This window comes from Kitasatospora sp. NPDC057936 (assembly GCF_042887525.1).
Lineage (GTDB): Bacteria > Actinomycetota > Actinomycetes > Streptomycetales > Streptomycetaceae > Kitasatospora.
Window position 1 is genome coordinate 40,109 of sequence record NZ_JBHVPD010000021.1, and the last position, 55,259, is coordinate 95,367.

General features: G+C 72.2%; 48 protein-coding genes and 1 tRNA gene. 14 read left to right on the forward strand and 35 right to left on the reverse strand.

The features are described from left to right. Window positions 1–1,209: YbhN family protein (locus ACFVU9_RS14175; RefSeq protein ID WP_387593304.1), on the forward strand; the 1,209-nt coding region annotated here is incomplete at its 5' end. Between the two features lie 28 nt (window positions 1,210–1,237). Here the strand turns inward: ACFVU9_RS14175 and ACFVU9_RS14180 are convergent. Next, window positions 1,238–1,435: a hypothetical protein gene (locus ACFVU9_RS14180; RefSeq protein WP_363650026.1), complete on the reverse strand. Its 198-nt coding sequence runs from the start codon at window positions 1,433–1,435 to the stop codon at window positions 1,238–1,240. Between the two features lie 222 nt (window positions 1,436–1,657). On the opposite strand from ACFVU9_RS14180, the gene ACFVU9_RS14185 reads away from it, so the two are divergent. The 10 genes from ACFVU9_RS14185 (at window position 1,658) to ACFVU9_RS14230 (ending at window position 10,975) form a co-directional block, all read left to right on the forward strand. Then, the gene (locus ACFVU9_RS14185; RefSeq protein ID WP_387593307.1) at window positions 1,658–2,125 is read left to right on the forward strand and encodes a carboxymuconolactone decarboxylase family protein; all 468 of its coding nucleotides are present in this window, start codon (window positions 1,658–1,660) and stop codon (window positions 2,123–2,125) included. Between the two features lie 163 nt (window positions 2,126–2,288). Beyond that, window positions 2,289–2,933, forward strand: coding sequence for a class I SAM-dependent methyltransferase (locus ACFVU9_RS14190; protein WP_380435662.1), 645 nt, complete (start codon window positions 2,289–2,291; stop codon window positions 2,931–2,933). Continuing rightward, window positions 2,930–3,502, forward strand: a complete 573-nt coding sequence (locus ACFVU9_RS14195) for a TrmH family RNA methyltransferase (protein ID WP_380435660.1) — start codon at window positions 2,930–2,932, stop codon at window positions 3,500–3,502. The genes ACFVU9_RS14190 and ACFVU9_RS14195 overlap by 4 nt, the downstream gene beginning before the upstream one ends. A 245-nt stretch (window positions 3,503–3,747) precedes the next feature. Further along, on the forward strand, window positions 3,748–4,647 hold the full coding sequence (locus tag ACFVU9_RS14200) for an ABC transporter ATP-binding protein (RefSeq protein WP_387593312.1): 900 nt from the start codon (window positions 3,748–3,750) through the stop codon (window positions 4,645–4,647). Next, window positions 4,641–6,269 carry an ABC transporter permease gene (locus ACFVU9_RS14205; protein ID WP_387593315.1) on the forward strand — a complete coding sequence of 543 codons (1,629 nt, stop codon included), beginning with the start codon at window positions 4,641–4,643 and terminating at the stop codon, window positions 6,267–6,269. The genes ACFVU9_RS14200 and ACFVU9_RS14205 overlap by 7 nt, the downstream gene beginning before the upstream one ends. 130 nt (window positions 6,270–6,399) lie before the next feature. Continuing rightward, complete coding sequence (locus ACFVU9_RS14210; RefSeq protein ID WP_380435654.1) at window positions 6,400–6,963, forward strand: hypothetical protein; 564 nt, start codon at window positions 6,400–6,402, stop codon at window positions 6,961–6,963. Between the two features lie 165 nt (window positions 6,964–7,128). Beyond that, window positions 7,129–7,956 carry a CPBP family intramembrane glutamic endopeptidase gene (locus tag ACFVU9_RS14215; protein ID WP_387593319.1) on the forward strand — a complete coding sequence of 276 codons (828 nt, stop codon included), beginning with the start codon at window positions 7,129–7,131 and terminating at the stop codon, window positions 7,954–7,956. A 1-nt stretch (window position 7,957) separates the two neighbouring features. Beyond that, complete coding sequence (locus tag ACFVU9_RS14220) at window positions 7,958–9,316, forward strand: histidine kinase (RefSeq protein ID WP_387593321.1); 1,359 nt, start codon at window positions 7,958–7,960, stop codon at window positions 9,314–9,316. Then, window positions 9,268–9,936: a response regulator gene (locus tag ACFVU9_RS14225; protein WP_380435648.1), complete on the forward strand. Its 669-nt coding sequence runs from the start codon at window positions 9,268–9,270 to the stop codon at window positions 9,934–9,936. Before ACFVU9_RS14220 ends, ACFVU9_RS14225 begins: the two co-directional genes overlap by 49 nt. Before the next feature lie 286 nt (window positions 9,937–10,222). Then, on the forward strand, window positions 10,223–10,975 hold the full coding sequence (locus tag ACFVU9_RS14230) for a hypothetical protein (RefSeq protein WP_387593325.1): 753 nt from the start codon (window positions 10,223–10,225) through the stop codon (window positions 10,973–10,975). A 98-nt stretch (window positions 10,976–11,073) separates the two neighbouring features. Here the strand turns inward: ACFVU9_RS14230 and ACFVU9_RS14235 are convergent, their stop codons facing one another. Continuing rightward, window positions 11,074–11,262 (reverse strand): hypothetical protein, encoded by a 189-nt coding sequence (locus tag ACFVU9_RS14235; protein WP_387593327.1) that lies wholly within the window; start codon window positions 11,260–11,262, stop codon window positions 11,074–11,076. 386 nt (window positions 11,263–11,648) lie between these two features. On the opposite strand from ACFVU9_RS14235, the gene ACFVU9_RS14240 reads away from it, so the two are divergent. Then, window positions 11,649–14,582: a BTAD domain-containing putative transcriptional regulator gene (locus tag ACFVU9_RS14240; RefSeq protein WP_387593330.1), complete on the forward strand. Its 2,934-nt coding sequence runs from the start codon at window positions 11,649–11,651 to the stop codon at window positions 14,580–14,582. Between the two features lie 17 nt (window positions 14,583–14,599). Here ACFVU9_RS14240 and ACFVU9_RS14245 read toward each other — a convergent pair whose 3' ends face one another. From ACFVU9_RS14245 to ACFVU9_RS14305, 13 genes are all read right to left on the reverse strand, one after another. Next, window positions 14,600–14,752: a hypothetical protein gene (locus ACFVU9_RS14245; RefSeq protein ID WP_380435638.1), complete on the reverse strand. Its 153-nt coding sequence runs from the start codon at window positions 14,750–14,752 to the stop codon at window positions 14,600–14,602. Between the two features lie 416 nt (window positions 14,753–15,168). Continuing rightward, on the reverse strand, window positions 15,169–16,221 hold the full coding sequence (locus ACFVU9_RS14250; protein ID WP_380435636.1) for an aspartate-semialdehyde dehydrogenase: 1,053 nt from the start codon (window positions 16,219–16,221) through the stop codon (window positions 15,169–15,171). Between the two features lie 165 nt (window positions 16,222–16,386). Further along, the gene (locus ACFVU9_RS14255; RefSeq protein WP_380435634.1) at window positions 16,387–17,604 is read right to left on the reverse strand and encodes an ATP-grasp domain-containing protein; all 1,218 of its coding nucleotides are present in this window, start codon (window positions 17,602–17,604) and stop codon (window positions 16,387–16,389) included. After that, window positions 17,601–18,158 (reverse strand): flavin reductase family protein, encoded by a 558-nt coding sequence (locus tag ACFVU9_RS14260; protein ID WP_380435632.1) that lies wholly within the window; start codon window positions 18,156–18,158, stop codon window positions 17,601–17,603. Before ACFVU9_RS14260 ends, ACFVU9_RS14255 begins: the two co-directional genes overlap by 4 nt. Further along, complete coding sequence (locus ACFVU9_RS14265) at window positions 18,109–19,371, reverse strand: methylaspartate mutase (protein ID WP_380435630.1); 1,263 nt, start codon at window positions 19,369–19,371, stop codon at window positions 18,109–18,111. The genes ACFVU9_RS14260 and ACFVU9_RS14265 overlap by 50 nt, the downstream gene beginning before the upstream one ends. 13 nt (window positions 19,372–19,384) lie before the next feature. After that, window positions 19,385–19,885 (reverse strand): cobalamin-dependent protein, encoded by a 501-nt coding sequence (locus ACFVU9_RS14270; RefSeq protein ID WP_387593335.1) that lies wholly within the window; start codon window positions 19,883–19,885, stop codon window positions 19,385–19,387. Window positions 19,886–20,020: 135 nt separating this feature from the next. Continuing rightward, window positions 20,021–21,271 carry an MFS transporter gene (locus tag ACFVU9_RS14275; protein ID WP_380435626.1) on the reverse strand — a complete coding sequence of 417 codons (1,251 nt, stop codon included), beginning with the start codon at window positions 21,269–21,271 and terminating at the stop codon, window positions 20,021–20,023. Window positions 21,272–21,284: 13 nt separating this feature from the next. Then, a complete protein-coding gene (locus tag ACFVU9_RS14280; protein WP_387593338.1) occupies window positions 21,285–22,526 on the reverse strand; it encodes an acetyl-CoA carboxylase biotin carboxylase subunit family protein in 1,242 nt (413 codons plus the stop codon). Between the two features lie 48 nt (window positions 22,527–22,574). Then, window positions 22,575–23,645 carry an LLM class flavin-dependent oxidoreductase gene (locus tag ACFVU9_RS14285; RefSeq protein ID WP_380435622.1) on the reverse strand — a complete coding sequence of 357 codons (1,071 nt, stop codon included), beginning with the start codon at window positions 23,643–23,645 and terminating at the stop codon, window positions 22,575–22,577. Window positions 23,646–23,656: 11 nt separating this feature from the next. After that, window positions 23,657–24,832 carry a hypothetical protein gene (locus ACFVU9_RS14290; RefSeq protein ID WP_387593341.1) on the reverse strand — a complete coding sequence of 392 codons (1,176 nt, stop codon included), beginning with the start codon at window positions 24,830–24,832 and terminating at the stop codon, window positions 23,657–23,659. Continuing rightward, on the reverse strand, window positions 24,822–26,042 hold the full coding sequence (locus ACFVU9_RS14295) for a hypothetical protein (protein ID WP_380435618.1): 1,221 nt from the start codon (window positions 26,040–26,042) through the stop codon (window positions 24,822–24,824). The genes ACFVU9_RS14290 and ACFVU9_RS14295 overlap by 11 nt, the downstream gene beginning before the upstream one ends. Then, the gene (locus tag ACFVU9_RS14300; RefSeq protein ID WP_380504113.1) at window positions 26,039–27,442 is read right to left on the reverse strand and encodes a diaminobutyrate--2-oxoglutarate transaminase family protein; all 1,404 of its coding nucleotides are present in this window, start codon (window positions 27,440–27,442) and stop codon (window positions 26,039–26,041) included. The genes ACFVU9_RS14295 and ACFVU9_RS14300 overlap by 4 nt, the downstream gene beginning before the upstream one ends. A gap of 130 nt (window positions 27,443–27,572) precedes the next feature. After that, the gene (locus tag ACFVU9_RS14305; RefSeq protein WP_380504110.1) at window positions 27,573–28,733 is read right to left on the reverse strand and encodes an acetyl-CoA carboxylase biotin carboxylase subunit family protein; all 1,161 of its coding nucleotides are present in this window, start codon (window positions 28,731–28,733) and stop codon (window positions 27,573–27,575) included. Between the two features lie 497 nt (window positions 28,734–29,230). Here ACFVU9_RS14305 and ACFVU9_RS14310 point away from each other — a divergent pair, with 497 nt between their 5' ends. Further along, window positions 29,231–29,383, forward strand: a complete 153-nt coding sequence (locus ACFVU9_RS14310) for a hypothetical protein (protein WP_387593345.1) — start codon at window positions 29,231–29,233, stop codon at window positions 29,381–29,383. Between the two features lie 46 nt (window positions 29,384–29,429). Here ACFVU9_RS14310 and ACFVU9_RS14315 read toward each other — a convergent pair. From ACFVU9_RS14315 to bldG, 13 genes are all read right to left on the reverse strand, one after another. Continuing rightward, window positions 29,430–29,506: transfer RNA gene (locus ACFVU9_RS14315), tRNA-Thr, on the reverse strand. A gap of 80 nt (window positions 29,507–29,586) precedes the next feature. Continuing rightward, on the reverse strand, window positions 29,587–30,246 hold the full coding sequence (gene leuE / locus ACFVU9_RS14320) for a leucine efflux protein LeuE (RefSeq protein ID WP_380435570.1): 660 nt from the start codon (window positions 30,244–30,246) through the stop codon (window positions 29,587–29,589). Window positions 30,247–30,348: 102 nt separating this feature from the next. Beyond that, a complete protein-coding gene (locus ACFVU9_RS14325) occupies window positions 30,349–31,941 on the reverse strand; it encodes an alpha/beta hydrolase (protein WP_387593348.1) in 1,593 nt (530 codons plus the stop codon). 82 nt (window positions 31,942–32,023) lie between these two features. After that, complete coding sequence (locus ACFVU9_RS14330) at window positions 32,024–33,169, reverse strand: hypothetical protein (RefSeq protein ID WP_380435566.1); 1,146 nt, start codon at window positions 33,167–33,169, stop codon at window positions 32,024–32,026. Between the two features lie 223 nt (window positions 33,170–33,392). Further along, a complete protein-coding gene (locus ACFVU9_RS14335; RefSeq protein ID WP_380496686.1) occupies window positions 33,393–34,604 on the reverse strand; it encodes a DNA polymerase III subunit delta' in 1,212 nt (403 codons plus the stop codon). 375 nt (window positions 34,605–34,979) lie between these two features. Beyond that, entirely contained in the window at window positions 34,980–38,390 is a 3,411-nt protein-coding gene (tmk, locus tag ACFVU9_RS14340; RefSeq protein WP_387593351.1) for a dTMP kinase, read from the reverse strand. 260 nt (window positions 38,391–38,650) lie between these two features. Beyond that, window positions 38,651–41,545, reverse strand: coding sequence for a type I DNA topoisomerase (topA, locus tag ACFVU9_RS14345; protein WP_387593354.1), 2,895 nt, complete (start codon window positions 41,543–41,545; stop codon window positions 38,651–38,653). 367 nt (window positions 41,546–41,912) lie between these two features. Then, the gene (locus ACFVU9_RS14350; RefSeq protein WP_387593357.1) at window positions 41,913–42,371 is read right to left on the reverse strand and encodes a DUF3592 domain-containing protein; all 459 of its coding nucleotides are present in this window, start codon (window positions 42,369–42,371) and stop codon (window positions 41,913–41,915) included. 214 nt (window positions 42,372–42,585) lie between these two features. Next, window positions 42,586–44,118 (reverse strand): methyltransferase, encoded by a 1,533-nt coding sequence (locus tag ACFVU9_RS14355; RefSeq protein WP_387593359.1) that lies wholly within the window; start codon window positions 44,116–44,118, stop codon window positions 42,586–42,588. A gap of 81 nt (window positions 44,119–44,199) precedes the next feature. Next, window positions 44,200–44,970, reverse strand: a complete 771-nt coding sequence (locus ACFVU9_RS14360) for a hypothetical protein (protein WP_387593362.1) — start codon at window positions 44,968–44,970, stop codon at window positions 44,200–44,202. Window positions 44,971–45,168: 198 nt separating this feature from the next. Next, a complete protein-coding gene (locus tag ACFVU9_RS14365) occupies window positions 45,169–45,537 on the reverse strand; it encodes a cyclophilin-like fold protein (protein WP_380499072.1) in 369 nt (122 codons plus the stop codon). Between the two features lie 256 nt (window positions 45,538–45,793). Then, window positions 45,794–46,213, reverse strand: a complete 420-nt coding sequence (locus tag ACFVU9_RS14370; protein ID WP_380445076.1) for an ATP-binding protein — start codon at window positions 46,211–46,213, stop codon at window positions 45,794–45,796. Between the two features lie 158 nt (window positions 46,214–46,371). Next, complete coding sequence (bldG, locus tag ACFVU9_RS14375) at window positions 46,372–46,713, reverse strand: anti-sigma factor antagonist BldG (RefSeq protein ID WP_049659132.1); 342 nt, start codon at window positions 46,711–46,713, stop codon at window positions 46,372–46,374. A 223-nt stretch (window positions 46,714–46,936) separates the two neighbouring features. Here bldG and ACFVU9_RS14380 point away from each other — a divergent pair, with 223 nt between their 5' ends. Then, on the forward strand, window positions 46,937–49,294 hold the full coding sequence (locus tag ACFVU9_RS14380; RefSeq protein ID WP_387593367.1) for a DEAD/DEAH box helicase: 2,358 nt from the start codon (window positions 46,937–46,939) through the stop codon (window positions 49,292–49,294). Here ACFVU9_RS14380 and ACFVU9_RS14385 read toward each other — a convergent pair. From ACFVU9_RS14385 to ssd, 7 genes are all read right to left on the reverse strand, one after another. After that, on the reverse strand, window positions 49,289–49,753 hold the full coding sequence (locus ACFVU9_RS14385) for an Rv3654c family TadE-like protein (RefSeq protein WP_387593370.1): 465 nt from the start codon (window positions 49,751–49,753) through the stop codon (window positions 49,289–49,291). The genes ACFVU9_RS14380 and ACFVU9_RS14385 overlap by 6 nt on opposite strands. After that, entirely contained in the window at window positions 49,741–50,142 is a 402-nt protein-coding gene (locus ACFVU9_RS14390; RefSeq protein WP_387593372.1) for a TadE family type IV pilus minor pilin, read from the reverse strand. The genes ACFVU9_RS14385 and ACFVU9_RS14390 overlap by 13 nt, the downstream gene beginning before the upstream one ends. Next, window positions 50,132–50,266, reverse strand: a complete 135-nt coding sequence (locus ACFVU9_RS14395) for a DUF4244 domain-containing protein (protein ID WP_387593375.1) — start codon at window positions 50,264–50,266, stop codon at window positions 50,132–50,134. The genes ACFVU9_RS14390 and ACFVU9_RS14395 overlap by 11 nt, the downstream gene beginning before the upstream one ends. Before the next feature lie 235 nt (window positions 50,267–50,501). Next, the gene (locus ACFVU9_RS14400; RefSeq protein ID WP_387593378.1) at window positions 50,502–51,062 is read right to left on the reverse strand and encodes a type II secretion system F family protein; all 561 of its coding nucleotides are present in this window, start codon (window positions 51,060–51,062) and stop codon (window positions 50,502–50,504) included. 203 nt (window positions 51,063–51,265) lie between these two features. Continuing rightward, entirely contained in the window at window positions 51,266–52,390 is a 1,125-nt protein-coding gene (locus ACFVU9_RS14405; protein ID WP_387593381.1) for a type II secretion system F family protein, read from the reverse strand. A 159-nt stretch (window positions 52,391–52,549) separates the two neighbouring features. Further along, entirely contained in the window at window positions 52,550–53,857 is a 1,308-nt protein-coding gene (locus tag ACFVU9_RS14410) for a TadA family conjugal transfer-associated ATPase (protein ID WP_387593384.1), read from the reverse strand. Between the two features lie 71 nt (window positions 53,858–53,928). Continuing rightward, window positions 53,929–55,053, reverse strand: coding sequence for a septum site-determining protein Ssd (gene ssd / locus ACFVU9_RS14415; RefSeq protein ID WP_380499064.1), 1,125 nt, complete (start codon window positions 55,051–55,053; stop codon window positions 53,929–53,931). Between the last annotated feature and the right edge of the window lie 206 nt (window positions 55,054–55,259).

Below are 55,259 nucleotides of genomic sequence, written 5' to 3' on the forward strand. Positions count from 1 at the left end.
GGCCCTGCCGCCCCACAAACGGCCGCGCCCCCTACCGCCACCGGCACGCCCCACACCACCACCCACCCCGACGCCGACGGGCCGACCACCTCACAGACGGCCGCCTCCCCCACCGAGGCTGCCGCCGGGAGCCGCCCCGGGACCGCCCAGCCGGCCTCCAGCGGGCCCGCCGACGGGCCGACCGCCGAGGCCAAGGCGCCGGACCTCCTGGACGGGATCCGGGCCGAGGTCCTGCGGTTGCGGCCGCAGGCGGCCGTGCGGCCGGTGAAGCTGGAGCGGTTGCGGCCGCGGACGCTGCTCGCGGTGGCGGGCGGGGTGGTGGCCGGGTGGCTGCTGATCCCGCAGCTGTTCTCGGCGGAGCGGAACCCGATCGCCGCCGTGGCCGACGCCGATCCGCTCTGGCTGCTGCTGGCCGTCCTCGCCGCCGCGACGAGCCACGTCACCGCGGCGATGGGGTTCGTCGGCTTCGTGCCGGAGCGGCTGGACTTCCGCAACGCCGTGCTCGCGCAGGTCGCCGGGTCCTTCGCGAAGCTGGTGTCGCCGGGCGGCGTCGGCGGCGTCGCACTGAACACCCGGCTGCTGCAGCAGGCCGGGATCCCGACCGCGCAGGCGCTGTCCAGCGTCGGCGTCGGTCAGTTGATCGGGCTGGTGCTGCACCTGCTCCAGCTGGGCGCGTTCGTCTACCTGCTCGGCCAGGAGCCCGGCGGCTCGGAGCTGGACGCGCTGCCCGCCGTCGCCGGCGGCCTCGCGGGGGCGGCGGTGCTGCTGGCCGCGGTGTCGGCGGTGCCGCCGGCTCGGCGGTGGCTGGCGGCGCGGCTGCGGCCGCTGACGGCGGAGGTGCTGCCGCGGCTGCTGGAGCTGCTGCGCAACCCGGGACGGCTGGCGGTCGGGGTGACCGGGCAGCTGATGGTATCGATGTGCCTGACCGCCTGCCTGTACTGCTCGGCCCGTGCGGTGGGCCAGGAGCCGTCGTTCGCGGCGGTCGCGGTGGTGTTCCTCATCGGCAGCCCGATCGGCAACGCGGCGCCGACCCCGGGCGGGGCGGGTGTGATGGACGGGGCCCTGGGGGCCCTGCTGCAGTCGGCCGCGTCGATGGAGCAGGGCGGCGCGGTGGCGGCCGTCGTGCTCTACCGGTGCCTGACGCTGATCCTGCCCGTCCTGCCGGGCTGGGCGGCGTTCGCCTGGCTGCAGCGGCGCCGCGCCCTGTGAGCCCGCGGCGGCCGGCGTGCCACGGCCGCTACTCCCGGTACTCGTCCTCGTCGAGCTGGACCACTCGGCTCTGCTCGGCGGCGTCCGCGAGGTCGGTGGCGGGGTCGGCGCCGAGGGCCCGGCGTTCGGCGACCTCGTCGTACTCGTCGCCCTCGGGCGCCTCGTCGTCGGGTTCGACGGTCTCGACGGCCTCGTCGATGAGGTAGTCCTCGTGGTTCTGCGGCATGGCGTCCGTCCTCGCTGTTCGGAGGCTCCCACGAGCGCCGGGTGGCGGTGCGCGGGCGGTGCTGGGCAGTACTGGCAGTATCCGCCGCCGGGCCCCCGGACGCGAAGTGCCGGCCCGGTTCCGGCGTGTTGCCCGGACCGGCCCGCAACCCGCGATTGACCCACGAATCCGGTGATCGAATGACCCATTCCCGTGGTGCATTCCGTCCCTAGAGTCGTAGTCATGACGACGAACGAGATCACCGCAGCCCCGGCCCGCCTCGACTACGCCCGCACCGTCCCCAAGGTGTTCCGCGCGATGATCGCCCTGGACGCCGCCGCCCGCGAGGGCCTGGACCCGGCCCTGGTCGAGCTGGTGCAGCTGCGCACCTCGCAGCTGAACGGCTGCGCCTACTGCCTGGACATGCACGTCAAGGACGCCCGCAAGGCCGGGGAGACCGACGAGCGGATCTACCTCCTCCCGGTGTGGCACGACGCCCCGGCCGGCGTCTACACCGAGCGCGAGCGCGCCGCCCTCGCGCTGGCCGAGGAGATCACCGCGATCGGCGGCGGCGTCTCGGACGCCGTGTACGCGCGGGCCGCCGCGCTCTTCGAGGAGGAGGAGCTGGCCCACCTGATGTCGGTCTGCTTCACGATCAACACCTGGAACCGGATCAACGTGACCACCCGCAAGACCCCCGGCACCCTCTAGGGCCACGGCACCGGCCCCGGCCCGCGCCTGCGCCCGCGCCCCGGTCCGCGCCCCGGCCGGACAGAACGCGGCCGGGGCCGCCGGGGGTACGATCGGTGCCGTACCAGGGCTTACCCGCACCCACCCGGTGGCCCCGAGGCCCACACGAACGACGGGGAAGCACATGTCCGGCTCGCACTACTTCACGGGTGCGCCCGAGGTCGCCAGCGAGCGCCGGCCGATCACGGTCTCCCTGCCGGACCTCACCCTCGAACTGACCACCGACGCCGGGGTGTTCTCGCGCGGCCGGCTCGACCCCGGCACCCGGATCCTGCTGGAGCACGCCCCGCAGCCGCGCGTGCGCGGCCCGATCCTGGACGTCGGCTGCGGCTACGGCCCGATCGCGCTCACCTGGGCGACCCGGCGCAAGCGCCTCCCGGTCTGGGCGGTGGACGTCAACGAGCGCGCGCTGGAGCTGGTCCGGCTGAACGCCGGGGCGCTGGGGCTGGGCAACGTCCAGGCCGCGCTGCCGGACGACGTCCCGGAGGACCTCCGGTTCGCCACCATCTACTCGAACCCGCCGATCCGGATCGGCAAGGCCGCGCTGCGCCGGCTGCTGACGCACTGGCTCGGCCGGCTGACCCCCGACGGTTCGGCGTTCCTGGTCGTGCAGAAGCACCTGGGCTCGGACTCGCTGCAGAAGTGGCTGACCGAGCAGGGCTACCCGACCTCCCGGATCGCGTCGGTCAACGGGTTCCGGATTCTGGAAGCGCGGCCCCGCCCGGAGACGGGCGAGGGCTCCGAGAGTGGACGAGGTACGACGTCGTGAAGCAGCTCCGCGGGACCGAACTGAAGCGCCTGCACCGCTCGTGGCGGCGCAGCAACGAGTTCCGGCTCGCGCTGATCCTGGAGAACCTGCAGTCCCCGTTCAACGTCGGCTCGGTCGTGCGGACCGGCGCGGCGATGGGCGCCGAGAAGCTGTACCTGACCGGGGACACCCCGTCGGTGCGCTCGTCCGGCGCGCAGAAGGCCGCGATGGGGACCGACAAGTACCTGAAGGTCGAGCACTTCCCGACCGTCGCCGAGGCGGTCGCGGCGGCGAAGGCGGACGGCTTCAAGGTGGTCGGCCTGGAGCTGGCGGACGACGCGGTGCCGATGTTCGCGGCCGAGCTGACGCCGGCGGTGGCCTTCGTCCTCGGCCACGAGGACCGCGGGATCACGCCGGAGGCGCTGGCGATCTGCGACCAGGTCGTGTTCGTGCCGCAGCTGGGCCGGGTCGGCTCGCTGAACGTCTCGGCCGCCGCGACGGTGGCCTGCTACGAGGCGCGCCGGCAGGGGTACGCGATCAGCGGCACCCCGGACGGCAGCGAGGACGTCGGCGGGCTCGACGACGAGTAGCTCTGCGGACCCCGCGCTCCACTCGGGGGTTCCGCTCGAACGCCTGGTGGGTGTGCCGATCGGCACACCCACCAGGCGTTTTCGGGGTGTTGCGGCGCACGAAAGCCCTCCGATATCTCCCGAACGGCAGATGCGCGGGTGCGCGGCGCGGCGGAAGCATGGCGGTCAGGAAGACGCCGACTGCCGGGCCGGCGTGCAACGACCAAGCGTGCGACGCCCGGCCGCACGCACCGGGGGGCCGAGCGTTGGAGCTCAGGATCCACGACCTGACCAAGGACTACGGCGGCGGCAGGCGCGCCGTCGACTCCTTCTCGCTGACCTTGCGGCCCGGCGTCCTCGGCCTGCTGGGCGCCAACGGCGCCGGGAAGTCCAGCCTGATGCGGATCCTCGCCACCGTCACCCGGCCCACCTCCGGGCAGGTGCTCTGGGAGGGCACCGACATCGCCCGGCGGCCCGGCCCGCTGCGCCGCACGGTCGGGTACCTGCCGCAGGACTTCGGCGTCTACCCGCAGCTGACGGCCCGGGAGTTCCTCGGCTACCTGGCCGCCGCCAAGGGCCTGCGGCGGCGCTCGGCCCGGGCCCGGATCGACGAACTGCTCGCCCTGGTCAACCTGTCCGGCGCCGCCGAGCAGCGGCTCGGCGCGATGTCCGGCGGGATGCGCCAGCGGGTCGGCATCGCCCAGGCGCTGCTCAACGACCCGAAGCTGCTGATCGTCGACGAGCCCACCGTCGGCCTCGACCCGGAGGAGCGGCTGCGCTTCGGCGGCCTGCTCACCGGGCTCGGCGCCGAGCGGATCGTCGTCCTGTCCACCCACATCGTCTCCGACGTGGCCGCCACCGCCGACCGGATCGCCGTCATGGGCGGCGGCCGGCTGCTGCACCACGACACCCCGGAGGGGCTGCTCCGGACGGCCGCGGGCCGGGTCTGGGAGCTGACCGTCGATCCGGCCCGACTCCCGCTGCTGCGCTCGCGGTTCCTCCTCGGCGGCACCACACGCACCCCTCGGGGTGTCCGGGTCAGGGTCCTCGCCCCCGAGCGGCCGGCCCCGCAGGCCGAGCCCGTCGAGCCCCGGCTCGACGACGCGTACCTGCTGCTCGCCGCCGGCCCCGCCACGCCGGTCGCCGAGGGGGTGGCGGCATGGTGACGGCCGGCGCCGTCCGCGCCCTCGCGCTCGCCGACTTCCGCGAACGGCGGCGCCGGCCGGGCTACCTGGCCGTCCTGCTCGGCACGCTCGGCCTCGGGCTGCTCGCCGCGCCGGTCGGCGACTCCCGCTGGCAGGTCTTCCAGGTCAGCGATCACCTCGGCCGCTACACCAGCGGCTACGTCGGCACCGTGACGGCGCTCGGCGGGGCCGTCTGGCTCTCGCTGGCGGGCTTCGGCATCACCCGCGGCACGGTCGCGCGGGACGAGCGCACCGGCGTCGGCCAGGTCCTCGCCGCCACCCCGCTCAGCCGACTCGCCTACCTGGCGGGCAAGTTCCTCAGCAACCTGCTGGTCCTCGGCTCGATGCTGCTCGCCCTCGCCGGGACGGCGCTCGCCGTGCAGCTGCTCAAGGGCGACTCCGACGACGTGGACGTCGTGCGGCTGCTGCTGCCGTACGTGCTGATCACCCTGCCGCTGCTGGCGGCGGTCGCCGGGTGCGCGGTGCTCTTCGACACCGTGCCAGGGCTGCGCGACGGCCCCGGCATGCTCCTCTGGTCCGTGCTCTGGCTGACCGGCGTCCTCGGCGCGCAGGCGAGCCGCGGGTACGACCTGCTGGGCATGCGCCTGATCACGGCCTCGATCCGCAGCGTCATCGCGGCGAGCGGCTACCCCGCGGAGACGGTCGAGTTCGGGGTCGGGCTCACGGCGGACAACCGGGTGCGCGGCAGCTTCGACTGGCCCGGACTCGGTCCGGGCGAGGCGGGCGGGCTGCTCGGCCACGCCGGGCTGACGGCGGCCGTCGCGGTGGCGCTCGCGCTGGCCGGGGCGGCCTGGTTCCACCGCTTCGACCGGGCCGCGTCGCCCGTCCGGCGGCCCGCCCGGCAGGCCGGGTCCCCGGGCTGCCCCGCCTCACCCGGCTCCCCTGCCTCCCCCGGCGCGCCCGCGTCCGGTCCTACTGCCTCCGGACCGGCCGCGTTCGACCTCGACCCGGCCCGGATGACCCCGGCGGAAACGGCGCCCTCCCGGGCCGGCGGCACCCTGCTCGCCGCCACCGCCGGCGAGTTGCGCGTGCTCGTCCAGGGCCGGCGCCTGTGGTGGGCCGGCACGCTCGGACTCGCCCTGCTCGCAGCCGTCACCCGGCCCGACGGCCCGACCCACGCGGTGCTGCCGTTCGCGATGCTCTGGCCGGTGCTGCTCTGGTCCCGGATGGGCCACCGGACGGACGGCGGCAGCGTCGGCGAGCTGCTCGCCGCCTGCCCGGCCCCCGCCCGTCGGCTGCTGGCCGGCCTGCTCGCCGGGGTCGTCCTGGCACTCGCCGTCGCCGCCGTCCCGATCGCCCGGCTGCTCGCCGCCGGGCAGTTCCGGGCCGTCGCGGCCGCGCTCGCCGGGGTGCTGCTGGTGCCCGCCCTGGCGCTGCTCTGCGGCAGCGTCACCCGCGGCCCGCGGCTGTTCCAGTCGCTCTACCCGATGCTCTGGTACGGCATGGTCAACCACCTCGCCGGGCTCGACTTCCTCGGTGTCGACCCGGATCGCGGCCCCGCCCCGGCCGCCGTCGCCGCCACCGCGGCCGCCCTCGCCCTGGGCGCGCTCGCCCTGGAGGCGATACGGGAGTCCACCCGGTGAGCGGGCGGTTCCCCCGCGCGGGGGAGGCGGTCCGTCCTCGGGGTGGAGGCCCAAGTCCATTCCATCCAGGGATCTTTGACGTGCCGAGGGGAGCGAGTCCCGTTCCCCTCACCGATCCGGAGGAACGACCATGCGCAAGCTCATCGCCGGCCTCGCGCTCACCACCGCCGCGGCCGCCGTCGCCGCGGTGACCACCGCCCCGGCCCAGGCCGCCGAGGCCGCCCACCCGCGCCACCAGCACCTGCACGCCTGGACGCTCCTCAACTACCGCGGCCCCGGGCCCCTCCCGAACGAACGGTTCACCGCACAGGTCGACGCCCGCACCACCACCGGCCACGACGCGCGCGGCCACGCCACCGTCCAGCACGTCTTCCCCGACAAGTCGGCCGTGCGGGCCGAGATCGCCGTCGACTGCCTCGTCACCGGCGCCGACGGCGCCGTCACCGTGACCGGCCCGATCGAGTCGCTCCACTTCACCGTCCCCGCGGGCCAGGAGGAGCCGAAGCCCGCCCCGAGCACCTGGCACCCCGAGACCGGCCTCACCTTCTACCCCGCCGACGCGAGCGGGGAGCAGCGGGTCGGCTGGGCGGGCGCCGACGCGCTCGACTACAGCGCCCCGGCCCGGGGCGCCAAGTGCCGGGCCACCGCACCCGACTCGTGGGTGTTCCGAGGCGGCTACACCCTCCGCGGCTGAGCGGGGGTGCAGCTGGCTGCACCCCGGCCGGACAGCTGCACGCAATGGCCTCCGGTCCACGCACCGGAATCGTCGTCTCCGAGAGGTACGGGCCGCTCGGAGGCCCGTACGGCACACAGGACGACGATCACCCAGGGGGCGTACGACATGCGGACGGAGAAGGCAGTGACAGCGGGCAAGGTGGCGTGGAAGGCGGAGGCGGGCGTGTTCCTCGCCGTCGCGTTCCTCGCGGCGGGGGCCCTCGGTGCGGCCCAACCCGCCACCGGCATACCGACGGTGGTCATCCAGCTGACGCAGTTCGGTCCCGCCCTCGGGGTGGCGGCGGTGGCCCTGCTGTGGCCGTCCCGGATCCGGCGCCGGCTCTCCGGTGCCCTGCCCGCCCGCCGGGCCGTCGACCCGGCGGGGTCGACGGCCCGGCGCCACGCCCGCGGCGCCGGGCTGCTGCTCAGCGCCGTGCTGATCATCGCGCTGGGCGCCGGCGCGTACACGTGGGTGGAGGGCGTCCTCCGGGTCACCGATCCGGGCACGCTGGGCAGCCCGTTCGCACTCATCGTGGCGGCGCAGCTGGTCGGCGCGTGCGGGGAGGAGATCGGGTGGCGCTGCCTGCTCCAGCCGCTCCTGCGGACGAGGTTCGGCCCGTTCACGTCCTCGGTCGCGGTCGGGCTGCTCTGGGGCGCGTGGCACGTGCAGGTCTTCGGCCAGGACCCGGCCTACGCGGCCGGGTTCCTGCTGGCCACCGTGGCGATGTCGGTCGTCCTCGGGCTCGGCCTGGAGCGCGCCGGAGCCAACCGCCTCCTGCTCGCGGGCGGCTTCCACACCCTGGTCAACCTGGGCATGCTGCTGTTCATGGACGACGGCTCCGGCAGCGCTCCGGCCGCCGACGCCGACCTGTCCATGGTGCTGTTCGGCCTGGCCGCCCTGGTCACGGCCGTCCCGTGGGTCATCCGTGAACTGACGGCCGATATCCTGCCGATCGCGGACGGGGCCCGCTGACATGCGCGCCGACACGCGGGCCGACATGCGGGCCGACATCGGCGCCGACCGACGATCCGGGGGAGAGCACGTGCTGACGGCTCGGGGGGCGGTGCGCCCGCTCGTCGACCGCGCGACCGCCCTCGGCCGCTGCCAACTGCTCTCGCTGAACGGCCTCCTCGTCTCCGCGACCGGCTCGCTCGTCGTGGGCGCGCTCCTGCTGCTCCCCGTCGGCGCGGGCCTCCCGCTGCTGCCGCGCGCCGCGGCGGCCCTGCGCACGCTCTCCGACCGGTACCGGTCCTGGACCACCCGGTGGAGCGGCACACCCATCAGCCCGCCCGGACCGCTCGGCGGCCACGGCACCGGCCGCCGGACCGGGGCGGCCCGTGTCCTCGGCGACGACGGCTTCTGGCACGACCTCCGGTGGGCCTGGCTGGAGCCGCTGGTCGGCGGGCTGCTCGTGGCCGGCCCGCTCGCGCTCGTCGACTTCGGGCTGTTCGGCGTACTCGTCCAGCCGTTCGTCTGGCGCCGTCTCGGCCCCGACAACTGGTACGCCTTCGTCCCCGTCGAGTCCACCGCCACGATGCTGGCCGCCGCCGGCCTCGGCCTCGGGTCGATCGCGGCCGGACTCCTCCTCGCCCCCGCCACCCTCGACCTCCACGCCACCTGGAGCCGGCGCATGCTCTCCGCACCGCGCACCGCAGAACTCGTCCGCCGCATCGAACACCTCACCGGTACCCGGGCCGACGCCCTCGACGCCCAGGCCGCCGAACTCCAGCGCATCGAGCGGGACCTGCACGACGGCGCCCAGGCCCGGCTGGTCGCCCTCGGCCTCACCCTCGACCGGGCCACCCGCCTCCTCGACACCGACCCGCGGGCCGGCCGCGAGCTCCTCCTCGACGTCCGGGCCGCCTCCGCCCGCGCCCTGCAGGACCTCCGCGACCTCGTCCACGGCATCCACCCGCCGATCCTCACCGACCGGGGCCTCGGCGACGCCGTCCGCTCCCTCGCCCTCGACAGCCACCTCGACGTCCTCGTCGAGAACGGCCTGCCCGGCCGCCTCCCGACCCCCGTCGAGTCCGCCGCCTACTTCGCCGTCGCCGAACTGCTCGCCAACGCCGGCAAACACGCGGACGCCCACGAGGTCCGCATCCGTCTCGTCCACACCGACGGCGTCCTACGCGTCACCGTCACCGACGACGGCCACGGCGGCGCCGACCCCGCCCGCGGCGGCGGCCTGCACGGCATCCGGCGCAGGATCGGCAGCTTCGACGGAACCCTCGCCCTGCAGAGCCCGCCCGGCGGGCCGACCACCGCCACCCTGGAGATACCGTGCGCGTCGTCATCGCCGAAGACCTCTTCCTCCTCCGGGACGGCCTGATCCGGACCCTCCAGGACCACGGGTTCGAGGTCGTCGCCGCCGTCGACAACAGCCCCGAACTCCTGCGCGCCCTCCGCGAACACGAACCCGACGTCGCGGTCGTCGACATCCGCCTGCCCCCGACGTTCACCGACGAGGGCCTCAAGGCCACCCTCGAAGCCCGCCGCGCCCGCCCCGGCCTGCCGGTGCTGATCCTGTCCCAGTACGTCGACCAGCTCTACGCCCACGAGCTGCTCGCCGGCGGCCGGGGCGCCATCGGCTACCTCCTCAAGGACCGCGTCACCCACACCGCCCAGTTCGTCGCCGCCGTCCGCACGGTCGCCGCCGGCGGCACCGTCATGGACCCCCAGGTCATCGCCAAGCTCCTCGCCCGCAGCGACGCCCGCGGCACCACCGCCGCCCTCACCCCGCGCGAACACGACGTCCTCGAACTCATGGCCGAGGGCCGCTCCAACGCCGCCATCATGCACACCCTGCACATCAGCGAGAGCGCGGTGGCCAAGCACACGGCCAACATCTTCGCCAAGCTCGGCATCGAGGCCTCCGCCGACGACAACCGCCGCGTCCTCGCGGTCCTCGCCTACCTCAAGAACGCCGAACGGATCACCCAACCGTCCTGACCGTCCGACCGCGCGGAAGCCGCCCCAGCCACCAACCGGCGCCGGGGCCTCCCCTCCCCGCTTTCACCCCGAAGCCCTCACGATCACTCAACCAACCGAAAGGGGCCCCGATTGGCGGAACGTCTTGTCCGATTCCCACAATGCGCCAATCGGCCGATGGAAGCCAACCGCCGGAAAGGCCACCCGAGAGAGGGCCCCACGAAACGCCGGGTGCCCTCTCCCTTACAGCCCAGAAGCGTTCAGGTGCCATCGCAATCGCGAATGAGCTTGGTAATCGGCACCACTCTTGGCCGGCCCCACCGCTGACCCCGAATTTGAGCCCGTGGCGATATATCTCGGGAATCCAATACCGATCGTTCTCGCGAAAGAGCACGCCACTGGCTTCGAGCAGTCGAGTATCCGCCGGCTCCAGCTGAACGGACTCCAGCGCGAAGGGGACTTTGCGAACTTCATCCGGCAGGTCTCGCCGATCGCGGAACAGCTTGCCGACCGGAGCGTTCTCCAGCTCCATGGCGGCGATCTTGTGCGCGCTGCAGGTCGGAAGGGCTCGGCACATCGCCGGCGGCGTCAGCAGTCGATCCGACCAGCGCTTCAGGTCGCCCACAGAGTCCTCGGCCCCGTCACCTGGGAAGACGACGATGTCGCGAGCCTGAATCTGCAGCTCGCACGCGCGATGACGGTCCAGGAACTGCTGGGCGTTCTGCTGAACGGAGTTGAGCACAAGGTCGCGCCGGATGAACGCCACCAGGCCCAGCGGGCGCCCTCGAATCGAGCAAAGCCATTCGGGGCAACCGGTCAAGAGCGCCCTCAGAGCACGCTGCTGAACAGCATCGTTACTGAACTGTTGAAACAGGTCCTCAAGACCATCGATGGCAAAAATCGCCCGTCGGCTCCGTGCGAGGCCAGTGAGTTCCGGTTCGGCAGTTTCAGGCGTAGTACCTCGGAGACCCGCGGCCCTGGCGAGACAGGCCGGCCAGACGCGACGCCAACCAACCTCACCCAGGTCCGCACTCAGCGCTTCCGTGACAAGATCACGTAGCTCAAGGAATGCAGCGGGCTCGGCTCCGGTCAGCTTTCGGGCTGATGGCCGCTGCACCCTCGACCTCGGCGCCCACAACGGGGCCCGACGTTGAGCGGTCAGCTCTGATTCTCGTCGCGGTGGCCCTCTTCGGCGCGGGGGCCCACCGCGCGGGCCGGCTCCTCCATCGTCAGCTCCACCCACCGGCCTTCGGCGACCCGGCGCTCCACCGTCTCCTCGTCCGGCCACTGGTCGGGCTGTGCGCCGACTCCCCACTGGCCGTCGGCCACCATCGCGATGTCGCCCACGGCAGACGTCCTTGCCGAAAATCGACTACGCACTTCGGCATGTCACATGCCAAAGTACGCATGTCGGGAAGACCGCAGCTCAACGAAGGGATCCGTCCAACCGTGAGCACCTCTGCCACCCTCCTGCCCGCCGTTGTCCGTCCCAAGGCGGACGCTCTCACCTGGGCCTAAGGTGCTGTTGACCAGCGCGGCAGATGGCTTATGATCCCCAAACCAAGCCTTTGACCTTGGGTATTCTGATGGGCGATAGAGGATCGATGACAGTCGCAGACTCGGGAAAGGATGGGTTTCCGTCCGTACAGGAACTCCGGTTCCATGTACTCGGCTCGCTTGAGGTATGGGCCGGCGGCATACGAGTGCGTCTCGGCGGAACCATCCAAGAGCGAGTGCTGGCCACCCTGCTCCTCGAACCCGGGCGGGTAGTACCGATTGCCAGACTGGTCGAGGCCGTCTGGGCGGAGGACCCTCCTGCGACTGCGTCGCACCAGGTGCGCAAGGCCGTCGCCGATCTCCGCCGACGCCTGCCGTCCGGTCGAGAGATGATCAGCACGGACGGCCCGGGCTACCGGGTGATCACGTCGGTCAGCCAACTCGATCTTCTCGACTTCAACGCACGGATCCAGACAGCGGCACAAGCCATGGGCGTCGGGAGGCTGACCGATGCCTGCGCAGAGCTGCAGGGTGCTCTCGATCTGTGGCGGGGACCCGTCCTCGCGGGTGAGGGCGGCCCGGTGATCTGCCGCGCGGCAACTGCGCTGGAGGAGCGCCGTCTCACCGCAGCCGAACAGCTCCACGAACTGCGCCTCGAGCTCGGCGCAAGCAGCGAGCTTGTCGCGAGTCTGCGGGCACTCGTCGATGCACACCCCTTGCGTGAGACGCTGCGCGGCCAACTCATGCTCGCCCTGTACCGCTCGGGACGACAGGCGGACGCCCTGGAGGAGTACGGGAAGGTACGCGAGTTGCTCGCCGACGAGCTCGGCATCGATCCGGGGTCTCGACTGGTCAAGCTGCACGAGGGGATCCTGCGGGAGGGTCCGGAGCTGACAGCCCCGCAGGGTGGGCCGCCCGCCGCCGTCTCCGGAATGCCGGCCGAGCAACGCGGTCCGGTCTCCACACTGCCGTATGCGCTGCCGGATTTCACGGGCCGGGCCAAGGAGCTGGCAATCCTGCTCAGCCGGGTCCGGGCCGAGAGATTGCCGGATGAGCACGGCGCGCGGGTCGTAGCCATCGACGGGATGGGCGGCGCCGGCAAGACCTCATTGGCCGTACGCGCCGCTCACCAGCTGACCGAGGAGTTCCCCGACGGGCAACTCTATGTGGACCTGCGCGGGTTCACCCCTGGTGAGCAGCTCCCCATACCGGCATCGACAGCACTGGACATCCTGCTGCGCGCGATCGGTACGCCGAGCGAGCAGATACCCGAGGACCTGCCTGGCCGCACCGCCACATGGGGGTCCGCACTGGCGGGGCGCCGGATGCTACTACTCCTCGACAACGCCTCCGACGCCGCTCAAATCCAGCCGCTGTTGGCGGCTCCCCCCGGCTGCCTTGTGCTCATCACCAGCCGGGTGCGGTTGCTCGACCTCGACGGCATCGAGTGGATCTCCCTGGGGCTGATGCCCCCCGAGGACAGTGCCACGCTGGTGGCACGGACGCTGGGCCCGGCCCGTGTGCAAGCCGAACCGGAGGCGGCCGCCGAGCTCGCCGAGCTGTGCGGCCATCTCCCCCTGGCGCTGCGTATCGCCACCGCACGGCTGCGCAACCGGCCCCGGTGGACCGTGCGGCATCTCGTCGAGCGACTGCAGGACGAGAGCCGCCGGATGGACGAGCTGAGCTCGGGCGAACGCAGCGTCGCAGTGACGCTTCAGTTGTCATATCTGGCCATGGACAACAGGCACCGCGCCGCGTTCCGCGTCCTCGGGTTGCACCCCGGTGATGGCATCGACGCACACTCGGCGGCCGCGCTGCTCGACACCGATGTCCGGGACGCCGAGGACATTCTGGAGCTTCTGCTCGACGTACATCTGCTCCAACAGCCCGGATTGGGCGAGTACACCTTCCACGACCTCGTCCGCAGCTTCGCCCAGGGCCAGCACGGACCGATGACGGAACAGACCGACGCGGACGCCGTCCAGCGGTTGCTCAGCTACTACCTGACAGCCACCAACGTGGCCTGCGACGTACTGTTCCCAGGCCGTACCGCCCGCTCAACCGGGATCCCTCCGTATCAGGGAGAGCTCCCGGAACTGACGGAAGAGAAGATCGTCAGCCTCTGGTTCCGTCGCGAACATCAGCGGCTGCTGGCGGTCGTGGACCTGGCCGATCGGCTCGGCTACGACCGGCACACCGGCTGGCTGGTCCGCGACCTGGTCTTCCATCTGAACGCGGGTGGTCATTTCGAAGAGTTCCGAGCACTCGGCCGCCTCGCGGTCCAAGCCGCGCGCCGGCTCGACGATCCGGTCCTGTTGAGTATCAGCCTGTCCAGTCTTGGCGCCGCTTGCTGGAAGCTCGGCTACTTCGAGGAGGGCATCAACGTCGCCCGCGAGGGACGCGAGATCGCGGTACGCCTCGGCGACCGTGACGCCGAGGCGAACAGTGAGTCCACTCTCGGGCTGCTCATGTCGATGCTGGGGCGGTACAACAAGGCCCTTCCCCTGTTGGAGCACGCGGTCGAACTGGCCAGGGAACTTGGCACCGCCCGCGCTGAAGCGGAGACTCAGACGAATCTCAGCTCGCTGTACGCACGATGGGGCCGCTATCCGGAGGCCGCGGCGTCCGCCCTCCGGGCCCTTGAGCTGGAGCGGGACACCGCGAACCCGGTCAACGAGACCATGGCTCTGGCCGATCTGGCTTTCGCCCAGCTGGGCATGGGTCAGTACGTGGATGCCGAGGCGAGTCTGCGACGGGCCCGCGAGTTGTGCGACGAGAGCGCGCCCCAGGGCGATGTCGCCCTGGTGCTGGCTCTGTCCGCCGAGGTAGCGCACCGTCTCGGCGACAGTGACGCGGTGTCCGAGCTCGCGGAACGTGCCCAGATCCTCGCACGGTCCGGTGGTACGCCGGTCCGCCAGGCGAAGGCCGAGAACATCCTCGGTCGGCTGCATACCGCACAAGGGCGGTACACATCGGCGACGGCGCTGCACGCCCACGCGCTTGAGGTCGCCTCGGCCATCCAATTCCGCTCTGAGCAGGCATCCGCGTACCTGGGTCTGGCCCAAGCGGCCGCGGGACTTGGCGACGGCGCGACGGCTGGGAAGAACCATCTGGCAGCAGCCGAGTTGTTCGACCTCATGGAGATTCCGGAGGCCGGCCGCAGTCATTGAGGAAGGTGGCGCGGACCTCATGGCGTGGAGGTTGCCGGCCCCTTGTTGTCCGCGAGGATCTGCTGCCCGGCTGACTGGCCGGTTGCGGCGACCTGCACGGTCGCGCCGAGCCCGAGCGCCAGGATGGCAGCCGCCAGGATTCCAGTCAGTCTGATCAGCTTGGTGTGCATGGTCCGTCCCCCTGTGAGCATACGGGCGGATAAGGCGCCGCGTGGCATTGTATCCGTGTCCGTGTTCGACATCCGTGATGGTGTCGCAGGCCGATCCCGGAACGTTCCCGCCTGCATACCTTGGAGGGAAGCACCTGGTTGAGGCTTCCCCGGGATGCGGAGGGGCCGCTCACGAGTGGGTCTCGGCCGGCGGGAGACGCCGGGGCAGCAGTGGATCAGGGAGGGATCGGAGACGATGCCTCGGCAGGCACGGCTTCCAGTCGGATCACGGGGCGTCGAGAACTCCATGATCTTGGAAGCCCGTGCCTGTTGCGCTCCCGGCCCCCTCAAGCCGGCAGACCGTCACGAACCGGACGGCACAGAACTACGCCGAAGCCCTGAGCCAGACCCTGCGCGGTGTGGCGCTCTACGCCCTACTACGCGTTGAGCAAGTTCGCCGCGACCAGCTCGGCGAGTTGGACCGCGTTGAGGGCCGCACCCTTTCGCAGGTTGTCGTTGCTGATGAAGAGTATGAGGCCACGCCCCTCCTCGACGCTCTGATCCTGGCGAATCCTGCCCACGAAACTAGCGTCCTGGCCGCAGGCTTGGAGCGGGGTCGGAATGTCGGACAGCTGGACACCAGGGGCGTGCTCAAGCAACACGGATGCGCGTTCAGCGGAGATAGGACGGGCGAACTCCGCATGCACCGCGAGGGAATGGCCGGTAAAGACCGGGACCCGGACACAGGTCCCGGCGACACGCAGAGACGGCAGGCCGAGAATCTTCCTGCTCTCATTGCGCAGCTTCTGCTCCTCGTCGGTCTCGGCGGATCCGTCGGTCACAATCGAACCGGCCATCGGCACGGCGTTGAAGGCGATGGTCCTGGCGAATTTCACCGGAGGCGGGAAGTCCACCGCCGCCCCGTCGATCGCCAAGCCGGCTGCTCGGTCGATCACTCCGCTCACCTGAGACCTGAGCTCTTCCACTCCGGCGACCCCGCCGCCGGACACCGCTTGGTAGGTGCTCACGGTGAGCCGCACCAGACCAGCCTCGTCATGCAACGGCTTGATCACTGGCATCGCGGCCATCGTCGTGCAGTTGGGATTGGCTATGATGCCGCGTCGCGCCTCGGACACGGCTTCCGGGTTGACCTCACTGACCACCAGCGGCACATCGGGATCCATCCGGAACGCCGAGGAGTTGTCGATGACGACGGCTCCGGCCGCCGCGAACCGGGGTGCCAGTTGCAGTGCTGTCGCTCCTCCGGCGGAGAAGATGACGACGTCCAGGCCGGATGGGTCTGCCGTTTCGGCGTTTTCCACCACGATGCTGTCGTCGCCCCATGGAAGCCGCACACCCGCCGATTTCGCGGAGGCAAAGAAGCGCAGCTGTCCGATCGGGAAAGCACGCTGTCGAAGGATGCTGCGGATCACTACTCCGACTTGCCCGGTCGCGCCCACTACGCCGACTCGGAGACCGTGGGTGGTCATGACTTCCCTACTTTCTTGTCTTGGGTTCGAACTGGTCACTCGTAAGAACAGCGGCGGTCAATGTCCTGTGGGTCATGATTCGCGACGGAGCATGCCATCAAGCCGCACCGTCTGTTACAACTACGGCTTGATGGCAGCACTGGAAAGCCTTTCGGCTATTCAGGGTTACACGTCGTTTACAGCGGTGTTGGTCTGCGCGGAATGCGGCGAAACGGTGGTAACGACCAGTGTCTGCTGGACGAACGCGATGGCACTCTCGAGCTCGGGGGAGGACGGAGCGGCCAGCACGACCTCGCCCGTCCGATGACCCGAACTCCGCACCGCCAGGACCGTGTCCCCGGGCTCGACCTCCACGCCCGCCTGGAGCACCGACGGGTGACTTCGCACTGCGTCCAGACCGCGGATGTCCTGCACCACACCCGGTTCCGAGATCGTGAAGATGCTGGCGGCATGCCGGAACGGGCCGACCGGCGGCTGGGGCAGCGGCATCCCCACCGCCATCCGGACCACCATCTCGTACCAGTCGATGCCGTACGTGGCACCGAGGAGATCCATCAGATAGTCGCCTGGAGTCCGGACCGCAACCTCGATGGGAACCGGCCCAGCGGCGGAGAGGCGGAACTCCATGTGCACCAAGCCGGTCCGTATCCCCATGGCGCGCAGCACCCGGGCACCGGTATCGGCTACCTGCCTGGCACTCGGTTCCGGCAGGTGTACGCCGGTGCGATGACCCACCTCGACGAACTGGGGCGGCCCGGTGGTCTCCTTGGCGGTGACGTTGGCAAACCACACCTCGCCGTCGCGGACCAGTGCCTCCCAGCTGTACTCCGGGCCGTCGATCGCCTCCTCCACGATGACCCGCTCACCGGCGCGGGCCTGCGCCACGGCACGGAAGCTCTCGGCATCGGTCACCAGTTCCACACCGGCGCTGCCGGCGGAGGACAGCGGCTTGACGATCACCGGCCAGCGCTCGGCGGCCCAGGCCATCTCCTCGGCGAGGGAGTCGGTCACGGTGTACGCCGGCTGAGTGATCCCGGCCGCGGTGAACAGCGCTCGTTGCAGCGCCTTGTTCCGAGAAGCCGTCGCGGCGTGCAAGGACGGCCCGGGGAGACCGAACCGATCCTGGATCATGGCCGCGGCGATGACCTGGGGCTCGTTGAAGGCGATGACGCCGTCGAACGGGCCGTCCTGAAGGGCGAGGCAGGCACCCTCCATCCAGTGCTCGTCGAGCTCGCCCCGGGCCTGCGCCACACTCGCCGTTCCCGTCACCCGATCGGCACGGGAGGCCGCCTCGACAGCATGGACGCTCACCCCGAGTCGACCTGCGGCGGCGACGTACGGCCGACCCATCTGGCCGACCCCGATGAGAAGGAGCTTCTTCACAGGGCTCCCTCCAACACGGGCAGCGACGCGTCGTGGTGAGACGACCAGGCGCTGTATTCGCCGCGGCGATACATCAGCGGGACGCGGGGGAAGACAGCGGTGCCTTCCACCCGGGCGATGAAGAGCCAGTGGTCGTCAGCACGGGTGGTGCTGACGATCCGGCACTCGGCGTAGCCCAGGGCGATGTCCGTCAGGAGCGGCGCCCCTGCCGCGAGGGCGGAGGGCTCCCAATCCACGTGCGCGAACTTGTCGGTTGCCTTGCTCGCGAACAGCTCCGATGCCGCCTGGCCTTCCACCGAGAGGAAGTTCACCGCGAACGCCTGCGAGGCGACGATCGCCGGCAGCGTCCGCGAGCCCGCACCCACCGAAATCAGTAGCGATGGCGTCGCGGCCGACACCGCGCACACCGCATTGCTGGTGAAACCGAACGGGGTGTTGCCCGCACCCATCGCAGTCACGATTGCGACCGGGGAGGGAAAGGAACCGAAGAGTTCCCTGAAGCGGTCAGAACTTTCCATCATCGCCCTTCTCTCTGTTTGGCTGACCGTGGTCATAGCGATGGGCGACATGATTCAACATGCGATAGAGCTCGCTCGACTGGAGCTGCCCCCTCGCATTCTGCCGCACCGATCCCCGGAATGGTAGATTCCCAATGTCGCCCCACTTGAGAGCACCCTGATCGTCCAGCACACACGTTGTCCTGTTCTGGTTATCGGCGTGCAGACAAAAGGGAATGTCGAGCAATCCCAACGCGAAGGCACGGGTCAGCGCCGCGCCAACGTCGGCGTCCAGATTGAGGACTCCTTCGATCAAGCATCGGGCTTCTTCCATTATTTCATCGAAGTATTCCTTTTCCTGCGGGACGGCAGCTGCCGGCGGCCCACCGGCGGCAGCGGATGCCACCCGCAGCGCGTCCAGGTTCTCCGCCACGCTCGGTATCTGCCACGCCTCGGACACCGTTTTCACGATGAGGCGTTCACAGCGCGTATCACGGGCCAGCCGCGCGCTGCTGCGAATCAGCTCCGTGGCACCGTCAGGAGTACTCGGGAACAGCCCCATGTAGGTGTAGAGGACGACATGCCACGTGACCGAAGGAAGATATTCCTGCGCCAATGCCCGCAGCACGCGCACAGCCGCTCTGTCCTGATCGTCGTGCGTCCCCTGGGCGTAGCTCAGCGACATGGACCGCACGCCGTGCTGTGCGAAGAACAGTCCTTCGAGCACCGTCATGGCGATCAGCAGCGACGGCGGGCACAACTGCCCCAGCAGGCACCCTCCGAAGCTCTCGATGTGCCCGTGCTCCACCTCGCCGACGAGGTAGCGGCAACTCTCGGCCCACGCCGACACCGCATGCTCGAGCGGGAGACGGCTGTACGGCATGCAGTAGGAGACCGGCCCGCCCTCCGTCGTGTCCAGGCCGGCGAGCACCAAGCTCTCGATCACCCGCAACGGCAGGGCAGTGCCGTGCCGGACTTGAATGGGGAACCCGGGCCCGTACAGTCCGGCGAGCATTTCTCGGGTTTCTTCCACCGGGTGGGAGACGATGGGGTACCCGTTGAGTTCCTCCCCCGCCCGCAGCCGCTCGATCGAGCTCACATGGTCGCCGACGCGGGTATAGCTGTCGACGGTGATGGTTCCGACGACCGGGATATCGAGGTCATGTACGTCGCGCAGGCCCGCGCGCATCGTGGCGATATTGCCGAACCCCATCCGGGGCTGCACCACCAGGGTTTCACGTCGGCGAGCGTCGGCGATGAACCGATCCATGTAGCCGGACATGCTACTGGGCCACGGACAGGCTGGCGGCGTACCCGTCCCACGGCGCGACCACCGGAATGCCGGGCTGCCAGGCAGCGAACCCGTAACGGGCGCCGAAAGCCAGGAATTCCCGGAAGCGATCGACGGCATTCTCGCCCAGGAAGACGTCGGTGCAGCCCTGGGAGAGCAATTCCCGGCGCACCCGGTCATTGTCCGACGGTGCCGTGGTGAGTTTGCCGCCCGCAACGCAAGGAACGTTGACGCCGGCGCGCTTGAGCTCCGTCAGCACGACGCTGGTGCCGTAGTAGCCATGACCGTTGACGCTGGAAACCACGAGCAGATCCGGCTGAAAGTCGTTGACCTCCTTGACGACCAGGTCCGCGGGCGTGCAGCCGCCCAGATTGCGAACCTCCCCGCCGTTCTCGGCAATGAACTTCTCCAGAAAGATGAGGTTCCAGAAATGCGAGTCGGATTCGACAGTGGTCAGCAGGCAGCGAAATACTCCGCCTTCCCCAATGCTCATGGTACGGGCTTTCTCCTATGTGGAAAGTGCGAAACTGAGCGAACATACCGTCAGCAACGAATGAAATGAGCCGACCCCATCAAGCGCGACCGCGGAGATCCCGATCGATGGCTGCAGCCGGCGGCTGGACGTCGCCTAGCTGTTCAATGCGCGATGGAAGGAACGCATCGTCAGCGGGAACAGGACAGCGGCGACTCCACTCAGCGCGATCGCGGAAACCGCGATCAGCGACTGCGGCCCGAGACTGGAGCCGAGGCCGGCCAGCAGCAGTCCACCGAGCGGTGCCGCCAGGAGATTGATCATGTAGAACGGCCCCATGACCTTGCCCAGGTGCTCCGGTGCGATCACCCTGATCCGCTGGGTGCGGTTGTAGACGTTGAAGTAGGTCACCCCGACCATCGCCATGACGAGAGCCGGACCGTAGATCAGCAGCGACGGCGCGAAGCCGAGCACCACCAGACAGGCACACAGGACGGCGAGTCCGACCACCCCGACCACCCTGACGCTGAACAAGCGCAGCAGGAACGGGATGGCCAACAGGTTGACCAGCCCGACCACGCCGATACAGACGTTCAGGAGGGCGAATGCCGATTCCGGACCGGCGAACACGTCGGTCACCAACGCCGCATTGGCGCTGAGCGCCGTGCCGAAGACCAGGTTGATCGAGAAGTTCAGACCGGCCAGCAGGACCAACGGCCTGCTCCTGGCCAGAAGCTTCCAGCCCAGGCCGAGCTCGGCCATGGTCTCCCTCGCGGTGCCGGGCTTCGCGGCCCGCGGTCCGCGGGGTATCGGCAGCCAGCAGCAGGCAGCGGCCATGAACACCGCTCCGGCGACGCCGAGGAGCATGGTCTTGTCGAAGAACATCACGCCCAGCAGCGCGAGCGCGGGGCCGACGGCCATCGCCGAAACCTCCATGCTCTGGACCAGCCCCTGCGTTTTCGGCAGGTCCTCGCCCGTGGCCACTTGTGGCACGACCTTCTCGATCGCCATCTGAACCGGCGCCATGAGCAGGGTGAGGAGCGCTCCGCAGGACATCAGGATCGGGGTCTGCCAGTCCGACAGCAGCAGGCAGCCGGCCAGGGCGAGGACGAGAACGACCGACCGGCCGGCGGTGACGACGGAGAACAGCCGGGGACCCCCGTCCCGGTCGGCTATCAACCCCGCGAACGGATAGGCCAGCAACGCCGGAAGCCATTCGATGGCATAGGCGAGGCCCAGGAAGCCGACATCGTTCGTCTTCTGGAAGACGAGCAGGGGAATGGCGAAGGCCACGACCTGTTCTGCCACGGCGACCAGCAGGACCCCGGTCAGGAAGAGGGGGCGTTGCCGGCCGGCGCGCTTCGCCACTGCCGGAATCGGCGTGACGGTCTTTACTGGCGACGACATCTCTCTCCCCCCTTCACGCCGGAAGCAGACTGGTCTCGATACGGAAGTTCTCAATGATGTACTGAATGTCCGCTTCGACCTGTGCTTCGTCCCCGACGAGGATGTACCGCCCGCTGTGGATGGCGTCATAACTGCCGTCCGGGTCCAGCACCTCCCCCGGGCTGGGCACGAGTTCGCGCCAGACCGTCGGGACCGAGGACCGCATCGAGGTCCGATGGAGCACCTTGGCAGGGAGCTGGTCACGCTTGGGAATGATCAGCCAGCCACCGGACGGGTCCGACGTCTTGGCCGGGAGGGAAACGGGCTCTCCGCAGATCGCCTTCAGCCAGACCCAGCTCAAGTTGACGCCGAAGAGCCGGTTGATGAGATGCGGCACCTCGGCACCGCCGACCCGCCCGGCGATCTCCAGGAAGACGATCTCCTCGTCCTTGGTCACGAAGAGTTCCAGGTGAATCGCCATCGACCTCATGTCGAGCGCGGCGACACAGGCCCGGACGAACTCTTCGACCCTTTCCCTCAGCGCGGATTCCTGCACGACCACGGAACCGAGTGGTGCTCCCGACGTCTCGAAAGCAAGGCAGTCGTTGATGTAGCGGGACACCACCTGGAAGGGCACCCGCGCCTCGTGGTCGGCGAATCCGTCCACGTGGTAGACGGTCCCGTCGATCAATTCCTCGATCTGGTAGTCGGCACTGTCGACGCTCGCCAGCCACGACCGGAGCGACGCTTCGTCCGCCACGCGGTTTACGCCCTTGCTGGCCGCCCCGGCGACCGGCTTGAGGATCAGGGGATAGCCGATGTCCCGGGCGATCCGGGTGGTCGTCTCCACATCCGAGCAAGGGGCGAACCGAGGCACCCGTACACCCGCGTCGGCGAGGAGCTGCTTCATGGTCAGCTTGTTCCGATAGGTACTGACCTCCGCCGGGCGCGGACCGGGGATCTCCAGTTCCTCGCGGACCTGGGCGGCCACGTCCAGCAGATACTCCGACAACGCCACCAGCTGATCGACGGGTCCGACGCGATCGGCTATTGCCCGTACGGCGGCACACACCGCGGCGAGATCCGTCAGATCTTCGAGCATGACGAAATCCGCGATGTGCGAACGATCGGCAAGGACTCCGGTAGCCCCTTCCGCGTCGACCACATAGCTGATCCGGTGCCGGTCATGGTCGAGATCCTCGAATCGCTCAAGTTCGTTGTCCCAGCGCCGTTCGTCGGAGAACCTGGGCCAGCGGTTGAGAACCACGATGTGCATGGGGATCCCTCTTTCAGTGAGTTGATTTCAGCGGGCTCGAGCGAGCAGTCATGACTGCGGCTGCGCGTCACGCTCCAGCTCACGGATGAGGGGCACCACGTGGGTGAAGAAGGTCCTCATCTCAGGCCGGGTCGGCCAGCCGGAGAAGATGAACTCGCTGATGCCGGCGAGCTTGTACTGGAAGAGGTAGTCGGCCACCTCCTGGTAGCTGCCGACCAAGCACAGCGCCGGGCCTCCGCGGTAGGGGACGGCGCCGGTGTAGATGTAGGGCGAGAGCCAGTTTCCGTTCGCCTGATCGGCGAGCCGGAAGGAGGACTTCACCGCCTCGGAGTCGACGTTCTTGACGAATTCGCGGATCCACGCCTCGTGTTCGAGGTCGGGATCGCCCATCAGCTCGGCGAGTTCGGCCAGCGCCTCCTCGCGGGTCTCCCGGGCGAGCACATGCATCCGGGTGCCGACCCGGCAGCCCCCCTCGATCAACGGCAGGCTCGCCTGCCGCATCCCTTCCGGGGTGTCGGCGTAGCGCATCCAGCAGTCGCCGTAGCTGAGGGCGGTCTGCTGCGCCACCTCCGAGGCACCGCTGATGTAGATCTGGGGACGCTTGCCACCCTTGTAGCCGAGGTGCAGTTCCGCGTCCTTGATCGAGTAGTGCTGCCCGTCGAAGGTCTGCGGGACCTCGCCCTCCCAGAATTCCCGGAGGATGTGGAGGAACTCACCCGCCCTGGCGTACCGCTGGTCGTGGTCCAGGAAATCACCGTAGCCGGCCTGCTCGGCCACCGAGATCCCGGCGACCACGTTGAGGGAGAGGCGGTCGTCGGACATCCAGGAAAGGGTGTTGACGATCTGCGTGAAGAGCGTCGGCGAAAGGAGCCCCGGGCGGTACGCGAGCATGAACTTCACCCGCTCCGTCTGCTGGGTGAGGGCCGCGATGATCGGCACGGGATCCGGCAGGTAGTGCCCGATCCCGAACAGGAGGCTGTCGACGCCGAGTTCCTCGGCCTCCTTGACGAAGTCGGTGATCTCGCCCATGTCCAGGGCGCCCAGCTTGTACTTCTCCGTGGGCTTGGCCTGGCCGCCCCCGTCCGTCGGTACGTCCCAATGAATGCGCAGCGGTTCCACTGTTGTTCTCCTCACTCCGGAAGGTTTACGGGTCGGTGTCCGGCGGAGCCGATGAGCAGCCCGCTGTTGGCCGAGCGGGCCTTCGGTGCGAGGCGCGCCGGATCCGTGGAACCGGGCTGCTGATACAGCCGGGCGTGTTCGCGCCGGACCTGGGCGTCCACCTCGTCCAGTGGGGCCAACCACCGCCGGGCGGTGCCGTCCGGTTCGACGACCGACATCAACCCGGTTCCGTGCACGGCCTCGGCCATGACCCCGGCGCCGGCCAGGGCTTCGGCCACGCCACGCTGGTCACCTGTGAACGCCAGGACGGGCTCGGCGGAGGGCACTGCCACGGCGACGAGTCCCGTCTCCCGCATCAGCGTGGCGACCTGGTCGGGATCGACACCGGTCGCGAGCCGGAAGACCTGGGCCTTCCGGTCACCGACCACCGCGGTCGTGCCCGCCCCCGGACCCACGACGGTTCCTCGGTCGTCGCTCAGGGACCGGCACGCGATGGCGACGCCGTACCGCCTGGCCGCCACCACCGACCCGCCGAACAGGACCTTGGCCCCGCTGTCCGACATCGCTTCGCACTGCGCGTAGGACAGCTCCGGCATCAGCCGAGCCGCGGGTTCGGTGTAGGGGTCGGTGGTGTACACACCGGGGACATCGGAGTAGATCTCACACTCGGTGACGCCGAGTGCCCCGGCGATGGCGACCGCGGTGAGGTCCGAGCTGTTGCGGCCGAGCATGGTGATGCGGCCATCGGGCCGCACCGCCTGGCCACCGGCCAGCACGACGACCTGATGCTCGGTCAGCGCCTTGAGCACGGGCGCGGGGTCGATCGTGACGATCCTCGATCGGGTGGCGGTGTCATCACCGACGATGCCCAGCTGGTGCGCCCAGAGATCGATCGCCGTACTCCCCTGTGCGTGCAGGGCGGCCCGGAGCAGAGTGGCGCTCAGCATTTCGGCGGTGGCCAGCGCCTGGTCCTGCACCTCCGGCTTCAGGTCCGGATCAACCGCCAACGCCGCCTCGAGCAGACGTCCGGTGGAGCCGGACATCCCGCTCACCACGGCGATCACCCCGGTGCGGCCATCGCCGGTCAGCTCGATCAGATGAGCAGCGACCCGGGCGTAGTCCGCCAGCTCCACGAAGGATGATCCACCGAACTTGACGACACGCAGGTGCTGGGGGTCACGCGGCATCGTTCACCATCCTCGACGACGAGTTCGCTGCCTGCGCGCCCTCGGACGTGCGCCTCTTCTCGCCGCCGAGCCCCCATTCGGTGGGCTTCTCCTGGCTCAGAATCGTGAACACCCGGCCGATGGCATCGCCCATCCCCCAGACGTCGGTGTACGCGGGCCACTTGGGGTGTCCGGCGTCGATGTCGTGCTGACGGGCGTACGCCGCACGGACCCACTCCTTGGTCGAGGGCCGCCGGTGGTGGAAGTCGTGCTGAGCGAGATCGCCGGGTACGACGAGGACTCGAGCCGGGATGTGGTAGCAGACGAGGCGGGCGCCCCATCGGAACCAGGCGCGGAACGCGGCGGCCCCGCCGAGGCCCACCGGCGGCAGCGGGTCACCGCAGAACCGTCCCCAGGAGTGCGACACATGGAAGGCCCGGCCGCTCAGGCTGCCGTCCTTGGCCTTGAACCAGGCGTGCTCGCTGAGGAACTCCAACAGCGCGACGACGTGGTAGATCGGGAGCATCGGGACCAGCACGGCGACGGTGAACTCCCACCACACCCCCTGCCAGGTCACCAGGCCGAGAATGACGGCCAGGTAGGCGAACCCCATGACCCGTCGGTACGGCGCACAGCGGACGAGGTTCTGGGCCAGCCGGGTGTACAGGAACTCGGCGTGGAACCGCGGGGACACGATCATCAGAGCCAGCCGGCGCCGCAACGCCCGGGTGGTCATCCCGGGCCGGAAACCGAGCATGAGCAGATGCTGGATGGTGGGATCGGCGAGGGTCGCGAAGGTTTCCTTGCGATGGTGGAGATTGACGTGGTCCTCGTAGTACTGATCCGCGTCGTCGGTGCAGACGAGCGTGGACAGCACTTGGTGGATCAGTCGGTCCTGCCGTATCCGCCCGGTGAAACGGGTGTGGATGGCGTGGTGCGCGATCACTGTCGAGCACACGCGCGCCGCGGACGCGGTGAGGCACCAGGCCAAGGGCAGCAGTGCGAGCGTCCAGAGCGGACCCCGTGCGACGATCCACCAGGCACTGCCGATACCGGCCGCGAGTGCGACGAGGTCGCAGATCAGGTACGTGACGGGGTTCAGGCGAACCAGTGGCTGCTGGCCGGGGAGCGCCTTACCGGTGATCCAGGTCCAGCCGTGTTGCGTCCACCGGGGGAAGCGCTGATAGGAAGCCCTGATCTCTTCCGAACGTGCTGCGGATGTCGCCGTCATACGTGGATCCCTTCCTTCTCGTGACTACCGTCTTGGCGGCCGACGGGGGCACCGAGCGCTTCGGCGCTCACTTCGGCGAAGGCCGCGCCCAGGATGTCCAGGGCCTCCTGGGCTTCCCCGCGGCTGAGGTTCAGGGGCGGCAGGAACCGGGCGACGCAGTCGTCCCGTCCTGCGAGCTCGAAGAGCAGCCCCCGGCGGAGCGCAGCCATCCGGACCCGGCCGGCGACCTCGCTCGCGGTCCAGCTGCCGAGCGGGTTCAGCTCGACACCGAGCATCAGCCCGCGCCCCCGGACCTCGCCGATCATGGGGCCGATGGCGTGGTTCAGCTGCAGCGCGTCCAGTCCCGCCCGGAGGAACTCCCCGATCTCGCGCACATGCGCCAGCACGTCATCGCGCTCGACGATCCGCATGAGGGCGGCACCCGCGGCGAAGGCGAGCTGGTTGCCGCGGAAGGTTCCGGTGTGCGCGCCGGGCGCCCAACCGTCCAGCCGCTCGTCGTAGATGATGACCGAAGCCGGGTGGCCGCCGCCCAGGGCCTTGGACGAGACGATGACGTCGGGTTCGATCCCGTACTGCTCGAAGGCGTACCACGTACCCGTCCGCCCGCAGCCGGTCTGCACTTCGTCGACCACCAGCGGGATGTTCCGCTCGCGCGTGATCCGGCGGAGCTCGGTGACGAACTCGGCCCGGGCCGGGACCACCCCGCCTTCGCCCTGGACCATCTCGAGCACCACAGCGGCCGGGAGGCGCACGCCGCCGTTCGGATCAGCCAGCAGATTCTCCAGGTAGCGCACGCAGTTGACCTGGCAGCTGTCCGGGTTCAGAGACAGCGGGCACTTGAAGCAGTACGAGTACGGGAAGAACGTCGTACCGGGCAGCAGGTTGTGCAGGTGCTCCTTCGAGCCACGCAGCCCGGTGATCGCAAGCGTGCTCTGCGTGCTGCCGTGAAAGCCGCCGTGGAACGAGATCACATCCGCCCGCCCGGTCGCGGTCTTGCAGAGCTTCAGCGCGGCATCGATTCCGTCCGCACCGGTCGGCCCGCAGAAGTGGATCTTCATTCGGTCCCGCATGGCCTCGGGCAGCATCCCGAGGAGCCGGGTGGAGAATTCCGACTTCGCTTCGGTGGGGAAGTCGAGCATGTGGGTGGCGACATTCAGCTGAGCCTGTGCTGCGGCGATCAGTTCGGGATTGCCGTGGCCGAGAGCCAGCACGCCGGCCCCGCTCAGAAAGTCGAGGAACCGGTTTCCGTCGACGTCGTGCAGATAGGAACCCTGTCCGCCGGCGACCGCGATCGGCGTGTGTCGCGGATAGGTACGGGCCGAGGACTCATCCCGCTCCTGCTGCTCCAGCAACCGCCGCGAAGCGGGCCCCGGGAGACTGGTGACAACGGACGCACTCACGACGAATTCCTTTCGCCCCACTCAGGAGCCGGGTTTGACTGCTTGATGCCCTGGTCGAGAGGGGCGACGAATGCGAAGTGGAGCGCGTCGCGCGCAATCTCGATGAGCCGTTCCGCTCTGCTTTCCGCTGTCACGGTTCGACGCTGAAGAGGTTCTCGCTGTGTGCCGCCGCCAGCTCCGCCACCCGCGCCTGGAATTCCTGGGAGTCACCAGGACCGCGCCCGTGCTCGAAGCACTCGATGAGGCCCTCGCGCCCCAGGTAGTCGGTCGGCGGGCGGGAGTGGTCGCCGGGCTTCGCCGTCACATAGAGCGCGCGCTCGACCGGATCGAACCCCTGCGGCCGGTGTACACCGGTGATCGTGCCGCCGGCGGCCTTGAGGAAGCTGATCGCCGCGATCCCTTGCGGCGTGTCGGGGATCTGCGGCAGCTCTTCGATCGTCCGGCGGTACGCCGCGATGTGCAGGTCGTACGGGCTGAACCCGTAGACCCGGTCGATGAGGTCCATGATGCCGTCGCCGCCGGGGCGGGCCCCGACCTCGACCACGCTCAACTCGTCCCCGTTGACCAGGATCTCGACGTGGGCGATGCCGCGGTCGATGTGGAGCGCCTCGCAGGCCTTGAGCGCGAGCTCGCGCAGTGCGGCGTTGCCGGTCTCCCGGCTCGGCACCAGCTGGCCGGTCTCGGCGAAGTACGGGGGTGCGCTCTTGCTCTTGTCGGTGACGGCCAGCACCGCGCGGCTGCCCTCGTAGTTGATGACCTCGACGGAGACCTCGTGCGTCGAGACGAAGTACTCCTCCACCTGGAAACGTCCGTCAGTGAGGTCGAAGGTCCCGGCGACCTCCATGAGCGAGGAACGGCAGTGCTCATAGGCGTCGTCGAGTTCGTCAGCCGCGTTGACCCTGATGATCCCGACGCTCCCGGCGAAGTCCCTCGGCTTCAGCACCAGGGGGAACTCCAGCTCCGCGGCTATTGCTCGCAGCTCCTCGGCGGTGGAGAACAACCGGTGCCGGGCGCAGGGAACACCGGCTTCCTCAAACGCCACCTTCATCGTGTGCTTGTCCCGCGAGAGCCGGAGCGCTTCGTCGGAGAGCGCCGGCAACCCGTAGTGGTGGGCGATCGTCACCGAGGCCTGCAGGGTCATCTCGTAGATGGGAACCACCGCGTCCGGCTTCAGGCCGGTCTGCCGCTCGAATTCCTCCACTGCCTTCAGCGCGGACTTGGCGTGGTAGGGACTGGCCGGGAGGACGTGGTCGAAATACCGGTTCGCACCGGAAACGGGATCCTCCGTCATACCAATCACCGGGCCGGGATAGGCACGCAGGGCGGAAACGATGGCTCGCTCACGCAACATCAGATCGGCACCGAGCAGCAGAAGGTACCGGTCCCCGTTAGCGTGGGCACGCTGCAAACTGAACATGGACTTCCTTAGCGCTTCGTCACCATGACGTGGCGAGGGTCTCAGCGCTGGTTCCCGAAACGTTCCCCCTCTGGTACTCAGGGCTTCGGCGCAGTCGCGTGACGTCCGTTTTGTGATCACGCGAGGCCGAGGAGGACGAGGGGCCGGGTCCGAGGAAGGCCAGGAAGTGTCCGCCCTGCTGTTCGTAGCGGACGGTCGGACGGCGGTAGCCGAACAGCCAGGCGGTGCCTGCCCAGGCGCTCCTTGGACTCCACGCCCGGCCGCGTGCACGTTCGCCCCGGAGGCGGCGACCACCAGGGGCAGGCCCTGGGCGTCGCAGGCCACGTGGATTTTTCTAGTGGTTGTCGCAACACTCCTGTTCGGGGAGTGCGATGGACTTCGGGATTCGGGTGGATCGACGGCCGAAGGGCCGGGTGAAGCCGGTGCGGGAGCGGGAGGCGTACTCGCGGCTCGTGCAGCAGGGCGTGAGCTACACCGAGGCGTACCGGATCGTGGGCGTGGACCGCAGGACCAGCCAGCCCTGAAAACCACGAAGGCCCAGGTCAGACGATGTCTGCCCTGGGCCTTCCATGGAGCCGCCTGCGGGATTCGAACCCGCGACCTACGCATTACGAGTGCGTTGCTCTGGCCAACTGAGCTAAGGCGGCGTCGCTGCCCTACGCGCTGGCAACGCGGGCCAGTCTACACAGGTTCGCGGGTGATCCGTAACGGGAAATCGCGGCGGGGGTCAGGCGGAGGAGACGGCGAGCTTGGCGGCGAAGCCGGCGAAGAGGACGGCGACCCCGCTGGTGAGGGTGGCGGAGAGCCGCTTGCGGCGGCGGAAGGCGGTGGCGAGGGTGGTGCCGGCGAAGATCAGCAGGGTGAGGTAGAGGAAGCTGAAGGTCTGCAGGATCCCGCCGAGCAGGGCGAAGGAGAACGCCGGCTGGCCGTAGGACGGGTCGACGAACTGCGTGAAAAATGACAAGAGGAACAGGATCGCCTTCGGGTTCAGCAGGCTGATCACGAGCGCGCGCCGGAACGGCCGCTCGACGGTCCCGGTCGTCTGCTCGTCCGCCGTCGTGCCGGCGTCGGCGGCGGCGCGGTGTTCGCGCCACAGCTGGCGGGCCGCGCGGAGCATGCCGAAGCCGATCCAGAGCAGGTAGGCCGCGCCACCGAACTTGACCACCGCGAAGACGGCCGGGTTGGCCTTCAGCAGCGAGGCGGCGCCCAGCGAGGTGAGGCTGATGAGGGTGAAGTCGCCGACGAAGACGCCGGCGGCGGCCCGGTAGCCGGTCCGGACGCCCTTGCGGGCGGCGACGGACAGCACGTACAGGGAGTTGGGGCCGGGCAGCAGGACGATGACGAGGGCGCCGATGACGTACGTCGCCAGGTTGTTGACACCGAGCACGGTGCGCTCCGGGGAGAGGAGGGGGCGGGGAGGCGCTCATCGTAACGTCGTACCGGTGATCGATTGAAGCTGAAACTACCTGGTGGGACGGCCCTTGATCGTCTACCGGCCGCAGCGCTTGCCCTGCTCCGGCGGTTCACCGGTCAGCAGGTAACGGTTGACCGCGCCGTCCACGCACGCGCTGTGCCGCCCGTACGCGGTGTGGCCGTCCCCGTCGTAGGTGAGCAGCCGCCCGGACTCCAGCTGGCCCGCCAGCGCCTGGGCCCACGCGTACGGCGTGGCGGGGTCGCGGGTGGTGCCCACGACGACGATCGGGGCAGCGCCCGCGGCCCGGACGGTGTGCGCCGAGCCGGTGGCCTTCACCGGCCAGTAGGCGCAGGTCAGCGCCATCCACGCCATGTCGCGACCGAAGTGCGGCGAGGCGTGCTCGAAGTCCGGCACCGCCCGCCGGACGTCCTCCGGGCCGGCGAAGGGCGCGGGCAGGTCGAGGCAGTTCACGGCCGTGTTGGCGAACATCAGGTTGGGGTAGGAGCCGTCCGGCTCGCGCCCGTAGTACGAGTCCGAGAGCTTCAGCAGGCCGGTGCCGTCCCCGGCCGCGGCGTCGGTGAGCGCGCCGCGCAGCTTGGGCCACAGGAAGTCGGCGTACATCGCTTCGAGGACGCCCGTGGTGGCCTGGGCGTGGCTGAGGCGGCGGCCGCCGTCGGTGGTGGCCAGCGGCTGGGCGCGGACGGCCGCCAGCAGGGCGGCGAGCCGGTCGCCGGCCTCCTGCTCGGTGCGGCCGAGCGGGCAGTCGTCGCGCCGGGCGCAGTCCTTGGCGAAGGCCGCCCAGGCGGTCTCGAAACCGCCGGCCTGGGTCCGGTTGCCGGCCACGGAGTCGAGGGACGGGTCCATCGCGCCGTCCAGGACGAGCCGCCCGACCCGCCCGGGGAAGAGCCCGGCGTACGTGGCACCCAGGAACGTGCCGTAGGACTTGCCGACGTAGCTGAGCCGCTCGTCGCCGAGGAGCGCGCGCAGCACGTCCATGTCGCGGGCGGCCTCGACGGTGCTCACGTGGCCGAGCGCCGCGCCGGCGCGCTCCCGGCAGCCCTCGGCGAACTCCTTGTCGGCGGCCACCAGGGCGTCGACCTCGCGCTGGTCGGCGGGGGTGAAGCCGACGGACGTGAAGGCGTCCATCCGGTCACCGCTCAGACAGGTGACGGGGCTGCTGCGGCCGACGCCGCGCGGGTCGAGCCCGACGAGGTCGTACCGGGCGCGGACCCCGCCGTCGTACGTCCGGGCGGCGGCCTCCACGTACTCGACCGCCGACCCGCCGGGCCCGCCCGGGTTGAGCAGCAACGAGCCGATCCGGCCCCCGGCCTGCGAGGCCGCCGCGCCGGGGATCGCGGGGGCGCGGACGGCCGTCAGGGCGAGGTCGCCGTCAGCGGGCCGACCGTAGTCGACCGGCACCTTGAAGGTGGTGCACTCGAACCCGTCGTCGCACGGCTGCCACGCGAGCCGCTGTGCGTAGTACGCACCGAGCTCGGCGGGCACCTCGGCGGGCAGCGGCTCCAGCGCCGTGACCTCGGCGGGCGGCGAACCCGGCGAAGACGCGGCCTCCGCCCCACCGCCCGAAGCGGGCACGCCCGCACTGCACCCGCCCGCCAGGAGCCCGGCCGCGGCGAGCGCTGCGGCCAGTACCCGCCCGGTGGCCTTCATCCGGATCCCTTCGATTCGATTCGATCCGCTCGACTTCACCCGGACCGTCCGACCACTGGCGGCTGCCCGCCGAAAGCGCGGCTCAGGAGGCCTTCCCCAGCGTGTCCGCCAGGTACTGCGCCGCCTGCCGCACGAGCCGCAGCCGCTCACGGTCGGGCGTGAAGTCCTGCACGTTGTCCGAGATCCGCACGTCCGCCTTGGCCGCGGGACCGGCCCCGCCGTGCAGCGCGGCCTGGAGCTTGCGCGCCGCGTCCAGCCCGGCGGCGTCCGCCTTCGCGGCGGCGAGCATCAGCTTCGCCGCCGTCCCCGTGGGCGCCTCCGCGCCGGCCTGGGTGAGCGCGGCGGCGTCGTACCGCCCGGAGACGGCCGCCGCGGCGCCGTAGAGGTCCGGGCGGGCCAGCCCCGCCGCCGCGGCGCACGGCGCGCCGCCCTCGACGCCGAGGGTGCCCCAGGAGGCCGGGCCGGGCGGCAGGGCGCGGAAGGTGACGGCGATGGTGGTGCGCAGCGCCGCGTCGTCGGCGACGGCCTGCGGGGCGGCGGCGACGAGGTCGCAAGGGTGCGCGGTGCCGTTCGGCGCCTCGGGGGCGACCAGGATGAACGGCCGCGCCTTGCCGGTCTGCAGGGCCGAGCCGATGCCCTCGAAGACGTCCGGGACCTCGGCGTCGGCGGTCTTGCGCGGGGTCGCGGCCTGCATCACGACGACCGGGAAGCGGGCGTTCGGCTCCTTGGCGTACTGCGGCGGCAGCCAGACCCGGACGTTGCGCGGCTTGCCGTCGGGACCGAGCACGGCGGACTGCAGCAGTTCCCCGCCGCCCGGGTGGCCGACGCTGTCGAACCGGCTCGGCACGGCGGCCGGCGACGTCGCCGCCGCGGCCTGGGCCACGGCGGCCTCGGCCGTGGGCGGCACCGCCTGCTGCCGGGGGCCAGCGCTCTGCGCATCGCCCGCGGCGGCCGCGTCCACGGCGGGCTCCGCGCGCTCCGCCGGCTCCTCAGCGGTCCGGGTCATGCCGCCGAACGCGCCGAAGGCGGTGAGCAGCGTCAGCGCCGTGACGCACACCCCGCAGACCATCGCCCCGGCCGCCCGCAGCAGCATCGGCCACCGGTCGCCGGCCAGCTCGTACGCCTGGGCGGCCCGCAGGTCGCGCCAGCGCAGGTGGGCCCCGCGGGCCAGCCAGAGGCCGCCGAGGGCGGCCGCCAGCAGGGGGATGACGAGGAGCGAGCGGACCACGGAACGCACCACCTAGGGCGGAGGACCGGACGACCGGGGCGGACCCGGCGCCGTACGGGACGCGACGGCCCCGGCACCGGGGCGCAGTCGGCCCCCAGCGTGCGGGACGACCCGGCGGTCACACGCGGGTGTGCCCGGCGCGTACCGACCGTTCACTCGAAGGTGGGACACCGGGGTAGGGCGGGAAGCGGAACGCGCCCGCCCCTAAACCGCCCCGCGCGCCTCAGCCCGCGCGCAGCGCCACCGTCATCGCCTCGACCGCGAGCAGCGGGTCGACGTTGCGGTCCAGCGCCCGCCGGCAGGCGAGCACCGCCTCGATGCGGCGCAGCGTGCCCTCCGCGGGGCCCGCCTGGGCGACCCGGTTCAGCGCCTGCCGCTGGTCCTCGTTGGCCAGCGCGCCGGTGGAGCCGAGTTGGAGCGCGAGCACGTCGCGGTAGAAGCCGAGCAGGTCGAGCAGCGCGACACCGAGGGTCTCGCGGCGGGTGCGGGTGGCCCGGCTCTTCTGCCGCTTCTCCAGTTCCTTGACCGCACCGGCCATGCCGCGCGGTGCCTTGCCGCCCTCGGCGGCGCCGTAGACGGCTTTCAGGTCGTCGGTCTCCTTGGCGTCCTGCGTCTCGGCGAGCGCCTCGGCGTCGGCCTTGGCCGTGTCCACCAGGCGCTGGGCCGCGGCGAGGCAGCCGCCGATGTCGGAGACCTCCAGGGGGATCCGCAGCACCTCGGTGCGCCGGGTCCTGGCCTGGTCGTCGACGGCCAGGCGGCGCGAGCGCTCGACGTCGCCCTGCCCGGCGAGCGCGGCCAGGCGCGCCGTGTCCGGGTCGACGCCGTCGCGGCGGACCAGCATGTCGGCGACCGCCTCGGCGGCCGGGGTGCGCAGGACGAGCAGGCGGCAGCGCGAGCGGATGGTCGGCAGCACGTCCTGGACGGAGGGCGCGCAGAGCAGCCAGACCGTACGGGGGGAGGGCTCCTCGACGCCCTTGAGCAGCGCGTTCGCGGCGGCCTCGGTGAGCCGGTGCGCGGCGTCCACGAGGATCACCGACCAGCGCCCGCCGGTCGGGTAGCTGGAGGCGCGCAGCACGAGGTCGCGCATGTCGCCGACACCGATCGACAGCCCGTCGGTCCGGACGTACTTCACGTCCGCGTGGCTGCCGGCCAGCACGGTGTGGCAGCCATCGCAGAACCCGCACCCGGGCGTGCCGCCGAGCGCGAGGTCCGGACTGGTGCACTGGAGCGCCGCGGCGAACGACCGCGCGGCCGTGACCTGCCCGGCCCCGGGCGGCCCGGTGAACAGCCAGGCGTGCGTCATCAGGGAGGCGTTGGCCCCCTCCGCCGGCCCGGCGCCACGGCCGGCCGTCACCATCGCCCCGGCCGCCTTGGCGGCGGCGGTCAGCTGCTCGACCACCCGCTCCTGGCCCACCAGGTCGTCCCAGACGGCCACTGCTGCTCCCAAGCTCCGTACGGCTGCGCTCCGCCGTCGAGCATACGTGCCCGCCCGGACACCCACTGCGCCGTCCGAGCGACACCCCACCCAGCACCACCGCACCCACCTAACCCCCCTTTCCCCCCGACCCCACCCAAGGCGAGAGGGTCGGGCTGCGGGAGGGGGTGGCGGAGGGGGTGGCCGCGGAGAGGGGCGTGACGGGTGATTTTCAGACTGCCAACGGTCTTAACCACCCACCCCACAGAGTCGGCAGTCGGAAAATCATCCAGCCCCCGGAGCGGCCACCCCCGGAGCCACCCCCGGCGAACCCCACCCACCCGAAAGCCCATGCCCCGCCACCAAGCCCCGCGCAGCGGAACCCGCAGCGCAGGATCAGCTCCGGCGCCCCCAGCGGCGCCCCTTGCCCTTGCCCTGGTCGTCACCATCGCCCTCGGAACCGGTGCCAGCGCCCGCGCCCGCTCCCGCGCCACCACGCGGAACCTGCGGGTCCTGGCCGGGTCCGCCGCCCCGCTCCCAGTGGGACCACTCATCGCGCGAGCCGAGCAGCGTGTCGGTGAGGCTCGGGAGGTCGTCCATCGGTGTCTCCTCGGCCCAGTCCGGCCGCCGGCGCGGCTCTGCGGCGTCGGTCGGGGCCTGCCCCTCGCCAACCACCGGAAGCTCGCGGGTGGTGTCCGCGGGCTCCTCGCGCCACAGGCCCGGGGGAACCCGGTCCTCGGCCCGGCCGGGCGCGACCTTGGGCAGCACTGCGGTCCGGTCGGTCTCGTCGGCCGGCACCTTCGGCAGCACGGCGGTCTCGTCCGTCGCAGCGGGGCCGCCCGACACCCGGGGCAGCACAGCGGTCTGGTCCGCCGAAACGGGCGGAACAGGCGGAACGGGCGGAGCAGCCGGAACCGCCGGAAGCTTCGCAGTCTGCTCCGCAGCCGACTGCCGATCCCGCAAGGACAGCTCACGGGTGGTCTCGTCGACCTCCTCGGCCGAACCCCGAGCACCCGAACCCTGAGCACCCAAGCCCTTCGGCGCCCGCAGCTGAGTGGTAGCCGCGTCCTCCGCACGCCCCACCGCCGTCTCGGCCGCAGCGGAAGCCGCAGCAGCGGCCTCCGCAGCCGCAGCGAGCGCGGCCGCCTGGGCCAGCCGGGCCTCCTCGGCGCGCTGCAGCGCCTCCTCCGCACGGCGGCGCTGCTCCTCGCGCTGGAGCTCCCGCTGCCGCTGGAGTTCCGCCTGCGCGGCCGCCTCGGCGGCGAGCCGCTTGCGCTCGGCGGCCTCGGCGGCGAGCCGGGCCTCCTCCTCGGCCTTGCGGCGCGCCTCTTCCTCGGCCCGTCGGCGGGCTTCCTCCTCGGCGCGGCGCCGCGCCTCCTCCTCGGCCTTGCGGCGGGCCTCGGCGGCGACCCGCTCGGCCTCCTCCTTGGCCAGCCGCTCCTTCTCCGCCTGCTCGGCCCGCAGCTGCTCCAGGAGCTCCTGCCGCTTGCGCTCGGCGGCCTCCGCCTCGGCCTTCTTGCGGGCCTCCTCGGCGGCGCGCCGTTCGGCCTCCTCCCGCGCGAGCCGCTCCTGCTCGGCGCGGGCGGCCTTCTCCTTCTCGGAGAGGGGCAGCTCGCGGTCGAGCCGGTGGCGGATCGCGGTGGTGACGAAGCCGGGTGCCTGGCTGCCGTCGACGACCAGGTAGCGCGCGGGGTCGGCCGCCGCGAGGGCGAGGAAACCGGCCCGGACCCGCTGGTGGAACTCGGTCGGCTCGGACTCCAGCCGGTCCAGCGCCTCGGTGAAGCGCTCCCGGGCCTTGGTCGGGTCGACGTCCAGGACGACGGTCAGGTCGGGCACCAGACCGCCGGTGGCCCAGCGGGAGATCCGGGCGACCTCGGTCGCGGCGAGGTCGCGCCCGGCGCCCTGGTAGGCGATGGAGGAGTCCATGTACCGGTCGGTGATGACGACGGCGCCGCGCGCGAGGGCGGGACGGATGACGTTCTCGACGTGCTCGGCGCGGTCGGCCGCGTAGATCAGGGCCTCGGCGCGGTGGGAGAGGCCGGTGTTGCCGACGTCCAGGACGAGGCCGCGCAGCCGCTGCCCGACCGGGCTGCCACCGGGCTCGCGGGTCAGCACGACCTCGTGGCCCTTGCCGCGGATCCATTCGGCGAGCGCCTGGGCCTGGGTGGACTTGCCGGCGCCGTCGCCGCCCTCCAGGGCGATGAAGAAACCGGTGCCGGTGGTGCGGTGCGCCGCCGGGCCGCTGCCGCCGCGCACGGCGTCGACCAGGTCACGGCCGAACGGGGCGGTGCCGCGCCGGTCGTCGGTCTTGACCAGCACGACGGCGGCCAGCACCAGGGTGAGCAGGCCGGCGGTGGCGACGGCGAGGGCCGCGCCGCCGTGGATGAAGGTGAACGAGCCGGGCTCGACCGTGCCGTACTCGACGTCGCCGTAGGCGCCGGCGATCAGCGGGACGGCGACCACCGCGGCGCCGACGACGGCCCGCAGCACCGCGTACAGGTGCTCGGTGACCTTCGGCAGCCGGGCCTCCTCGACCTCCTGGGCGAGCAGGGTGCGCCCGGCCGAGACGACGATCCCGGCGGCGAGGCCGGCCAGCACGGTGAGCAGGAGGACCAGGACGTAGTCGAGCACGAGCCCGGCCAGGATCAGGGTCACGCCCTCGGTGATCAGCGCCAGCGCGAGCAGCCGGCGGCGGGAGAGGGCGGGCAGGGTGGCCCGGGTGAGCCGGACGCCGGCGGCCGGCGCGCCGGTGGCGGCGAGCACGAGCAGGCCGTAGCCGATCGGCCCGGCCCGGTGCTCGACGGCGGTGAGCAGCGCGAGGGCGGCGACGCCGGCCATCGAGGCGTAGGCGGCGGCGACGGCGAAGGTGAAGTAGGGGGCGCCGCCCGTGCGGCCCTTCTTGAGGGCGGGGCCGGGGGTGGCGTCGGTCGGGGCGCGCAGGCCCTGCAACGGTGAGTACGGGGCGGCGGTGACCGGGCCGAGGGCCAGCTGCTGGAGGTAGCCGCGGACGGCGGAGACGGTGAACAGGCCGGCCGCGCCGAGGGCGGCGAAGGTCACCTGGTGGGCCCGGAGCCAGTCCGAGCCGAGCGCCGCGAAGATGTTGTTGAGCAGGGTGAGGCCGACCAGGCCGACGGCGGCGAGCGGCAGGCAGACCCAGCCGGTGAACCGGTCAACGCTCCGGACGGTCTCCAGGTGGGCCGCGGACGGCCGCTGCTCGGCGAGGGGGGCGTACGGGTCGGCGGGCGGCAGCAGGCCGGGGACGGCCGCGTCCTTGGCGACGGCCCACACGCGCTCGGCGGCGCCGGTCACGAAGACGGTGGCGAGCAGGACGTACGTGGCGGCGCCGGACGGCTTCGGGCCGGAGCCGAGCCACACGATCCACCACGGCGCGACGCCGATCAGCAGGGCGCGCAGCGCGTCGGCGCCGAACAGCGTCCAGCGCCGGTCCAGCTTGCCGGCGACCAGCCGGTGCACCGGTCCGAGCAGCAGGACGCCGGCGATCAGGGTGGCCGCCAGCCGGGCGGCGAAGACCCCGGCGACGGCGAAGGCCAGGCTGCGCGGCAGCTCGCCGAACCCGCCGCCGAGGGCGGCCGCGATCACGGTGAGCGCGAGCAGCACCAGCAGGCCGAGCCGGTCGGCGGTGCCGCCGATCAGCTGGTTGGTCCACAGCCGCCGGTAGGACCGCGTGCGCAGCAGCGCGCGGGCCCGCTCCACCGGGGTTCCGGCGGGCGCGACCTCGGGCAGGTCGGGCATGGCGGCTCTGGCGGCCGGGGCGGCGCTGGGGGTGGGCTGCTCCTCGCTCGTCATACGGTCAGCGTAGCGGTCGGGGGTTGGCCGGAAAGAGACGAACGACGTTCCGGATCGGGCTCATCACCGGGTTGTGACGATCCCCGCACACACACCCGCCGTCCCCGAACGGTCCCGCCACCGCCCTCGCACGGCCCACGCCCCCTCCGCGAACGGTCCGGACCCCCTCCCCCGAACGGCCCACACGACCTTCCCCGGACACGCCTCGGGCCCGCACCCCCGGTGAAGGGGGCACGGGCCCGGGAGCCGCCGTCGGAGGATCAGCCCTCGTCGGTGGCCGTGGCCTTGCTCGTGGCGGTCTTGCTCGCGGCGGTCTTGCTCGCGGTGGTCTTCTTCGCCGCCGTCTTCTTCGCCGCGGCCGTGGTGGTCTTGGCCGCCGTCTTCTTCGCGGCCGTCTTCTTGGCGGCGGCCGTGGTGGTCTTCTTGGCCGCCGTCTTGGTGGCGGTCGCCTTCTTCGCCGGGGCCTTCTTCGCGGTCTTCTTCACCGGCCCGCGCGCCCGCTTCTCGGCGAGGAGCTCGTAGCCGCGCTCCGGCGTGATCGAGGCGACGTCGTCGTCCTTGCGCAGCGTGGCGTTGGTCTCGCCGTCCGTCACGTACGGTCCGAAGCGGCCGTCCTTGACCACGACCGGGCGCTCGCTGACCGGGTCGGTGCCGAGCTCGCGCAGCGGCGGGGCCGCGGCGGCCCGGCCGCGCTGCTTGGGCTGCGCGTAGATCGCCAGCGCCTCGTCGAGGGTGATCGTGAAGAGCTGGTCCTCGCTCGTGAGCGAGCGCGAGTCGGTGCCGCGCTTGAGGTACGGGCCGTAGCGGCCGTTCTGCGCGGTGATCTCGACGCCCTCGGCGTCCGCCCCGACCACGCGCGGCAGCGAGAGCAGCCGCAGCGCGTCCTCCAGGGTGACGGTGTCCAGCGACATCGTCTGGAACAGCGAGGCGGTGCGCGGCTTGACCGCGTTCTTGCCGGTCTTCGGCGTGCCCTCGGGCAGGATCTCGGTCACGTACGGGCCGTAGCGGCCGTCCTTGGCGACCAGCATGTTGCCGCTGACGGGGTCCTGGCCGAGCTCGAAGTCACCGCTGGGCTTGGCCAGCAGCTCCTCGGCCAGCTCGACGGTGAGCTCGTCCGGCGGCAGGTCGTCCGGGATGTCGGCGCGCTGGCCGGGCTCGCCCTCGACGGCGGATGCGCGCTCGACGTACGGGCCGTAGCGGCCGACGCGCAGCGTGATGTCGTCGCTGATCCGGAACGAGCTGATCTCGCGGGCGTCGATCGCACCGAGGTCGGTGACGAGCTCCTTCAGGCCGCCCAGGTGGTCGCCGTCGCCGTTGCCGGCGTCGGCGGCGCGCCCGGTCTCGACGCCCTCGCCCTCGCCGAAGTAGAAGCGCTTCAGCCACGGCACGGACTGCGCCTCACCGGCGGCGATCCGGTCGAGGTCGTCCTCCATCTTCGCGGTGAAGTCGTAGTCGACCAGTCGGCCGAAGTGCTTCTCCAGCAGGTTGACCACGGCGAAGGAGAGGAAGGAGGGGACCAGCGCCGTCCCCTTCTTGAAGACGTACCGGCGCTGGATGATCGTGTCGATGATCGACGCGTACGTGGAGGGGCGGCCGATCTCCCGGTCCTCCAGCTCCTTGACCAGCGAGGCCTCGGTGTAGCGCGCCGGCGGCTTGGTCGCGTGGCCCTCGGAGGTGAGCTGCTCGGCGGCCAGCGGGTCGCCCTGGACGACCTGCGGCAGCCTGCGCTCGCGGTCGTCGAGCTCGGCGTTCGGGTCGTCCGCGCCCTCGACGTAGGCCTTGAGGAAGCCGTGGAAGGTGATGATCTTGCCGGAGGCGGAGAACTCGACGTCCCGGCCGTCGGCGGAGGTACCGCCGACCCGGACGGTGACGGACTGGCCGACCGCGTCCTTCATCTGGGAGGCGACGGTGCGCATCCAGATCAGCTCGTACAGCCGGAAGTCGTCGCCGCTCAGGCCGGTCTCGGCCGGGGTGCGGAAGCGGTCGCCGGAGGGGCGGACGGCCTCGTGCGCCTCCTGGGCGTTCTTGACCTTGCTGGCGTAGGTGCGCGGGGCGTCCGGCAGGTAGTCGGCGCCGTACAGCTGGGTGACCTGGGCGCGGGCGGCGGAGATCGCGGTGTCCGACAGCGTGGTCGAGTCGGTGCGCATATAGGTGATGAAGCCGTTCTCGTACAGCTTCTGGGCCACCTGCATGGTCCGCTTGGCGCCGAAGCCCAGCTTGCGGCTGGCTTCCTGCTGGAGCGTGGTGGTGCGGAACGGCGCGTACGGCGAGCGGCGGTAGGGCTTGGACTCGACGCTGCGGACGCCGAACGAGGTCCGCTCCAGGGCGACGACCAGCTGGCGGGCGGCCTGCTCGTCCAGGTGGAGCGTGTTGGCGCTGCCGGCCTTCAGCCGGCCGTCCGAACCGAAGTCGCGGCCGCTGGCGATCCGCTTGCCGTCGACGCTCGACAGCCGGGCGCCGAAGGTCTCCGGGTTGGCCGCGTCGGCCGGGGTGCGGCCGGTGCTGAAGGTGCCGACGAGGTCCCAGTAGGACGCGCTGCGGAAGGCCATCCGCTCGCGCTCGCGCTCGACCACCAGGCGGGTCGCGACGGACTGCACGCGGCCGGCCGAGAGCTTCGGCATGACCTTCTTCCACAGCACCGGCGAGACCTCGAAGCCGTAGAGGCGGTCGAGGATGCGACGGGTCTCCTGGGCGTCGACCAGGCGCTGGTTCAGCTCGCGCGGGTTGGCCACCGCCTCCTGGATCGCGGTCTTGGTGATCTCGTGGAACACCATGCGGTGCACCGGCACCTTGGGCTTCAGGACCTGCTGGAGGTGCCACGCGATGGCCTCGCCCTCGCGGTCCTCATCGGTGGCGAGGAAGAGCTCGTCGGACTCCGCGAGCAGCGACTTCAACTTGCTGACCTGGGACTTCTTGTCCGCGTTGACCACGTAGATGGGAGCGAAGTCGTGGTCCACGTCCACCCCGAGGCGGCGCACCTCGCCGGTGTACTTGTCCGGCACCTCGGCCGCGGTGCTGGGCAGGTCGCGGATGTGCCCGACGCTCGCCTCGACGATGTAGCCGGGGCCAAGGTAGCCCTTGATCGTCTTCGCCTTGGCCGGCGACTCGACAATGACGAGTCGCTGTCCGTGCGCGGTCTCGCTGCTCGGGGACACCTTCGCTCTTCTCTCCCGGTCGTTATGTGAGCTGGTCGGCGCCAGCAGCACGGGCTGCGCTCCGCCCGACCCCTCCACCGTCCCGGGGCTGCCGCTGAACGACGACCCCACCAGCGGAGTGTGACCGTACCCCGGCCACCCTTGTCAAACGGACGGATCCCGCGTTTTCACTTGCCAGGCCCACCGACGCCACTCGAACGGTAACCCGATGATGGAGCATCGCGCCCCGTGGAGGGGGGCATCGGCGGGTTCCGGAGGATGGAATGACGGATTTCAAGATCTGTCAACGGAGTATCCGCGGAGCGCGGGGCTCCGGATGGTGCGGTCCGCCGGGGCGGCCGACCGAACCGGCCGCGGCCCTGCGGATTCAGCCGACGACGGCCGCCAGCAGGCCCGTCCCGGCCGCCAGGCAGCAGGTCCCGAGGGCACTCCACAGCAGGTCCGCCACCGCCGGGCGGCTGATCTCCCCCGCCGCCAGCACGACCCGGTCCGGGCGGCGCGGGTCGTAACAGATCCGGACGGACATGCCGGGGGCGAAGCGGACGGGACGGCGCAGCGGCGTGTGGCCGCGCGGACGGGCGAGCACCCGCTCGGCGCACCGCCCCGGCCCGGGGCCGCCGACCGACGGCAGCGCCGAGAAGGCGAGCAGCGGCGCGCTGTCGAGCTCGCCGCGCGCGTCGTCCTCGGCGACCACGACGGCCTCGGCCGGCACCCCCCGGCGGCGGACCCGGTGGCGAAGGCGCACTTCGGCGGCGCACCAGAGCAGCAGCGCGCCACCGAACAGGGCGAGCACCAGCCCGCCCACGACCGCCGTCGTCCTGTCCACCCCTCGCCCCCCGGCTCCCCAGCTCTGTCCACAGCCTGTGGACAGAGCCTCGCAGCGGGCGGCCAACGCGGGACGGCCGCCGGGAGGCCGACGGACGAACCGGGGGCTACCGGGAGGTGAACCGGGCGCCCGCCCGGTCCGGGAGGCAGGCGCCCGTCCCGTCCTGGCAGGCGGGTGCCCGTCCCGTTCGGGCAGTGGGCGCCGGGGCTTCGGCTCAGGCGACGGGGCGGATGAAGCCCTGCTCGGTCAGCAGCCGCAGCGACTCCGGCACGCGGTCCCGCAGGACGACCCGGTCCTCGCCGAGCAACTGGGCGATGGCGTCCACGATCTCGCCCGCCGCCAGCGTCCCGTCGCAGACGCCGACGAAGCCCGCACCGACGGTGTCCACCTTGGTGGCCCGCCGCATGCCGCGGTTGTGACGCAGGATCACGTGCTCCGGGTCCTCCGCGCCGGGCGCGCCGACCTGCTCCTGGACGACCTCGTCGGCCAGCACGTACCGGGCCGCGAGCAGGCCCGCGTCGTCGTGCGAGCGCAGGAAGTCCTGCCGGTCGAACCACTCCTCGATGTGCGGACCGAGCGGCTGCTCCACCGGGTGCGGCCACTCCTCCACCCGGACCGTCGGACGCTCGGCGCCGCTCGCCCGCAGGGTGATCCAGCCCATGCCGATGCCCTCGACCCGGCCCGTCTCGAACGCGTCCAGCCACTCGCCGTAACGGGCCTGGTAGTCGCCGCCCGGACCGCGGTGGTCGCCGCCGTCGCGCAGCCACAACTCGGCGTACTGGGCGACGTCCTGGACCTCGCGCTGGACGATCCAGGCGTCCAGCCCGGTGCCCGCGACCCAGCCGGCCAGCCGCTCGTGCCAGTCCTCGCCCTTGACGTGCTGCCAATTGGCCAGCAACTGGCAGTAGCCGCCCGGCTCCAGGTGGGCAGCCGCGGAACGGACCAGGGTGCGGCACAGGTCGTCGCCGGCCATGCCGCCGTCGCGGTAGATGAACCGGCCGGCCGGCGAGATCACGAACGGCGGGTTGGAGACGATCAGGTCGAACTTCCGCTCCCCGACCGGCTCGAAGAGGCTCCCGGCGGCGGCCTCGGTGTTGTCGAAACCGGACAGCGCCAGGGTCAGCTCGGAGAAGCGCAGCGCGCGCGGGTTGAGGTCGGTGGCGGTCACCTTCTGGGCGTGCCGGGCCGCGTGCAGCGCCTGCACGCCGGAGCCCGAACCGAGGTCCAGCGCGGCGCGGACGGGCCGGCGCACGGTGATGTTGGCCAGCGTCGTGGAGGCGCCGCCGACCCCGAGCACCAGGTCCCTTCGGGCCACACCGTGCGCCGTCTCGCCGGAGCCGATACCGCCCGCGCCGCCCACCGCGCAGCCCAGGTCGGAGACCACCCAGGCGTCCGAACTGGGCAGCCCGGCGACCTCGTTGGCGTAGGGGCGGACGTCCACGGTGGCACGCACCAGATCGCCGTCCGGGCGCAGCCAGCCGTCCGCGAGGCAGTCCTCGACCGGCAGCGCGGCCGCGGCCGCCTTGTAGGGCACCGGCTGCTGGAGCAGGAACAGCCGGACCAGCGTCTCCAGCGGGCCGTCGCCGCGGGTCGCGCGCAGCGCCGGAACCGCCTCGCTGCGGGCCAGCGCCGCGTAGCCGGTGGGCCCGAGCAGGTCGAGGCAGCCGTCGGCGGTGAACGAGGCGGCGAGCAGCGCCTCGCGCAGCTTGGCGAGGCGGGTGGGGTCGAGAACGGGGCTACTGATCACCCCGCCATTGTCCCCCGGGCCGCGGGCGCACCCGCCGTGCCCGGGCCGGGCGCGACGGGTGTGCCTCGGGCGTGCGGCGGGTCAGCTCGCGCTGGGCGCGGGCTCGGACGGGGCGGCGGCCGGCGTGGTGGCGGGCGTGGCCGCCGGGCCGGCGCTGCCCGTCGCGGACGGGGCCGGGGTGCCGCCGGGCGCGGCGGAGGGGGCGCCGGTCGCGCCGTCGGTCGGTGCGGCGGTGCCCGGAGCCGTCGCCGGGGCCGTGCCGCCGCCGCTCGGAGCGGGAGTGGCCGACCCGGCGCTCGGGGCGGCGGTGGCCGCGGAGGGCTTGCAGCCGTCCTGCTTGGCCATGGCCGCACCGAGGTCGCCGCGCTGGAGCTTGCCCTGCGCCTGGGTGGACAGCGTGGCCAGCTGCTGCACCTGGTCGGCGACGCTGCGCAGCCCGTCCGCGAACTTGGACTGGTCGGCGCTGGACAGCGCGTCCAGCTTCTTCTGGACGTCCAGGTAGCCGTCGGCCGCCTTGTTCAGCTCGGCGACGGTGTCCTTCTGCAGGTTGGCGCCGTCGTCGACCTTCGGCGCCCCCGCCGCGTCGATCGCCTTCGCGATGTCCTGGTTGGTCTTGGCGAGACGCCCGACGTCGGCGGAGAGCCGCTTCTGCAGGTCGGCCGGGGCCTCGCCGGTCTTCACCTGGCCGGTGTCGGCGAGCGCGGTCTGGGCCTGGGCGATCGGGTCCTTGGCCGCGCCGCAGACGTTCGACGCCCAGGACTCCAGCTGCTTGCTGTTGTCGTCGCCGCAGCCGACGGCTCCGAACGCGAGCAGCACGCCGAGGGCGGGTACGGCCAGCAGTCGCTTGTTCACCGGGAGAAGCCTTTCGGTTCGGTCGTCTTCGGTCGTCGAACCTACACGCCGCCGATCCGCTCCCCGGTTCCCGGCCGCCCTGGCCGGGTTCGGGCCCGACGAAGGCCGGCCCCGGGCACGCCCCGGGCGCACCCCGGGCCTCGCTCAGCCCGAAACCGGTACGCACCCGGCCCTGACCCGGTACGTACCGGCCCGAACTCAGGCGCGCTCGACGCGGATCGGGTCCCCCGGCCGGACCGTCCGCAGCACCTGGGCGTCGCCGTCCAGCGCGCCGAGGATGTTGCAGGGGCTGGCCAGCCGGCACTCGTCACCGCGCGAGATCGGCGTCGGCCCGTACGGCAGGGCGAGGCTGTCGCCGTCCGTCCAGAACGCCACCGTGCCCGGCTCGACGACCTGTTCGGCGTCGTCCTCCCGCAGCACGCTGACCGGCGTCCCGAAGTAGACCTCCTCGCCCCAGGTGCTGGCCGAGGAGCCGATCGGCAGCTCGGCCCAGAGCGCCTCGGCGGTGGGGGTGGCCCGCAGGGTGGCGGTCGCCTGACCGGCCGGCCACAGAATGCGTATCCGCATGGTCGTCCTCTTCCGCGACAGGTCCGATCGTCGATCGTGGATGGTCGATCGTCGATCGGACCCGGTCGTGCCGAAAGCAGCGAACCGCCGGATTCAACAGTTTGTCAACGGGATCCCGAGGAATGGACGCACGGCGTCACGGCACTGCGGCGTCACGGCACTGCGGCGTCACGGCACTGCGGCGTCACGGCGCTGCGGCCACGCAGGCTCAGGGGTCCGCCCGGCGAAGCCGGAGACCGTCCGGTCCTCCCGGTCCTCAGACCGCGAGGGCGTCGACCGAAACCGGCCAGCTCATCCGGATCAGGCCACCGTCCGTGCCGTTGGTGACCTCCAGGTCCTCGACCAGGCCGGTGATCACCGCCAGGCCCAGGGTGTCCTCGTCCGGATCGCCGCCCTCGGCCGCGCCGGAGGCCGGAACGGCGGACGGGCCCGCCTCGTCCTCGACCTCGATGAGGAAACGCTTCTCCTGATCGGTCAGCGCGACCCTGACGGTGCCGCCGATGCCGCCGCGCTGGTGCAGCCCGACCGCGCGGGAGCACGCCTCACCGACCGCGAGCCGTACCTCGTCGAGCACCGACTCGTCAACGCCGGCCCGTCTGGCGACTGCCGCGGCGACCAGTCGGGCCGTGCGGACGTGCTCGGGAAGCGCGCTGAATCGAAGTTCGACGGTTGCCATCTCTCCCCCTCGGGGTGCTCCGACCGGGGCCGACGCCGCGGCCCCTGCGGGCCGGCCGAACCGGCCCCGGTGCGGCCGGGGACGACCGGGGCGAGGCGCCCCGACCGTCCCGACCGCGTGGATCGGGCGGGCCGGCCACCAGGACCGGCCCGGCCGCATCAGTCGGTCGCGTTGACCGCGTCGTCCACCGAGGTGTGGATCGGGAAGACCTTGGTCAGGCCGGTGATGCGGAAGATCTTCAGGATGCGCTCCTGGTTGCAGACCAGGCGCAGCGAGCCCTCGTGGGCACGCACCCGCTTCAGACCGCCCACCAGTACGCCCAGACCGGTCGAGTCGAGGAAGTCCACGCCCTCCATGTCGACGACGAGGTGGTACTTGCCGTCGTTGACGAGCTCGACCAGCTGCTCCCGCAGCTTCGGGGCGGTGTACACATCGATCTCGCCGCCAACCTCGACGACCGTGCGATCGCCGACTGAACGGGTCGACAGGGACAGGTCCACGGAACCTCCAGCACCTTGCCTTGCTACGTCATGTGCGTTCCTCGGCCGGACGGCCGCCACCGCATGGTCGCGAGCCCCGGGCGCGCCCAGCCAACGCGTGGCAAGCCTCGGCGCTGCGACCCACGGCCATACGGCCGTCACGGCCACATTCAACCACCTGCGACCATGCCCGCACGATGGCTTACGACGATTCTCCGTCACGCCGGTGACACACTGGGTCCCCATGCCGCCCCGACACAGCCTGCCCGAGGCACTGCTCACGACCCTGTCCACCACCAGGGGGCGGTCCGACCGGCTCACCCATACGGAGCACCTTCCCGCCCGACCTGCGCGTTATGCGCCTTGGCCGGACTCGATCCGCGCCGAGATCACGGCCGCCGCGCGCGCCGTCGGCGTGGAACAGCCCTGGGCGCACCAGGCGGAAGCCATGAACCTGGCCAAAACCGGCCAGACTGTGGTGATCGCCACAGGCACCGCCTCGGGCAAGTCGCTCGGCTACCTGGCCCCGGTCCTGAGCGATCTGCTGGACGGCACCGAGGCCCGCAACGGCCGCGGCGCGACCGCCCTCTACCTCGCCCCGACCAAGGCGCTCGCCGCCGACCAGCGCCGCCGCGCCGCCGAACTCGCGCCGCCCCGGGTCCGGGCCGCCCTCTACGACGGCGACACCCCGCCCGAGGAGCGCGAGTGGGTCCGCCAGTACGCCTCCTACGTGCTCACCAACCCGGACATGCTGCACCGGGGCATCCTGCCCGCCCATGCCCGCTGGTCTTCATTTTTCAAGGTGCTGCGCTACGTGGTCGTCGACGAGTGCCACAGCTACCGGGGCGTGTTCGGCTCGCACGTCGCCCAGGTCCTGCGGCGGCTGCGCCGCATCTGCGCCCGCTACGGTTCGTCACCCACCTTCCTGCTCGCCTCCGCCACCACCGCCGACCCGGCCGCCACCGCGGGGCGGCTGACCGGCCTGCCCGCCGTCGCCGTCACCGATGACGCCTCGCCGCGCGGACCGATGGTCTTCGGCCTCTGGGAGCCGCCGCTGACCGAGAACGTCGGCGAGCACGGCGCACCCGTCCGCCGCACCGCCACCGCCGAGGCGGCCTACCTGCTCACCGACCTCGTCGAGCAGCAGACCCGCACCGTCGTGTTCGTCCGCTCCCGGCGGGCCGCCGAACTCGTCGCCCTGCAGGCCCAGGACCAGCTCGGCCGACCGCTCGCCGAGCGGGTGGCCGCCTACCGCGGCGGCTACCTCGCCGACGAACGCCGGGCCCTGGAACGTGCCCTGCACAGTGGTCGGCTCCTCGGCCTCGCCTCCACCTCCGCTCTCGAACTGGGCGTCGACGTCTCCGGCCTCGACGCCGTCCTGATGGCCGGCTACCCCGGCACCCGGGCCTCGCTGTGGCAGCAGGCGGGCCGGGCCGGACGCGAGGCCCAGGGCGCGCTCGCCGTCCTGATCGCCCGGGACGACCCGCTGGACACCTACCTGGTGCACCACCCCGAGGCGCTGTTCGCGGCGCCCGTCGAGGCCACCGTGCTCGACCCCGACAACCCGCACGTCCTCGCCCCGCACCTGTGCGCGGCCGCAGCCGAACTCCCGCTCACCGACGCCGACCTGGAGCTGTTCGGCCCCTCCACCGCACCCCTGCTGCCCGTCCTGGAACGCCGCGGCCTGCTGCGCCGGCGCAGCGACGGCTCCTGGTACTGGACCCGCCGCGAACGCGCGGCCGACGCCGTCGACCTGCGCGGCAGCGGCGGCAGCCCGGTGCAGATCGTCGAGGCCGCCACCGGCCGGCTGCTCGGCACGGTGGACGCCTCCGCCTCCCACACGACCGTCCACACCGGTGCCGTCCACCTGCACCAGGGGCGCACGTTCCTGGTCCGCGAGCTCGACCTGGAGAACTCCGTCGCCCTGGTCGACGCGGCCGACCCGCCGTACACCACGGCTGCCCGGGACATCACCTCCATCTCCGTGCTCGACACCGACACCACCGTCCGCTGGGGCGAGGGCCGGCTCAGCTTCGGTTCGGTGGAGGTGGTCAACCAGGTGGTCGGCTACCTCCGGAAACGGATCTCCACCGGGGAGATCATGGGCGAGAGCAAGCTCGACCTGCCGCCCCGCACACTGCGCACCCGGGCGGTCTGGTGGTCCGTCACCGAGGACCAGCTGCTCGACGCGGACATCCCGCTCGACCGGCTGCCCGGCGCCGCCCACGCCGCCGAGCACGCCTCGATCGGACTGCTGCCGCTGTTCGCCACCTGCGACCGCTGGGACATCGGCGGCGTCTCCGTCCCGCTGCACCCCGACACCGAGCTGCCCACCGTCTTCGTCTACGACGGCCACCCGGGCGGGGCCGGCTTCGCCGAACGCGGTTTCCAGCGGGCCGTCCAGTGGCTGACGGCCACCCGCGAGGCGATCGCCGCCTGCGAGTGCGAGCGCGGCTGCCCGTCCTGCGTGCAGTCGCCCAAGTGCGGCAACGGGAACGACCCGCTGGACAAGACCGCGGCCGTCCGGCTCCTGGACGTCCTGCTGGCCGGCGCCCCGAAGGCGGCGGACGGGGCTCCCGCCCCCACCGACACGGACTCATGAACCCTCCTCCACCGGGGTGACCGCGGCCCGGATCGGTCCGGCACGGGCCCGCGCTCGCGCCGGACCGACCGGAAGCCGCACCGGCAGCCCCGCGACGGGCACCTCGGCCACCACCTCGACGGCGTCGTCGTCCCGGTCCAGCACGCAGGACACCAGGCCCGCGCCCTGCGCGGCGACGATCCCGGCCGCCCGACCGCACCCGCCGTCCGGGTCCAGCAAGAGCCGGTCCGCCGCCGCGAGGGCCGCGAGATCGGCCGCCGCCTCGGCCCGGTGCCGGGCGGCGACAACCGCACCGACCGCCATCGTCGCCGCGAACACCGAGCAGCCGAGCATCGCGAAGGCCACCAGCCAGACCGTCGCCGAGCCGGTGTCCGCAGCCCCGCCGAGCCCGCGCGCCGCAGCGACCCGGGACCGCGCGCCCACGATCGCTGGCACCAGCCGGCGGGTCAGGACGGCCATGCCGTTCCTCCTCCCACCAACGTGTCCTCCCGCGCCGCCACCGCGACGGCGCTCAGCCGCACCGAGAGCAGGCCTCCGAGCCTGCCAGGCGCGCCGCAGGGCGCGTCCACCGTGACCCGCACGGTGTCGGCCGCCAGGGCGACCTCGACCTGTGCCCCGGGCGGGGCCGCCTCACGGGCGACCACAACGGCGTCGGTCTCCCCGCGGGCCGCGGCCCGGGCGCCGACCCGGGCCGCGTCCACGCACCGGATCTGGGCCGCCGCGGCGAGCACGCCCCAGATCAGCAAGGCCGCGAGCAGGATCAACGCCGGCATGGCCACCGCCGTCTCCGCCGTCACGAACCCCGCGTCACCGCGTGCCCTGCCGCGCCGATACCCGCTACGTCGCATGGAGCGCCCGCTCCAGCAGATCGGTCAGCGCCCCGGTGACGGTCGCGCTGGTCACCACCTTGTAGAGCCCGGCCGCGAACGCGCACGCGCCCAGCGTGCCGACCGCGTACTCCGCCGTGGTCATCCCGGCGTCCGAGCGGCCCCTGGCCCGAACCAGCCGCCGGACCCGGCGCGCGGTCCAGCGTCCCCGGCGCCTCCACACGCCCGGCAACGGCCGGGCCGGAAGGGCGTTCACGAGCCTGGGCGCAATCACAACAGCCATGGTCTTCTCCTCATCGGTTTCGGTTGCACGCGATGCGTTGCGATGCGTGCGATGGACTCGGCGAACTCGGTGGATTCGGCGGGGCTGCCGGGGCCCCTCACACCGCAAGTGCGAACCGGCTGGTCAGCCCCACGACGACCGGCACGACACCGATCAGCACGAACGCCGGAAGGAAGCAGAGCCCGAGCGGCGCGGTGGCCAGTACCCCCGCCCTGCGGACCCGGGCGTGGGCCGCCCTGCCCGCAGCCGTCCGCCGTGCGTGGGCGAGTCCGATCAGGGACCCGGCCACCGGGGAGCCCCCGAGGCTCGTACGGACCATGCAGCGAACCAGCGGTGCCAGCGAGGGGTGCTGGTCGCCCAGCCGGTCCCAGCACAGCTCCGGCGGTGCGCCCAGGGCCAGTTCGGCCCCGATCGCCACCAGCCGGGGTCCCATCGGAGCGTCCACGCTCCGCCCGACCGCCATGACCGCCACGGAAGGCGAGGCAGCCGAGCCGAGGCAGGCCGCCAGCAGCTCGGCGCTCAGCGGGAGTTGCCGGGTGAGCAACTCCTCCGTCAGCTCGGTCCGCCGATCGGCCGGTGACCGCGCTCGTGCAAGCGCCTGGTAGGCGCCCACCGCCAGTACCGCTCCCAGCAGCAGCCCGAGGCCACCGCCGAGCACCAGAGCCGCTCCAGCGCCCGCCAATGCCGCCATCACCGACCGCCGGAGCACCCCGGCCCCACCCGCCTCCCGCGCCAACGGCGCCGGCCGCGCCGCGGGAACCCGACCGAAGAGCCTGACCGAGGCTCGGCGCCGCCTCACCCACCGGCGCCCCGGCACAACTCCCGCCGCCACAGCGGCCATCAGGACCGCCACACCCCACATCACCCGGCCACCGCCTCTGCCCTGGCGCTCCTGCTGCTCACCGGCCTGCGCCAGGCCCGGCGGCGTGGCAGGCCGCTCAACGCCCGCCCGACGCCCCGGACTCCCCACTCGCCACGTACTCGCCCGGAGCGGCGTGTGGCGGCCGTCAGGGCCCGGGCGCCCGCCCTCCCGGTCCTCGGCGCCCACGGCGCCCACGAGCCCGGAACAGCAGCGCCGCGCCCCGGGCCTGCGGGGCCCTCCAAGCCGCCCCGAGCAGCCGCCCGCACGATCCGAGCCGTCCAGGCCATGCCCAGCCCTTCCAGCACGGCACCCACCGCGAGGCAGCCGAGCCCGGCAGACGTGTGCAGGAGGACGTCCACCGGCCTCGCCCCCATCGCAGTGCCCAGTAGCAGCCCGGCCGCCGGCAACATCGCCAGGACGGCGATCGTCGTTCGAGGCCCCGCCAGTTCACCGGCGATCTCCTCGGCCAGGGCCTGCTCGCCGCGCAGCGCCTCCGCGACCCGGTCCAGCGCGGCGGCCAGCCCCGCGCCCCCGTCGGACGCCACCCGCCAACAGGCCGCGATCGCCGCCGCCCCGCTCCCGCCCGGCAGTTCGGCGAGCAGGTGCAGCGCACCGGGAACGTCGCCCCCGTAGCGGCCGGCCGCCAGCCGCGCCACCGGCTCCTCACCCAGCCTGCGCAGGGCATCCGGGTCGGCCGCGGTGCGCGCCGTCACCACGTGGAGCGCCTGCTCCGGTGTCGACCCGCTGCGCAACTCCCCTGCCAGCCCGGCGCAGAGCTCGATCACACCGGCTGCCCGGCACCTTGCCCGCGCCGCCACGGCCCGCCGCAGACGCCACCTCCGGAGCGGCACCACGGCGAGGGCACCGACGAGCACCGGCACCGGCGAGGCCGTCACGTACCCGGCCGCCAATCCCACCGGGAGGAGCAGCAGTTCGGGAACCAGCCACTGCGGCGGCCCGAGTGCACCCACCGGCCTCATGGGAGGCACCGGCGGCCCGGCGCCCGCCAGCACCAGCCTGGAACGCCGCCCGCCCGGCAGCTGCTGCTGCACCACGTGCCACCCGCCGAGCGCGACCACGCACAGCGCAGCGGCCCACCACAACGAGATCTGACCGTCGATCATCTCGTGAACCTCCTTGTCATCGACGTCGTCCACGTCGTCCACGTCATCGGCCTTTCCGGCCCCAGTCCCCCAGCAGCGCGAGGGCACCCACCGAGAGCACGCTCAGCAGCAGGACGAAGCCGAGTTCCGCCGCTCGCGCACTCGCCCCCGCGAGCCCTGTCACGGCGGACCCGCCGAGAGCGTGACGCCGCGCGCCGCCAGCAACCCGAGCAGTCGCTCCCAGCCCGCCTTCGGGGCCATTCGGCCCTCCGCCGTGAACTCCACCGCCGGGATGGTCACGGCCAGGCCCTCGCGGTCCCCCGCCAGCGTGTGGATCTCGGCCACCCGGCGCCGCCCCGAGCCCGGCTCCCGGACCAGGTGCACCACCAGGTCGAGTGCGGCGCGCAACTGGCTGTGCAGCGACGGCCGGTCGAGCCCGGCGAGCGAGCCCAGCGCCTCCAGCCGCACCGGCACGTCCGCCGCCGTGTTGGCGTGGACCGTCCCGCAGCCGCCCTCGTGGCCGGTGTTCAGCGCGGCCAGCAGGTCCGACACCTCGGCCCCGCGCACCTCGCCGATGACCAGGCGGTCGGGCCGCATCCGCAGCGCCTGCCGGACGAGGTCCCTGAGGGTGAGCTCGCCGAGCCCCTCCTGGTTGGGCGGTCTGCTCTGCAGCCGGACCACGTGCGGATGGGCCGGTCGCAGCTCGGCGGAGTCCTCGGCGACCACGATCCGCTCGTCCGGGCCGACGAGGCCGAGCAGGGCCGCGAGGAGCGTGGTCTTGCCCGTCCCCGTGCCGCCGGAGACCAGGAGCGACAGCCGCGCCCGCACGATGCCGGCCAGCAGGCCGGCGCCCTCGGGTGGCAGCGTCCCGCCCGCCACCAGCTCGGCGAGCGTGAACGGCCGGGGCCGGCAGACCCGCAGCGAGATGTGCGTGCAGCCGGCCGCGATCGGCGGCAGCACGGCGTGCAGCCTGGTGCCGTCCGGGAGCCGGGCGTCCACCCAGGGGCGGGCGTCGTCCAGCCGCCGCCCCGCCGCGGTGGCCAGCCGGTGCGCCAGCCGCCTGACCGCCTCGGCGTCGGCGAAGCGGACCCCGGTGGCGCGGTGCAGGCCGCCGCCACGGTCGACCCACACCTCCCCCGGCCCGTTCACCAGGACGTCCGTGACGTCGGGCGCCGCCAGCAGCCGGTCCAGCGGGCCCGCACCCACCAGTTCGGCGCGCAGGGAGCGCACGGTGTCCAGGACCTCGTCCCCGCCGAGCGGCGGCCGGGTGGCCCGCAGCGCGGCGGCGACGGATCCCTCCGTCGGGGCGGCGCCCGACTCGGCCAGCCGCAGCCGGACCGCGTCCAGCAGCGCCGCAGTCCGCTCCTCCCGGGCCGTCCGCCCGTAGGGGCACGGACGGGACTGTTCCGGCGGCCCGTCGGGTGGCGGGACGCTCCGGAGCAGCCGGTGCTCCCGCGCACCGCCGCCCCGGCCGGGCGAGCCGCCCATCCCGCCGGCTCCGGCGGAAGCGCCGGTGCCACCCGAGCCGGACCCGATCCCCGTTCTGCGCAGACGGACCATCAGTACACACCTCCTCCGACCGCCGGCACCGGCGGCAGCACTTCGTCCAGGAAGGTCGCGCAGAAGCGCGCGAGCGGGCCGTTGTCCCGCGTCCCGGGCGGCACGCCCTTCTCGACGTCCTCGACCAGCCCGGGCTCCGGCTCCAGTTCTCCCGCGAGCTCCAACCGCAGCCCGCGGGCGATCCGCCCGGCCGGGAGGCCGCGCGCCCGCAGCGGGCGCACCACCGCCCGGACGTCCCCGAGTCGCATCCGGACCGCCGCCGCGACCCGGTCGGCGGCGGCCACCGCCCGCAGTTCGGCCGGGACCACCAGCAGCGCCAGGTCCGACTGCTCCAGCGCCTGCCCGGCCGCCGCGTCGAGGTGGCGCGCCACGTCGACCACGACGAGCCCGCCGCGCCGTCTGGAGGCGGCCAGGACGCTGCGCATGGCCTCGGGCGGCACGGCCAGCGTGTCGCCGCGGTCCCACGACAGGCAGGACAGTCTGGACGGCCGTTTGAGCGCCGGCAGCGCCCGGGCCAGTTCGGTCCCGCTGACCCGGCCGCGCGAGCCGGCCAGATCGGGCCAGCGCAGCCCGCGGGCCGTCTCTCCGCCCAGCAGGATGTCCAGGCCGCCGCCCAACGGATCCCCGTCGATCAGCATCGTCCGCCGGCCGGACCGCGCCGCGGTGACCGCGAGGGCGCACGCCAGGGTGGAGGCCCCTGCGCCGCCGCGGCCGCCGAGCACGGCGACGGTGAGCGCCGGGGGCCCGACGCCCTCGGCCGCGTCGGCGATCCGGTCGAGCAGCCAGGCCTCGGCGTCGGGGAGGAACAGCACGTGCTCGGCGCCGAGTTGGACGGCTCTGACCCATACCTCCGGGTCGTCCAGGTCCAGCCCCAGCAGCAGGACCCCGGCACGACGGGGCAGCCCGGCGCACCGGGCCACCTGGTCGTCCCCGACCAGGACCAGCGAGGAACTCTCCCAGAGCCCGCGCGGCGGCGGGGCGCCCCGGATCAGCTGCGGCTCGGTGCCCGCGGCCGCGCAGAGCCGCACCAGGTGCTCGGCGAGGCGCTCGTCCTCGGTGAGGACCAGCGGCCCGGTGGCTCCGGGCCCCTCGACGGTGGTGTGGCCGGTGATCGGCGTCGACATGGTGCTCTCCCCTCCGCGGCGGGGGCCCCGGGGGGCGGGGGGGGGCGGGCGGGCCGGCGGGGGTGGGGGGGGCGGCCCGCGGGGGGGCGGGGGGGGGCGCGTGGGGGGGGGGGGCGGGGTGGGGGAACACCAGCGGCACCAAAAACCAACACCCAAGACGCGCGAGTATGTTAAAAGCGGGGGTGTGGTGTGAAGCGCCCGCCACG

Coding starts and splice junctions, on each gene's coding strand:
- ACFVU9_RS14250 (WP_380435636.1), bottom strand. CDS start 16,221: ATGACCACCCACGGTCTCCGAGTCGGCGTAGTGGGCGCGACCGGGCAA.
- ACFVU9_RS14295 (WP_380435618.1), bottom strand. CDS start 26,042: ATGACGGCGACATCCGCAGCACGTTCGGAAGAGATCAGGGCTTCCTAT.
- ACFVU9_RS14270 (WP_387593335.1), bottom strand. CDS start 19,885: ATGAGCATTGGGGAAGGCGGAGTATTTCGCTGCCTGCTGACCACTGTC.
- ACFVU9_RS14185 (WP_387593307.1), top strand. CDS start 1,658: ATGACGACGAACGAGATCACCGCAGCCCCGGCCCGCCTCGACTACGCC.
- ACFVU9_RS14410 (WP_387593384.1), bottom strand. CDS start 53,857: ATGGGCGGCTCGCCCGGCCGGGGCGGCGGTGCGCGGGAGCACCGGCTG.
- ACFVU9_RS14220 (WP_387593321.1), top strand. CDS start 7,958: ATGCGCGCCGACACGCGGGCCGACATGCGGGCCGACATCGGCGCCGAC.
- ACFVU9_RS14260 (WP_380435632.1), bottom strand. CDS start 18,158: ATGACCACGGTCAGCCAAACAGAGAGAAGGGCGATGATGGAAAGTTCT.
- ACFVU9_RS14305 (WP_380504110.1), bottom strand. CDS start 28,733: ATGACGGAGGATCCCGTTTCCGGTGCGAACCGGTATTTCGACCACGTC.
- ACFVU9_RS14385 (WP_387593370.1), bottom strand. CDS start 49,753: ATGGCCGTCCTGACCCGCCGGCTGGTGCCAGCGATCGTGGGCGCGCGG.
- ACFVU9_RS14180 (WP_363650026.1), bottom strand. CDS start 1,435: ATGCCGCAGAACCACGAGGACTACCTCATCGACGAGGCCGTCGAGACC.
- ACFVU9_RS14245 (WP_380435638.1), bottom strand. CDS start 14,752: ATGCACACCAAGCTGATCAGACTGACTGGAATCCTGGCGGCTGCCATC.
- tmk (WP_387593351.1), bottom strand. CDS start 38,390: ATGACGAGCGAGGAGCAGCCCACCCCCAGCGCCGCCCCGGCCGCCAGA.
- ACFVU9_RS14325 (WP_387593348.1), bottom strand. CDS start 31,941: ATGAAGGCCACCGGGCGGGTACTGGCCGCAGCGCTCGCCGCGGCCGGG.
- ACFVU9_RS14370 (WP_380445076.1), bottom strand. CDS start 46,213: ATGGCAACCGTCGAACTTCGATTCAGCGCGCTTCCCGAGCACGTCCGC.
- ACFVU9_RS14265 (WP_380435630.1), bottom strand. CDS start 19,371: ATGGATCGGTTCATCGCCGACGCTCGCCGACGTGAAACCCTGGTGGTG.
- ACFVU9_RS14380 (WP_387593367.1), top strand. CDS start 46,937: ATGCCGCCCCGACACAGCCTGCCCGAGGCACTGCTCACGACCCTGTCC.
- ACFVU9_RS14275 (WP_380435626.1), bottom strand. CDS start 21,271: ATGTCGTCGCCAGTAAAGACCGTCACGCCGATTCCGGCAGTGGCGAAG.
- ACFVU9_RS14395 (WP_387593375.1), bottom strand. CDS start 50,266: ATGACCACGGCGGAGTACGCGGTCGGCACGCTGGGCGCGTGCGCGTTC.
- ACFVU9_RS14210 (WP_380435654.1), top strand. CDS start 6,400: ATGCGCAAGCTCATCGCCGGCCTCGCGCTCACCACCGCCGCGGCCGCC.
- ACFVU9_RS14310 (WP_387593345.1), top strand. CDS start 29,231: ATGGACTTCGGGATTCGGGTGGATCGACGGCCGAAGGGCCGGGTGAAG.
- ACFVU9_RS14365 (WP_380499072.1), bottom strand. CDS start 45,537: ATGCGGATACGCATTCTGTGGCCGGCCGGTCAGGCGACCGCCACCCTG.
- ACFVU9_RS14290 (WP_387593341.1), bottom strand. CDS start 24,832: ATGCCGCGTGACCCCCAGCACCTGCGTGTCGTCAAGTTCGGTGGATCA.
- ACFVU9_RS14405 (WP_387593381.1), bottom strand. CDS start 52,390: ATGATCGACGGTCAGATCTCGTTGTGGTGGGCCGCTGCGCTGTGCGTG.
- ACFVU9_RS14205 (WP_387593315.1), top strand. CDS start 4,641: ATGGTGACGGCCGGCGCCGTCCGCGCCCTCGCGCTCGCCGACTTCCGC.
- ACFVU9_RS14190 (WP_380435662.1), top strand. CDS start 2,289: ATGTCCGGCTCGCACTACTTCACGGGTGCGCCCGAGGTCGCCAGCGAG.
- ssd (WP_380499064.1), bottom strand. CDS start 55,053: ATGTCGACGCCGATCACCGGCCACACCACCGTCGAGGGGCCCGGAGCC.
- ACFVU9_RS14390 (WP_387593372.1), bottom strand. CDS start 50,142: ATGCGACGTAGCGGGTATCGGCGCGGCAGGGCACGCGGTGACGCGGGG.
- ACFVU9_RS14280 (WP_387593338.1), bottom strand. CDS start 22,526: ATGCACATCGTGGTTCTCAACCGCTGGCCCAGGTTCTCCGACGAACGG.